Source organism: Paenibacillus sp. JCM 10914, from assembly GCF_001315105.1.
Classification (GTDB): domain Bacteria; phylum Bacillota; class Bacilli; order Paenibacillales; family Paenibacillaceae; genus Paenibacillus_AQ.
Window position 1 is genome coordinate 1 of sequence record NZ_BAZR01000032.1, and the last position, 57,671, is coordinate 57,671.

At 45.9% G+C, this 57,671-nt stretch carries 49 protein-coding genes and 3 pseudogenes (1 of these 52 running past the window's edge); 26 read left to right on the forward strand and 26 right to left on the reverse strand.

Annotation, left to right across the window (positions count from 1 at the left end; all coding sequences use genetic code 11):
- The 3 genes from ptsP to JCM10914_RS29040 all read left to right on the forward strand — a co-directional run.
- Nucleotides 1–865 (forward strand): phosphoenolpyruvate--protein phosphotransferase (ptsP, locus tag JCM10914_RS23735; protein ID WP_036719861.1); only part of this gene is annotated, 865 nt, incomplete at its 5' end.
- 523 nt (nucleotides 866–1,388) lie between these two features.
- On the forward strand, nucleotides 1,389–1,673 hold the full coding sequence (locus tag JCM10914_RS23740) for a hypothetical protein (protein ID WP_148300251.1): 285 nt from the start codon (nucleotides 1,389–1,391) through the stop codon (nucleotides 1,671–1,673).
- A gap of 397 nt (nucleotides 1,674–2,070) precedes the next feature.
- Nucleotides 2,071–2,223, forward strand: a complete 153-nt coding sequence (locus JCM10914_RS29040) for a hypothetical protein (RefSeq protein ID WP_156332331.1) — start codon at nucleotides 2,071–2,073, stop codon at nucleotides 2,221–2,223.
- Between the two features lie 184 nt (nucleotides 2,224–2,407).
- Here the strand turns inward: JCM10914_RS29040 and JCM10914_RS23745 are convergent, their stop codons facing one another.
- Entirely contained in the window at nucleotides 2,408–3,916 is a 1,509-nt protein-coding gene (locus JCM10914_RS23745; RefSeq protein ID WP_023965583.1) for an MFS transporter, read from the reverse strand.
- A 203-nt stretch (nucleotides 3,917–4,119) separates the two neighbouring features.
- Here JCM10914_RS23745 and JCM10914_RS23750 point away from each other — a divergent pair, with 203 nt between their 5' ends.
- The 5 genes and pseudogenes from JCM10914_RS23750 (at nucleotide 4,120) to tnpA (ending at nucleotide 9,544) form a co-directional block, all read left to right on the forward strand.
- Entirely contained in the window at nucleotides 4,120–4,755 is a 636-nt protein-coding gene (locus JCM10914_RS23750) for a helix-turn-helix transcriptional regulator (RefSeq protein ID WP_370570276.1), read from the forward strand.
- 615 nt (nucleotides 4,756–5,370) lie between these two features.
- Nucleotides 5,371–6,561 carry an NAD(P)/FAD-dependent oxidoreductase gene (locus tag JCM10914_RS23755; protein WP_023965585.1) on the forward strand — a complete coding sequence of 397 codons (1,191 nt, stop codon included), beginning with the start codon at nucleotides 5,371–5,373 and terminating at the stop codon, nucleotides 6,559–6,561.
- Between the two features lie 21 nt (nucleotides 6,562–6,582).
- Complete coding sequence (gene sigJ, locus JCM10914_RS23760) at nucleotides 6,583–7,464, forward strand: RNA polymerase sigma factor SigJ (protein ID WP_023965587.1); 882 nt, start codon at nucleotides 6,583–6,585, stop codon at nucleotides 7,462–7,464.
- A gap of 768 nt (nucleotides 7,465–8,232) precedes the next feature.
- Complete coding sequence (locus JCM10914_RS23765) at nucleotides 8,233–8,901, forward strand: MmcQ/YjbR family DNA-binding protein (protein WP_023965589.1); 669 nt, start codon at nucleotides 8,233–8,235, stop codon at nucleotides 8,899–8,901.
- Between the two features lie 180 nt (nucleotides 8,902–9,081).
- Nucleotides 9,082–9,544, forward strand: a pseudogene (tnpA, locus tag JCM10914_RS23770) (IS200/IS605 family transposase).
- 442 nt (nucleotides 9,545–9,986) lie between these two features.
- Here the strand turns inward: tnpA and JCM10914_RS23775 are convergent.
- On the reverse strand, nucleotides 9,987–10,898 hold the full coding sequence (locus JCM10914_RS23775) for a YafY family protein (protein WP_023965593.1): 912 nt from the start codon (nucleotides 10,896–10,898) through the stop codon (nucleotides 9,987–9,989).
- A gap of 98 nt (nucleotides 10,899–10,996) precedes the next feature.
- Here JCM10914_RS23775 and JCM10914_RS23780 point away from each other — a divergent pair, with 98 nt between their 5' ends.
- The 14 genes and pseudogenes from JCM10914_RS23780 (at nucleotide 10,997) to JCM10914_RS23845 (ending at nucleotide 23,196) form a co-directional block, all read left to right on the forward strand.
- Complete coding sequence (locus tag JCM10914_RS23780; protein WP_023965595.1) at nucleotides 10,997–11,938, forward strand: alpha/beta fold hydrolase; 942 nt, start codon at nucleotides 10,997–10,999, stop codon at nucleotides 11,936–11,938.
- Nucleotides 11,914–12,513 carry a YdeI family protein gene (locus JCM10914_RS23785; protein ID WP_231638747.1) on the forward strand — a complete coding sequence of 200 codons (600 nt, stop codon included), beginning with the start codon at nucleotides 11,914–11,916 and terminating at the stop codon, nucleotides 12,511–12,513. Before JCM10914_RS23780 ends, JCM10914_RS23785 begins: the two co-directional genes overlap by 25 nt.
- A gap of 838 nt (nucleotides 12,514–13,351) precedes the next feature.
- Complete coding sequence (locus JCM10914_RS23795; protein ID WP_023965601.1) at nucleotides 13,352–14,110, forward strand: GNAT family N-acetyltransferase; 759 nt, start codon at nucleotides 13,352–13,354, stop codon at nucleotides 14,108–14,110.
- A gap of 860 nt (nucleotides 14,111–14,970) precedes the next feature.
- Nucleotides 14,971–16,710 carry an ABC-F family ATP-binding cassette domain-containing protein gene (locus tag JCM10914_RS23800; protein WP_023965603.1) on the forward strand — a complete coding sequence of 580 codons (1,740 nt, stop codon included), beginning with the start codon at nucleotides 14,971–14,973 and terminating at the stop codon, nucleotides 16,708–16,710.
- Between the two features lie 1,089 nt (nucleotides 16,711–17,799).
- The gene (locus JCM10914_RS30900) at nucleotides 17,800–18,093 is read left to right on the forward strand and encodes an AraC family transcriptional regulator (RefSeq protein ID WP_231638748.1); all 294 of its coding nucleotides are present in this window, start codon (nucleotides 17,800–17,802) and stop codon (nucleotides 18,091–18,093) included.
- 19 nt (nucleotides 18,094–18,112) lie between these two features.
- Nucleotides 18,113–18,406 carry a GyrI-like domain-containing protein gene (locus JCM10914_RS30905; RefSeq protein WP_231638749.1) on the forward strand — a complete coding sequence of 98 codons (294 nt, stop codon included), beginning with the start codon at nucleotides 18,113–18,115 and terminating at the stop codon, nucleotides 18,404–18,406.
- 26 nt (nucleotides 18,407–18,432) lie between these two features.
- Entirely contained in the window at nucleotides 18,433–19,218 is a 786-nt protein-coding gene (locus JCM10914_RS23815) for a hypothetical protein (protein ID WP_023965605.1), read from the forward strand.
- A gap of 11 nt (nucleotides 19,219–19,229) precedes the next feature.
- A complete protein-coding gene (locus JCM10914_RS29405) occupies nucleotides 19,230–19,421 on the forward strand; it encodes a hypothetical protein (protein ID WP_023965607.1) in 192 nt (63 codons plus the stop codon).
- A gap of 13 nt (nucleotides 19,422–19,434) precedes the next feature.
- A pseudogene (locus tag JCM10914_RS30910) lies at nucleotides 19,435–19,580 on the forward strand (type I methionyl aminopeptidase); the annotation flags it as partial.
- A 142-nt stretch (nucleotides 19,581–19,722) separates the two neighbouring features.
- Entirely contained in the window at nucleotides 19,723–20,610 is an 888-nt protein-coding gene (locus JCM10914_RS23825; protein WP_023965609.1) for a serine protease, read from the forward strand.
- Between the two features lie 158 nt (nucleotides 20,611–20,768).
- The gene (locus JCM10914_RS23830; RefSeq protein ID WP_023965611.1) at nucleotides 20,769–20,996 is read left to right on the forward strand and encodes a hypothetical protein; all 228 of its coding nucleotides are present in this window, start codon (nucleotides 20,769–20,771) and stop codon (nucleotides 20,994–20,996) included.
- A gap of 83 nt (nucleotides 20,997–21,079) precedes the next feature.
- Complete coding sequence (locus JCM10914_RS23835) at nucleotides 21,080–21,334, forward strand: hypothetical protein (protein ID WP_036719872.1); 255 nt, start codon at nucleotides 21,080–21,082, stop codon at nucleotides 21,332–21,334.
- 398 nt (nucleotides 21,335–21,732) lie between these two features.
- A complete protein-coding gene (locus JCM10914_RS23840; protein WP_023965613.1) occupies nucleotides 21,733–22,302 on the forward strand; it encodes a TetR/AcrR family transcriptional regulator in 570 nt (189 codons plus the stop codon).
- A 72-nt stretch (nucleotides 22,303–22,374) separates the two neighbouring features.
- Nucleotides 22,375–23,196, forward strand: coding sequence for an SDR family oxidoreductase (locus tag JCM10914_RS23845; protein ID WP_023965615.1), 822 nt, complete (start codon nucleotides 22,375–22,377; stop codon nucleotides 23,194–23,196).
- Between the two features lie 711 nt (nucleotides 23,197–23,907).
- Here the strand turns inward: JCM10914_RS23845 and xerS are convergent.
- From xerS to JCM10914_RS23910, 15 genes and pseudogenes are all read right to left on the reverse strand, one after another.
- On the reverse strand, nucleotides 23,908–24,990 hold the full coding sequence (gene xerS / locus JCM10914_RS23860) for a tyrosine recombinase XerS (protein WP_036719892.1): 1,083 nt from the start codon (nucleotides 24,988–24,990) through the stop codon (nucleotides 23,908–23,910).
- Nucleotides 24,991–25,247: 257 nt separating this feature from the next.
- Nucleotides 25,248–25,982, reverse strand: coding sequence for an iron export ABC transporter permease subunit FetB (gene fetB / locus JCM10914_RS23865; RefSeq protein ID WP_023965623.1), 735 nt, complete (start codon nucleotides 25,980–25,982; stop codon nucleotides 25,248–25,250).
- A complete protein-coding gene (locus JCM10914_RS23870) occupies nucleotides 25,979–26,734 on the reverse strand; it encodes an ATP-binding cassette domain-containing protein (RefSeq protein WP_023965625.1) in 756 nt (251 codons plus the stop codon). Before JCM10914_RS23870 ends, fetB begins: the two co-directional genes overlap by 4 nt.
- 214 nt (nucleotides 26,735–26,948) lie before the next feature.
- A complete protein-coding gene (locus JCM10914_RS30915; protein WP_023965627.1) occupies nucleotides 26,949–28,697 on the reverse strand; it encodes a glycosylhydrolase-like jelly roll fold domain-containing protein in 1,749 nt (582 codons plus the stop codon).
- Nucleotides 28,697–30,196, reverse strand: a complete 1,500-nt coding sequence (locus tag JCM10914_RS30920) for a glycosyl hydrolase (RefSeq protein ID WP_023965629.1) — start codon at nucleotides 30,194–30,196, stop codon at nucleotides 28,697–28,699. The genes JCM10914_RS30915 and JCM10914_RS30920 overlap by 1 nt, the downstream gene beginning before the upstream one ends.
- On the reverse strand, nucleotides 30,183–30,383 hold the full coding sequence (locus tag JCM10914_RS30925; protein ID WP_023965631.1) for a DUF1793 domain-containing protein: 201 nt from the start codon (nucleotides 30,381–30,383) through the stop codon (nucleotides 30,183–30,185). Before JCM10914_RS30925 ends, JCM10914_RS30920 begins: the two co-directional genes overlap by 14 nt.
- Nucleotides 30,380–32,200, reverse strand: a complete 1,821-nt coding sequence (locus JCM10914_RS23880) for a glutaminase family protein (protein ID WP_023965633.1) — start codon at nucleotides 32,198–32,200, stop codon at nucleotides 30,380–30,382. The genes JCM10914_RS30925 and JCM10914_RS23880 overlap by 4 nt, the downstream gene beginning before the upstream one ends.
- Before the next feature lie 176 nt (nucleotides 32,201–32,376).
- Nucleotides 32,377–34,017, reverse strand: a complete 1,641-nt coding sequence (locus JCM10914_RS23885) for an extracellular solute-binding protein (RefSeq protein WP_023965635.1) — start codon at nucleotides 34,015–34,017, stop codon at nucleotides 32,377–32,379.
- 74 nt (nucleotides 34,018–34,091) lie between these two features.
- On the reverse strand, nucleotides 34,092–34,988 hold the full coding sequence (locus tag JCM10914_RS23890; protein ID WP_023965637.1) for a carbohydrate ABC transporter permease: 897 nt from the start codon (nucleotides 34,986–34,988) through the stop codon (nucleotides 34,092–34,094).
- A 12-nt stretch (nucleotides 34,989–35,000) separates the two neighbouring features.
- A complete protein-coding gene (locus JCM10914_RS23895) occupies nucleotides 35,001–35,924 on the reverse strand; it encodes a sugar ABC transporter permease (RefSeq protein WP_023965639.1) in 924 nt (307 codons plus the stop codon).
- A gap of 129 nt (nucleotides 35,925–36,053) precedes the next feature.
- Entirely contained in the window at nucleotides 36,054–37,133 is a 1,080-nt protein-coding gene (locus tag JCM10914_RS32015) for a glycoside hydrolase family 38 C-terminal domain-containing protein (RefSeq protein ID WP_370570277.1), read from the reverse strand.
- 183 nt (nucleotides 37,134–37,316) lie between these two features.
- Nucleotides 37,317–39,052: pseudogene (locus JCM10914_RS32020) on the reverse strand (alpha-mannosidase); the annotation flags it as partial.
- Between the two features lie 31 nt (nucleotides 39,053–39,083).
- The gene (locus JCM10914_RS23905) at nucleotides 39,084–40,922 is read right to left on the reverse strand and encodes a hypothetical protein (RefSeq protein ID WP_023965645.1); all 1,839 of its coding nucleotides are present in this window, start codon (nucleotides 40,920–40,922) and stop codon (nucleotides 39,084–39,086) included.
- Nucleotides 40,882–41,301, reverse strand: a complete 420-nt coding sequence (locus JCM10914_RS30940) for a hypothetical protein (protein ID WP_023965647.1) — start codon at nucleotides 41,299–41,301, stop codon at nucleotides 40,882–40,884. The genes JCM10914_RS23905 and JCM10914_RS30940 overlap by 41 nt, the downstream gene beginning before the upstream one ends.
- Nucleotides 41,302–41,629: 328 nt before the next feature.
- Nucleotides 41,630–42,778 (reverse strand): GntR family transcriptional regulator, encoded by a 1,149-nt coding sequence (locus tag JCM10914_RS23910; RefSeq protein WP_023965649.1) that lies wholly within the window; start codon nucleotides 42,776–42,778, stop codon nucleotides 41,630–41,632.
- Nucleotides 42,779–43,095: 317 nt separating this feature from the next.
- Between JCM10914_RS23910 and JCM10914_RS23915 the strand changes: the two genes are divergently transcribed.
- From JCM10914_RS23915 to JCM10914_RS23930, 4 genes are all read left to right on the forward strand, one after another.
- Nucleotides 43,096–45,138, forward strand: a complete 2,043-nt coding sequence (locus tag JCM10914_RS23915; RefSeq protein ID WP_023965651.1) for a GxGYxYP domain-containing protein — start codon at nucleotides 43,096–43,098, stop codon at nucleotides 45,136–45,138.
- 439 nt (nucleotides 45,139–45,577) lie between these two features.
- Nucleotides 45,578–46,669 (forward strand): endospore germination permease, encoded by a 1,092-nt coding sequence (locus JCM10914_RS23920; protein WP_023965653.1) that lies wholly within the window; start codon nucleotides 45,578–45,580, stop codon nucleotides 46,667–46,669.
- Complete coding sequence (locus tag JCM10914_RS23925; RefSeq protein WP_023965655.1) at nucleotides 46,666–48,201, forward strand: spore germination protein; 1,536 nt, start codon at nucleotides 46,666–46,668, stop codon at nucleotides 48,199–48,201. The genes JCM10914_RS23920 and JCM10914_RS23925 overlap by 4 nt, the downstream gene beginning before the upstream one ends.
- 6 nt (nucleotides 48,202–48,207) lie before the next feature.
- Nucleotides 48,208–49,368, forward strand: a complete 1,161-nt coding sequence (locus tag JCM10914_RS23930; protein ID WP_023965657.1) for a Ger(x)C family spore germination protein — start codon at nucleotides 48,208–48,210, stop codon at nucleotides 49,366–49,368.
- 129 nt (nucleotides 49,369–49,497) lie between these two features.
- On the opposite strand, the gene JCM10914_RS29410 is transcribed toward JCM10914_RS23930, so the two are convergent.
- The 9 genes from JCM10914_RS29410 to JCM10914_RS23970 form a co-directional block, all read right to left on the reverse strand.
- Entirely contained in the window at nucleotides 49,498–49,671 is a 174-nt protein-coding gene (locus tag JCM10914_RS29410; RefSeq protein ID WP_023965659.1) for a hypothetical protein, read from the reverse strand.
- A 458-nt stretch (nucleotides 49,672–50,129) separates the two neighbouring features.
- Nucleotides 50,130–51,122: an LLM class flavin-dependent oxidoreductase gene (locus JCM10914_RS23935; protein WP_023965661.1), complete on the reverse strand. Its 993-nt coding sequence runs from the start codon at nucleotides 51,120–51,122 to the stop codon at nucleotides 50,130–50,132.
- Between the two features lie 18 nt (nucleotides 51,123–51,140).
- Nucleotides 51,141–51,623: an Rrf2 family transcriptional regulator gene (locus tag JCM10914_RS23940; RefSeq protein WP_023965663.1), complete on the reverse strand. Its 483-nt coding sequence runs from the start codon at nucleotides 51,621–51,623 to the stop codon at nucleotides 51,141–51,143.
- Nucleotides 51,624–51,952: 329 nt separating this feature from the next.
- Nucleotides 51,953–53,047, reverse strand: coding sequence for an MBL fold metallo-hydrolase (locus tag JCM10914_RS23945; RefSeq protein WP_023965665.1), 1,095 nt, complete (start codon nucleotides 53,045–53,047; stop codon nucleotides 51,953–51,955).
- A 79-nt stretch (nucleotides 53,048–53,126) separates the two neighbouring features.
- Nucleotides 53,127–54,101 carry a formylglycine-generating enzyme family protein gene (locus JCM10914_RS23950; protein WP_023965667.1) on the reverse strand — a complete coding sequence of 325 codons (975 nt, stop codon included), beginning with the start codon at nucleotides 54,099–54,101 and terminating at the stop codon, nucleotides 53,127–53,129.
- Nucleotides 54,102–54,145: 44 nt separating this feature from the next.
- Complete coding sequence (locus JCM10914_RS23955) at nucleotides 54,146–54,562, reverse strand: MerR family transcriptional regulator (RefSeq protein ID WP_036719895.1); 417 nt, start codon at nucleotides 54,560–54,562, stop codon at nucleotides 54,146–54,148.
- A gap of 25 nt (nucleotides 54,563–54,587) precedes the next feature.
- A complete protein-coding gene (locus JCM10914_RS23960) occupies nucleotides 54,588–55,328 on the reverse strand; it encodes a gamma-glutamyl-gamma-aminobutyrate hydrolase family protein (RefSeq protein ID WP_023965671.1) in 741 nt (246 codons plus the stop codon).
- 241 nt (nucleotides 55,329–55,569) lie between these two features.
- Nucleotides 55,570–57,336: a glycoside hydrolase family 2 protein gene (locus JCM10914_RS23965; RefSeq protein ID WP_023965673.1), complete on the reverse strand. Its 1,767-nt coding sequence runs from the start codon at nucleotides 57,334–57,336 to the stop codon at nucleotides 55,570–55,572.
- A 36-nt stretch (nucleotides 57,337–57,372) separates the two neighbouring features.
- Nucleotides 57,373–57,671, reverse strand: the final stretch of a protein-coding gene (locus tag JCM10914_RS23970; protein ID WP_231638751.1) for a family 43 glycosylhydrolase. It continues 2,164 nt past the right edge of the window; the window shows 299 of its 2,463 coding nt (coding positions 2,165–2,463); its start codon lies beyond the right edge, outside the window; it ends in the stop codon at nucleotides 57,373–57,375.

Consider the following 57,671-nt stretch of genomic DNA (forward strand, 5'->3'; position numbering starts at 1 on the left):
CGTGGGGCTGTTTCGCACGGAGTTCCTGTTCATGGACGCCCCGGCCATGCCGGGCGAGGAGGAGCAGTTCCGCGCGTACCATGAAGCGGCCCGTATGATGGAGGGCCGCCCCGTCATTATTCGCACGATGGACATCGGCGGCGATAAGGAGCTTCCCTATCTACAGCTGCCGAAGGAAACGAACCCTTTTCTGGGCTATCGTGCGATTCGGGTAGGGCTTGTGTGTCAGGAACTACTTCGCACACAGCTGCGGGCGATGCTGCGGGCCAGCGCCTTCGGAACGGTGAAGGTGATGTTCCCGATGATCTCTGGCATGCAAGAATGGAGGCAGGCGAGGGCAATCCTGACGGAAGTGCAAGCCGAAATGAGGCAGGAGAACGTCCAGTTTGACGAGAATATGGAAGTCGGCATTATGGTCGAAATTCCCTCCACGGCCGTGCTGGCTGGACTTTTCGCTGAAGAAGTCGATTTCTTCAGCATCGGTACGAATGATCTCGTTCAGTACACGGTAGCCGCGGATCGCATGAATGAACACGTAGCGCATCTGTATGATTATTTCCATCCAGCCGTGCTTCAGCTAATCCGGGCGGTGATAGAAGCTTCCCATAAGGCCGGTAAATGGACCGGCATGTGTGGCAGTATGGCGGGTGACCCTTTGGCCGCCCCGTTCTTGCTCGGTCTTGGACTTGATGAGTGGAGCATGGAGGCAGGTAGACTCAGCTCGATTAAGGAAAGGCTCCAAGGACTGGATCGGCAGGAATGCCGTGAGTTGGCAGAGCGCATTCTTCGCCTCGATACGCCCCAAGCCGTTCGTCAGGCGCTGGAGGATTTTCACAACGCCAAGACAGCGGTTGTAAGCCAATAATTTTTTTCTCAAGAAAGCTCTTGATGGTTAAGTAAGTGAAGGGATTTCTCATGGCCCTGGTTAAGAAAGACATACGATATCGCGTTCAAACGGAAGGCTGTGGCCATGTACGTAGAGGAAGGCCTTGGCTATATGACAGTAGCCAAGGCCCTGGGCATCGATGATGAGTATGTCGCTCCGACAGACAGCTGTCCGACGACAAGAACAAATACACTATGAAAGCCGCATAAAATGCGGCTTTTTTGATTTAAGTACCCAAGTTCTTGTCCTGACTCAACGACAAGAACTTGGGTACTTTGCCGAAATTGACAAGAACATGTACACTTAGCCGATTAGATGAATGTCTAATTTCATTTAAGCTAACGGGCAGGTTAAACTATTTCTTCGTGGTTTGATTATATATTTGTTAATAATTCAAGAAATACTAAGGCAAAGATGAAGAAGAGATGAGCAATCTGAAAAATATACTGAAACATATTCTTGCTTTATCAGTGATTTGTCTAACGATTAATTATGATAATGTTTGGCTGAACCCATAGATACAAATAAACCTATGGTACAAGACATTCGGGCGTATACTTTGCAAATATTGTATAAAGAAATCAACAATTCTATCCATGAGAAATTCGGGACTGATTGGGGTTTCACACCGCAAAAAGTTTGTGAAATGAATGGTAGAAATTTAATAATTGAAGGGCAGCTAAATCAGGAGAAAGGGAATGGAGAGCAAGTAATCAAGAAAATAAGGGTTGATTTTTCAAGGAGTGAAACCAGCAAATATAAAGTAGTCGAAGTGAATGAGCTATAATGTAGATGACTATTCATCCCAAAATCCTGGATACTGTCGGGGGGCAAGAACATGATGCGGCTTTTATGTTTAAAGTATATAAGTTCTTATCGTAACTCAATGACAAGAACTTATATACTTAGCCGAAATTGACATGACTTGATTACTTGGCCGATTAGATAGCTATCAGATGTATAATTGCATGAGGATAGTTTGTTGCTAATGTTTAGATATTGGTTGAGTGCTCAAGATATAGATGAGCATTTCGAAAATTATCGAGATGTTGGATAATAAGGGAAATAATATGTATTTAGTAGGACACCCCAGAAAAAATCTCTATCCCTATTACTAACAGACACAACCGATTCCTAAGAGAGGAGCCGATTAGAAATCTAGCTGCCGGTGGTGAGCTGAAGGATTGCCGGCCCATCAGGATGCGCATCCCAGCCCTGCAGATCCGGGTCTAAAAGGCGGCGTATGCGGGGCTGAGATGCTTCACCGGTTCCTGCAGATCGGAGATATTGTGCAGATAGCTGTCAGTTGCGAGCCGAAGGCATGGCTAGGAACTTGACTGGTCATCGGGATCTACATCCCGGTAGCAATGACTTTACTTTTCATTTCACGTTGCCCCTATGGTGTATAGGATGAGGTGATGAGATGGGAAGACATACGCTTATATGTTATTAGAAAGGCTTTGGAGCAGCAAAAAAAGCTAGAAGAGTGTTAGCCGGACTCATTCTAGCCGTGGCAGTGTCTTATCTTACATCTCTGAGTTTCCATACAACAAAAATGATTAAGGCCAAGAAACCGATTGTAACGAACCCATATACAGATTGAAGTGCAACGGTAGAGGAAGACCTTATGGCTTGTAGCATGTCCGGTAACCCATCTGATACTGCAAGAGCTGTTCCAACGCTTTCCATAGCCGAATTTGCTATTTCTGGTTGTACTCCGGCCGGTATTGAATCTGTTAAAGTCCAACGATAAACGAGCATTCCAATACTTCCTATTATGGCAACGCTTAAAACAGAACCCAGCCCATTACTAACATCACTCAACGCTGAAGCAGTACCAGCACGTTCTTGAGGCACACTGGAAATGATCTGCTCACTGGCAATGGTAATGGTCGGTCCAACACCAATCCCCATCAACGATGCACCAATCATCAAGAGAAGTATATCGGCTTTTTGAACTGTCAACATAAGTAGAAATGCGCCTCCTCCTGCAGTTAGCAGATTGGATACCATGGCGTAGGTTGGACTCATCCACCTTGTAAGAACGGGTGACACTAACGTACCCGCAATGGAAAAGATTGCTGGAATAATCAGTAGAAGTCCAGCTTCTGTTGGACTAAGTCCAATAACTTGTAGATGTTGAGCGAAAAGCATGCTCTCCCCTGTAATCAACAACGATAAAAACACTCTTGATATTAATGAATTAGTCAGTACTGAATTTCGAAACATATACAGGTCCAGCAAGGGATCTTTCGAGTGTAACTGTCGATTTATAAATAAAAATCCAACGGCTATACTAAGTGCTATTAATCCGACGTAAATTATCTTAATACCGTGACTAGCCATTTCTTGCAAAGCAAATATAAAGATTATCAATGTCAGTGAAGACAAAAGCACGCTAACTAAATCCATGCGTTGTGACTGCTTGTTTCGATATTCTGGGAGAAGGGGAGCTGCAGCTAACAATACAACCACAGCAGGAACATTGACGAGAAATACTGCACCCCACCAATAATGATCCAAGAGTAGGCCTCCTATTGGAGGTCCGAGAGCCATACCAGCAGAGAATGAGCTCATTATAATTGCAATAGCTACGGAAAATTGCTTCGGGTAGAAAAACATGTTTCTTAATAACGACATTGTAGATGGCATAACAGTTGCCGAAGCTAGACCGAGAAGTGCGCGTGAAGCAATCAACATCCAAGATTCTGTCGAAAAAGCAGCAACAATGGAAGATACTCCGTATATCGTTACACCGATAATTAGCAGCCGCCGCCTACCAATCCGATCTCCTAAACGTCCCATTGTCAAAAAGAATCCTACCGCTAACAATTCACCGATGTGAATAATCCAAAGCATTTGTGTAGCGCTGGGTGCTAAGTCGGCGGCGATGGATGGCATGGCTAGGAACAGTATGGTCATATCTGTAGCCAGCATAAATACCGCTAAAGTCAAAGGTATTAAGCCCACCCATTCACGCCAAGTAGCCTTTGGCATGTCAATAGCATCTTTAACATATTCGTTTGTCATTTGTGATCACCTTGTGCCTTAATGTTTTTTTTACTTTTTATATCATATGGTATAAAAAGATATGAGTATAATATCGTATAGAGTTTATGAAATGCAAGGTAAATCTTTTTAATTACTGGAAATAGCTTATTAAGTATTAGCCGATCCTTTTCACTTTTTATACTTTGTAGTACACTAATTTTAAATGAAAATGAGGTGAGGACTTGAAGATTCAAAAGCAATCAACTAAAGATAAAATCCTCGACTCGCTTAAAAAACAACCGGAACTAAGCGTAATTCAACTAGCTAGTGAACTTAACCTCACACAAATTGCTATACGGAAACAGGTTAATTTGCTTTTAAAGGACGGATTTATTCAATATCGCGAAGAAAAACAAGAAATGGGAAGACCGATACAGTTGTTCTCTGTTTCTGAAAAAGGCGAACGGCTTTTTCCAAAGAATTATGAAGGTATAACTGTTGATTTTTTAAATGATATTCGAGAGTTGCATGGAAATGAAGCGATTCATTATTTGTTTAAAAAACGGGAGCTACGTTTGTCGGAATGCTACAATAAGCATATGATAGGCAAATCGACTGTTGAAAAAATGAAAGAGTTGGCTGCGTTGCAAAATGAAAAAGGATATATGGCTGATATTAAACAACTATCTGATAGTACGTTTGAATTAATTGAGTATAATTGTCCGATTTTCGAAGTAGCCAAACAATATAAGCTAGCATGTACATGTGAAACAGCAATGTTCAAAAATGTTTTGGAGACGGAGCAAGTCGAACGTGTCATGTGCCAATCTGACGGTGACAACCACTGTCGGTTTTTAATAAAGTTTACTGAAAAATAGCGCTTGTGGAACTGAATATTTTCTTTAGTGGCCAGTAATCGATGGCCCATTACACTTCGGCGGATCCGAAGAGGAGTTTATGCATGTGAGGGCAATGAGCTTGCCTCCCCAATAAGTTCATATCCGAATTTAAAACATTCTTTATGTTAAACAAGAACTTAACCCCACTTAAAGTCGCTATTCAGCGACTTTTTTATTTTCTCGAGACCAATTGTGAATAAGTGAAGTTTACAAGTAATGGTATAACTGTATAGTAGGATAAAGCGCGAAAGCTTCGTCAGCTTAGAGTTATAATCTGGGGTAATAGGAGTGGATAGGTGCTAACCGCTCCTTCCCACCCGATTCGCTCTACAAAGGATATGCTGAACCGTATAATATTTAGGGCTAAGTCTGTGTATTTATTTACATTGACTTACAAATGCAACGAAAAGAATACATCACTCACAAACGGTATTAAATATCCGTATCGACAAAAAGTTCCGGTTTGACGGATTTACTCAACAAACTGGCACGAAACTTCGGCTTTTTAAATGGACTCATTTTATTCGTTTCTGCTGTCACAAATCAGAGGCTTACATCGTTCTTTGTGCAAAACCCAAAAGGAGCTGAGGAACGATGAACGACTTGACATGTGTCATCATAGGAGGAGGGTATGCAGGACTTCAAGCGATCAAATCAATAAAGGAAAAGACCCGAGGCATGGCGAATGGGCGGAGGATTCGGTTTGTTCTGATCGACATGCAGCCCGGTCATTTGCGCAAATTAAGAATGTTCCGCCCTGCGGCGGCCGAGGAAGAAATTATGATTCCTTGGAATCAGTTAACTCTTAAAGATTTCGAATTCGTACAAGGTACGGTTACGTCTGTGGATGGAGAGGAAAAACAGGTTCGATATACAGGTCCACAAAACAACGATGCCCGAATTCACTATGACCTTCTAGTTGTGACGGTGGGCAGCATAGTTCGGCGACCGGATCCTGATCAAGGCGGTGTCGCTTTAACCGACCCGCAAGCCGCGGAAGACATCCGGGAGCGCTGGCGTGCCAACCTTCGGAAGGCTGCCCGCGAGACGAAGCCAGAGGAACGCAAGAGACTGATGACCATCGCGGTTGCTGGAGCGGGCATCAGTGGCATTGAGACGTCCGCCGAACTTGCGCTCGCCATGAGGAAGGAAGCAGCGGCGTTAAGGCTGAACCCGTCCGATGTCTCAGTGTATTTGCTGAATGCACAGGAACGACTGCTCCCGGAAGTGTCGGAGAAATTTAGACGGAGGTTGGATCGGCAACTCACCGAATGTGGAGTAACAGCGCTTCACAATCGTAAGGCGCTTCGGGAGGAAGCAGGATCGTTGGCACTTAGTGGCGGCGAACGGCTGGTAGTTGGCCTATGTATTTGGACTTTGGGCTTGATACCCAATCCGGGACTTGAGGACATGGGTCTACCTCTTACTCCTGAGGGGAAGGTACTGGTGGATGAATGCTATCGTGTCAAAGGGATGCCGAACGTTTACAGCATTGGCGACTGTTCAGGAATCGTCGATCCGAGAGACGGCAGAGCGACTCAGATGACGTGCTTTGAAGCTGGGGAGCAGGGGCTTCGGCTGGGGAAAATCGTGGCGGCAGATTTAGAGGGCCGACCGGCTCCAAGTCATCATTCTGCCAAATCGAATATGGATGAATTTACCATCGCACTTGGGCAAAATGGAGTGTTCTGGATACGTAAATGGGGACTCGATATGATCATGACGGGAAAGCTTCCAGGGAGAATCAAAAAGCTGGTAGAGGATACTGCCAGTATGCTTAGATAGAAATGAAAGGAGGGACAGCGATTGGAAGAACTATACTGTCAATATAAATCGCTACTTTTCACGCTGGCTTATCAGATAACGGGATCTGCGGCGGAAGCAGAAGATGCGGTACAGGACGTGTTTATTAAGGCGTACGATGTACATCCCGAACGATTGGAGGAGCCTAAGGCGTATTTGTGCAAAATGGTAACCAATCGCTGCCTCGATCTGCAGAAGTCGGCGCGGAGGAAAAGGGAAATATACGTCGGTCCGTGGCTCCCCGAACCCTTTCACACGCCGGAAGAGGATACGCTCGAGTCGACGGTCGTCCGGCGCGATATGTTATCTTACGCCATGCTCGTTTTGCTCGAGAGGCTGACGCCGACAGAAAGAGTGGTTTTCGTCCTGCGTGAGGCGCTGGGCTTTGATTATCCCGAAATTGCCAAACTGCTCGATAAGCAAGAGGCGAATTGCCGGAAGCTAATGAGCCGGGCAAGAAGCAAGATGGGAATATCGGTGGGGGAGCCGGTAGCGGCCGAAGCGGCTGAAATCGAGTGGGTTAGCCGGTTCCTCATATCCTTCGAGCAAGGAAACGTCGATCAGATCCTATCCCTGCTGACCGAAGATGTCATGCTCGTCTCTGACGGAGGCGGAAAAGTGCTCGCCTTTACGCGTCCGATACAATCGCGCGATCAAGTCGCACGAATCCTTGCCAGTGCGTTCGAAGGCATAAAACCCTACTATCGGGGGAGTCTTTTCACCGAGATTGCTCCTCTGAACAGTGAGACCAGTATAGTGCTCCGCTCAGGGGACGAAACAGTGGCAGCTATATTTTTACAACGCAAACACGGAAAGCTAGCCGGAATCTACATTGTACGAAACCCTGATAAGCTACTCTTGCTTAATAAAATCAACCGCCCCTAACGGAGAAATCGATTTGGTCTCTGCAATCGGCAAGCGTCCCAAGATAAAAATGAACCAGCAGTTCTTGCCGTATCGTTGCTGACGATAAGACATTTGCCTGTTGGGAGTCGGAAGATCTCGAAGATATGAACAAGAAATCTGCATGCAAGAAAGGTCGCAATGGTCTCGTTCATTTAGGACTGAAACGAGGGAGTGCTTGGGGGAGCTATACTGCGCAAGGTGATGAACATCGGAAAGCCATATGCGGGAAAACAGCTCGTACGGTTTGACGAGGGAGAACCCAGCCCTCTACTCTACAAAACTTACGGCGCGGCTACCGGCATCTATCGTGGGTTTTGAATCGATGGAAGCCTGGTCAACATTTAGCTGCCGTTTCCATGCTATCTGGCAACAGTTATGCGGAATAACCCGACTACAAAAGAAAGTGCTTGCCAAATGTCTTTTATTAGTAGGGGTATTCTCTTTCCGGATATTACTCCGCATGAAGAAAACATAGTTAAGGCACGCCATGAGGTTGCATTACCCCCTTTACTTGTGATCATTCGAATTAGAAATGATACTGTAAATGTCGAAGAGATGACGTATTAAAAACATTTAAAAAAATACATCGTCCCGCTAAGAGGGAACAATTCACAAGCCATTGAAAGATCTTACCGAATTTAAACTGTTCAGTGGCTGACGCACCACAGTTAGTCTTTGCTAACTTCTGAATAACCCTATTGTATTATTGGATATAATTAAATAAAAGGATCTGGGAGAGATTTTAGAGTGCTTACACATACAATATTTAAAAACAAGAAACCGAATTATAATAGACTAGAGAAATACGGTTTTCATAAAAAAAACGATATCTATACATACACCACTCTTATCGCTGAGCAGCAGTTTCAGTTGACTGTGTTGATTACAGATGATGGCATCGTTGATACTAAAGTGATCGACAGCCAATCAGGAGACGAATATGTACTTCACCGAACAGATGTAGCCATAGGCTCTTTCATTGGCAAGGTAAGAGAAGCACATGATGATGTCTTGAATAAAATTGCTGAATCTTGCTATGAAACCGATGTGTTTAAAAGCGATTATGCACACAGGGTGATTTCTTATGTTGAGAAAACTTATGGTGATGAACTGGAGTTTCTATGGCAACGATTTCCTAATAATGCCATATGGAGAAGAAAAGATACTAATAAGTGGTATGCCGCATTGCTGGTGTTAGCTAAAAGAAAACTGGGCATGGATTCTGACGATATTATTGACATTATTAATTTGCGGATTCTTCCGGAAGACATAGAAACAATCGTCGACAAGCAGGGATACTTTCCCGGTTTCCATATGAACAAAAAGCACTGGTGTACAATCTGCTTAGATGGCTCTGTTCCCATAGAAGAGGTCTGGCAAAGAATAGATGAAAGCTACAGACTGGCAACTAAATAAATTCCAACATTCCCATCAAGTTTTTGATGAGATTTTATTTAGGCTTTAGCCAGTTGAGTGCGTGAAACGCACGAAACAAAAAACCACCCGCTATGCGGGTGGAGGGATCGAGGGTTTGACCACCAAGACCATTCCGATAAAATTGAGATATTCAGGCTCAAAAGAAAGGAACGGTCTTAGATGGCAAACAAGAACTATAGTTTAGCGCACACAAAGTGGATGTGTAAATACCACATTGTATTCACCCCTAAGTATAGACGGAAAGAGATATATTCAAGTGAGGAAAGATCTAATCGAAATTTTCAAGCGTCTATGTAAATATAAGGGCGTGGAAATTCTGGAAGGTCATATGATGCGAGATCATGCTGGTAGCGATACCACCGAAGATAGCCGTATCCACATTCATGGGATATCTGAAAGGGAAAAGTTAGCTAATGATTTTTGAAAAGCATGCACAACTAAAGTATAAATATGGGAATCGGAAATGTTGGGCAGAAGGATATACGTAAGTACTGTGGGCCTGAATGAAGCGACCGTAGCCAAGTATATACGTGAGCAGGAAGCACATGACCAAGCCGTGGACAAGCTGAGTGTGAAAGAGTACGAAGATCCATTTAGCAGCAACAAGAGCAAAAAGAAGTAAACCAGTGTAACTGGTAGGTGAAAGTGACAAATAACACTGAGCCTGAACAGATATGTAATCAGGCTAGCGTCTTTAGGCGCAGTTTGGCAACAGGGGGTTATACCCAAAGAGCAAACCACCCGTTGGACGGGTGGTCCTGATTTTATGTTATCAAGTTCTTATCTAAACAGAATGACAAGAACTTGATAACATTCCCGACAGATGACAAGAACATTGTTACATTCCCGATATGATTTCATCGACGGCGGCTAATAAAGATGATTAGACGTCCTTTTATTAGACTAACGGGCAGGATAGTTGAAGATTATTCGCGCTGAACCTTACTATAAGTAGCGGCGAAAAGTTGAGTTGAAGGTTGAAGCTTCGATGCTAAATCTATGAAGAAGCGCGTAAAGCCCCAACTCATGTGAAATAGGTCATATAGGCCGAGACGAGACCTTGATCAGGAATAGTTCTCCATCATATGAGATAAATAATTTCGAAAGTCATCAACGTAGGTTTTGGGCTCTACAACTTTTAGATGAGTGCCGAAGCTTGCTAAAAGTTGAAATCCCATATAATTTTGAGGGACATATATGGTTGCTAATAAAAGTCCAGGACCATGGTCTTCAATACTTTTTCGACCATACCTTTCGATGATTTGATCTTTTATGCTAGGCGATATCCATGCCTTAATGGTGACGAATTGCGGTAGATAACTTGCTTCGTGTCCTGGCTCAGACCAATCGTCTCTTGGATGAAACGCGCGTTCATCCATAGAAATATGATCGATCCGGGATAACTTGAATGTTCGAGATCCCTGTCGATGTAAACAGAATCCTTTCAAGTACCAACTCGATTCGCTGAAATGCAGCTCATAGGGCTCAACCATTCTATCCGTTACAGCCCCGTCTTTATCTGTATAATTAAACGAAACCAGCCTTTTCTTTGTTATGGAATCTTGACATGTCTTTACGGTTTCAAGAATTTCGGACCGACCTTCCCAATCATAAAACGATAGTTGAATGGAACGATTAAGAGACAATGGACTAACCATTGCCTCTATTTTTTTTATCGTTCTTTCAACTTCTTCGGTAAGGAGAATTTGTTGAAATCCACCCAGCGCAGTTAATATATTCTGTAAATCGGAGCTGCTTAATAAGCGTTTATCCACCTTGTATTCATCCATTATGCCGAAGCCGCCTTTGACCCCAATGACAGAGTAGATGGGGATGTTACATAAGCACAATGTTTCCATATCGCGAAGGATCGTTCTTTTGGAGACATTGAATAGTTGTGAGAATTCCGTTGCCGCAACAACCTCTTTTTTCAGCAATATCATGATAATTGAAATGAGTCTCTCCACTTTGTCCATAATTGCCCTCTTTTTTACATGATTTCAGAACGGTGACAATAATATGTCACCGTTTATCCATTATACTACATGTATCACAAGAAGGAGGTATTAATTCAATGTTTAATTCAACCAATTTTCCTAAACCCACCCTTATTTCAGTCAACGGTGTGGAACTCGAAGTGTTTGAAGCAGACCGAGAAAACGCAGGAAAACCTATTGTACTCTGCCACGGCTGGCCAGAGCATGCCTTTTCTTGGCGCCATCAGATGGACGCACTTGCTGCAGCGGGCTACCATGTCATCGTCCCCAACCAGCGGGGTTACGGCAACTCATCCCGACCGACCGAAGTAACAGACTATGACATTGAACACTTGTCGGGTGATCTCGTCGCCCTTCTCGATCACTACGGATACGAAGACGCTACCTTTGTCGGTCATGACTGGGGTGCATTCGTCGTTTGGGGACTGACCTTGTTGCATCCAAACCGCGTCAATAAAGTGATAAATCTGAGCTTGCCTTACCAAGAGCGAGGAGAAAAACCCTGGATCGAGTTCATGGAAGAAATACTTGGCGGCGATTTCTATTTCGTCCACTTCAATCGACAGCCAGGCGTCGCGGACGCCGTATTCGAAGACAATACATACAGGTTCCTTCGCAACCTGTACCGGAAGAACGAGCCTCTCAGAGCACCTGAGCCAGGTATGGCGTTGATCAATCTCGCCAGAGCAGAAACACCGCTCGGTGAGCCCGTATTGAGCGAAAGCGAGCTGGCCGTTTACGTCTCCGCTTTTGAAACATCAGGGTTCACGGGCAGCATAAATTGGTACAGGAACCTTGACAGCAACTGGCGCTTATTGGCGAAAGTGAACCCAATCATCCAGCAGCCGACCCTCATGATCTACGGCGACCGGGATGTGGTTGAGAAGTCTGAAAACCTGACAAAGTTCGTGCCCAATGTGGAAGTGGTCAATCTGGATTGCGGTCATTGGATCCAGGAAGAAAAGCCGGAAGAAACAAACCAAGCGATTTTAAAATGGCTGGAACAATGGGAGATGTAGTTTTTTTCAACAACCAAGAAGAGTTTAACGATTGGTTAGAAGAACATCATGCTGAAGCTAGTGAAATTTGGGTGGGCTATTTTGGGATAAGTACAGGGCGTGCAACCCTTACTTGGTCTGCATCAGTAGATGCCGCTCTTTGTTTTGGGTGGATTGACGGTATACGAAAAACCATTGATAAACAAAGCTATAAGATTCGCTTTACTCCGCGCAAAGTAAATAGTGTATGGAGTGCTGTGAACGTAAAGAAGGTAAAAGCACTAATACAGCTTGGAAAGATGAGACCAGAAGGAATGCACGTCTTTAACAACAGAACCGATGCACAAGGCTATTCCTCTGAACAAAGAAACGTGGAACTTGCCAAAGAATATGAAGAACAAATCAAGGCAAATCAAACAGCCTGGCTATTCTTCACTAATTTATCACCATCCTATAAAAGAGATTCTATCTGGTGGGTAATGAGCGCCAAGAAAGAAGAAACACGATTAAGAAGGCTTGGAATATTGATCGCTTCATCTGAAGAAGGGCTAAAATTTCAACATTGCAAAAAAATATTGCAGAATAAGGAAATATAAATAACAAAAGAATCGTTAAAAGGATTTTTGGTACTGCATAAATCTGGGTCTATTGTTTCCCTGATCTTTAGGAGAGAGGAGCTACTGTATTTCTCAATCATTTAGGGTTTAATTCTCATCAAAAGTCAGAACGTTTTAAATGCGAGGCATAAATCAAATCGCTAAATGAAGAAGGGATGAAACAGCTCATCCAAAATCGCAACCCCCTTCATTTTTATGGCACAGCCGACCCTCATGATCTATGGTGACCGGGATACGGTCCAGAGGTCTGAAAACCTGACAAAGTTTGTGCCTAATGCGGAAGTGGTCAATCTGGATTGCGGTCATTGGATCCAGCAAGAAAAGCCGGAAGAAACAAACCAAGCGATTTTGAGATGGCTGGAAGAGCAGAATTCCATCTAGTCCCAAGAGCGTCATTTAGGAAGACCAATCATTATAGGAACTCCGGCATTTTCATTTTAAATTAAAAAAACAAACCCTCATTCATTTCATGAAAAGAATGAGGGTTTGTTTTTTTGATCTTGTTGTTGGTGAGGTGGGGAATGTTATCAAGTTCTTGTCATTGTTAAAAGGAGAAGGAGGAGTTCGTTCGTGTCGAGGGACAAGAACATGGTCCCATTGAAAGTCGCTGTCCCGAGTCGAGGACAAGAACATGTTCCGATTACCGATTAGACACATATCTAATTATGATTAGACAGCTCTTTCATTAAACTAACGGGCAGGTTAGTTTAATTAAAAACATTTTTTATGTACCGCGATTCAATTGATTTCGATTAGAATAAGATCAAATCGCATTTGGAGAGGGGTAAAATTACAAGTGTCTAAGGAAGTGAACATAATGACAAACCAACAAAGTCGAATAAATAATATGCCTTTATTTTCACAAACGATAACTGACTTTTGGCAGGCGCAATTTTTGAACGGAGAAGTCCTCTACAGCGATGAAGTCTTTACTGTCGTCGTCAACCCAGACCTGAAGGAAGACAGTCGGGTCATGGTGCTGGAAACCACCGACGGCCGAGTTATGGCGGTCCTGACGCCTGCGGTAGCAGATAAGGTAGACCTATATTATCGACAAGACTTGTCTGAGGAGATATTTCGCCGGAAATTGAATGAAGTGGGAATCACTCTGCATGGCGCAGATTATCTTTTTTATTTTTCAGAACCCGATAAGAACATACTGCTACAAGAAAAGCTGGAAGGTGGCTTGCGCCGATTAACAGAGCAAGATGAAGCGGTTTTCTCCGAGTTCGAGTCCTCCGCCTCGGAACAAGACTTGGATGACGCTTATGTGGAATTGGATCACTGGACAGTGTTCGGCTCATTTGAGCAAAACCGCCTCGTTAGCGCCGCCAGCATGTATCCCTGGGGGAATGCGAAGATTGCGGATCTCGGCGTATTGACTCTGACGTCCTTTAGAGGAAAAGGTCACGCTCGCAAAGTGGTGCGTTCCATCTGCAAGTATGCTTGTGATAAGGAATATGAACCCCAGTACCGATGCCAGCTTGATAACCAGGCGTCTGAGTCGCTGGCTAATGCGGCGGGTTTGACGTTGTTTGGAAAGTGGGATGTGATTTCTCCCGACTCCACAGACTGAGAGTCATGAATTGAGTGGTCAACTCATTTGCAATCAAATCACATGAAAGTCGAAAATAATATGCTAAAAAATGTTTTAGCCGTGTTTTCTTTCAAGCGTTTTTGTACAATCTCATACAAGCAAAAGTGTACTTTCTGATGTTGGCATTTACAATGTTGTTAAGCTAACGGGAAACGATAGTTGAATAAAGAAGAAAAGGCAGCTGGTCAGAGTTAAGCTAAGGTGGAGATTTGTTTTTGTCGGGTGACAAAAACTAGTAACATTAGGAGCCGCTGATTAAGCGGCTTTTTAAATTTATGTTATCAAGTTCTTGTCATTTAAGGCGGGAGCAGGTAATAATATCGGTTAAGTGCTCAAGTTCTTGTCATTTAAGGCTACATGTTCTTGTCGTCGTCTTCCACGACGAGTAGAAGCTACATGTTGTTCTCTAATGTCGGGGGACAAGAACATGGTCCCGTTGAAAGTCGCTATTTAGCGGCTTTTTTTTATCGGTACAAGTTTTTGTCCCGAGCCAAGGACATGAACTTGTACCGATTGCCGGAATGGACAAAAACATGTTCCCATTACCGATTAGGCATGCATCTAATCGATTTATGTCCGTTAATTCATTAAGCTAACGGGCGGTAGTTTAAGATTAATCGCGGGGAAGCGTATCATAAATCGTCTCGAAGCATGGCATAAATCATATCATTGTGCCAGGGCACAAAGCTTGGTCCCATAATATGCGTAGGGTGGATCATTGTCATGGTAAGGGCTAAAAATGGATTGAACTTGGTAGTAAAGAGTGTTACTCTAAAAGTCTGTGTTCGACAATACATTTAATAATAGTCACCATTTTAGTTATAAAGAAAGGCACTACTATGATAAAAGTTGATAACTTATACTTCTCATTTCCACAAAAAGAACTATATAAAGACATTTCATTTACGTTAGAAGAGTCACAGCATTGCGCTTTTATTGGAACAAGTGGCAGTGGTAAAAGTACACTGATCGATATACTGATGGATCCAGAAAGATATTTGTTCGAAGGCAAGTTAGAGATAGATCCAACCTGCAAAATTGGGTATGTAAGTCAGTTCTCCCAACTAGACAGAACTAAAGAAACAACTGTTTTTGAATATATCGGAGAAGATTTTATTAAGCTACAAAATGAAATAACATCTATTTGTAATGAAATGGAAACATCATCGGATATTGAGCCGTTACTCGAAAAGTATCAATTCGCTTTAGACGCATTTGATGCAATGGGCGGAGATTATTTTGAGAGTAATATTAATAAGAAGCTAAATCTTGCAAACCTCTTGAAGCTAAAAGATGTTAGGGTATCCGACCTGAGCGGCGGGGAATTCAAACTTATTCAAGTAATGAAGGAAATGCTTAATAGTCCAGACTTAATGATCATGGACGAACCGGATGTGTTTTTAGATTTTGAGAACCTAAATGCGCTTAAAAAACTTATTAATACTCACAAAGGCATACTGCTAGTTGTTACGCACAATCGATATCTATTGAATCATTGTTTCAACAAAATAATTCACCTTGAAAACACAGAGATCCAAGAGTTTGATGGGCGATATATTGAGTATAATTTCTCATTACTTCAGACAAAAATTGAGTTGCAAGAAATCGCAGTCGCTGAAGCTGAAGAAATTGAGAGATACGATAACATTATTGATAATCTTAGAGCTATCGCAACTATTAATTCAGAAGCATCTAGAGGTAGAGCGTTAAAAGCTAGAGTTAGATTTCAAGAGAGATTGGAAACGCGTAGAATTAAGGCACCATTTGTTGATATTAAGCAACCGAATATCAGTTTCGGTATTGAGAATGAAATTGAAGACAACATTGTTGTAAAAGTCAATAATTATAGTGTTGCCTTTGATGAACTGCTTTTAGAGAATGTTAGCTTTGAGATAAAATCTACGGATAAAGTAGCCATTATTGGTCCAAACGGTACAGGGAAAACGACTTTACTCCGAGATATCTTTAACAATAATCATGATTCCATTGAAATAAATGATGATGTTAAAATGGCTTATTTATCTCAGAATCAAGGCGAAATGCTAAAGGATTCTAATACAATACTAGAAGAATTCATCGATGCTGGGTTTAAAACTTATGATGAAGTTAGATCGTATATTTCAAACTATGGATTTGAAGGCGAAATCGTTAATCAAAAGATTGAATCACTATCTGGTGGAGAAAAAAACATACTTCAATTGGCTAAAGTTTCTGCTAGTAATGCAAACGTATTGCTTCTTGATGAACCGACAAGCCATTTAGATACATATACACAAATTGCACTGGAAAAAGCCATTGAAGACTATAAAGGTGCAATTCTCATGATATCTCATGATTTCTATTCTGTTGTAAATGGTATGGATTATGTATTAATCATTGACAATAAGACGATTAGAAAAATGACTATGAAAAAATTTAAACAGATGATTTATGCTAGTCACTTTGATAAAGACTACTTAGAAGCGGAACAAAACAAAAAAGCAGTTGAAATGAAAATAGAATTGGCTTTAAAAGATACTAATTTTGAATTTGCAAAAGTATTGGTTGATGAGCTAGAAGAGCTAATTAAGTTGCTTTAAATTACAACTCTCTGATTGAAATGATTACAAGAAAGTGAAGTCAGTTACAGCGAATAGGGCTAAAGTGAATTAGTCTGAGTTCGGAGACCTATGACAAATATCTAATCGATCACCGTTATCCGCAGGAAGTAATAGATATGTATGATATTGATCAAAAACGGGAACTTTACGATCGTTCTTCAAAACGAGGATTAGTGGATATAAAACTTAACTATAATTGGGACTGGAAATATACCCCTCACTATACCTATAATTATGGGGGAGATCATCAATTGAATACTGTTTACTTCTTAATTGGTGTTCTATTTATGTGGTGTTTTATCAATAGTTTAAAAAACTCGAAAAATCAAATTATATACAAAATTATAGCATCTTTAGTATTCGGATTTATGTATTATCACGTTACAGATTTATTGGCTACTGTCTTCTAAATAAAGTTAACATTAAAGCACCCTAAAAAAGGGTGTTTTTTTCATGCTCTAATTTCACGCTGATCTCTCATGTAGTATGTATCTTTAATTTACTGATAGCGGACTGTACTTCTCAATGCTTCCTCCGTAATCGACTATGTGGTTACTTTTTCTTTGAATCATCAGTACTACTATCTACAGATGCTTTTAAAGACGGAGCTTAGCGATCGTTTTGAAATGAGGAAATTTAAAGTGGGACGGGGCAGAGAGGTTTTTTAAAGTTCTTTTCAAATATCTCTAAGAGAAACATTTTTAGCCGTATTAAAAGATATTGTTCAAAACATATAAGTTACTTCATTCTTCTATTATTGAGCGATTCTTTTTCTGATGATCCAGGTATGATTTATTATGGAACGAGGAAATAAGATAAAACTAACACGGACTAATGAAAATAGACGCTGTTACATTCCTTATATGATTTCATCGACGTTGTCAAATAAAGATGATTAGACGCCTTTTTATTAAACTAACGGGCAGTATAGTTTAAGATCATACTTGATGAACCGTATCACAAATAGTGGTAAAGCGGAAGATCGAATTAACGGTGAGTCTTCAATAATATATTCGTCGCAGACGTCTCACGCTAGCGGCATTTGATTTGCAGGATAGAACTCTCAAAGTGATCGACATCGCCATTAATTATGGTTACAATTCACCTGATGCATTTACTCGCGCTTTTCACGCGTTACATGGAATTACACCAACAGAAGCGAGAATTACCAACCGTTCACTAAAAGCATTTCCTCCAATGAACTTTCGATTATCAATAGGAGGTAGTGAGCCAATGAAGTATAGAATTGAGCAAAAGGACGCTTTTCGAGTGGTTGGGGTAAGTAATAGAGTTACACCAAAAGATTCTGGTGAACATCCTGGTGTGGAACAGGTTTGGAAATCGACTGATAACGAAACGTAGCTTCAGTGAAGGAGTACGTATGAACCGTGATTATGATTATTACATGGCAGTTGCTTCAACGGAACCCTGTCCAGAAAGCCTCTCGGAGTTAATTGTGTCAGCTATGACCTGGGTAGTATTTGAAGTAAAAGTTCCTTGGGAAAAGGAGAAATGGCACCGCATTTATGGAGAATGGTTTCCTTCCTCAGGATACGAGCAAGTTGAGGGTCCAATGATACAAGTGGGCCCTGAAATCGAGGTAGGGTTAGAAAAACAGGTGTACACCGAAGAAAAAGAAGTTGAGTTATGGATCCCTGTTGTTAATGTCCGCTAGAAATAGTTGGATCTAAAAGAGCGACCATGCTTACTGGAAGGGCCTTCCCGCAAAGGACGGCCCTAAGTCTTGCCGTTATAGACAGCGCGGAGAAATTATCATTTGGAATTGAAAAAGGAGATATAAAAATAGGTAAGGACAATATCATTAAATCGATGCTTTCAGAAAAGGTATGTATGACACCAAATGGATTTGTTGCAGATAAATTAAGCCCACAACAGTTTACAGATTGCTATGAATTGTTTTTTGACAAGATTTTAGAAATTAGTTCATCCAATGTAGCGGTAGTAGAAGGCTATGGTGAGTTTGATAATGACTGTAAAACAGAATATGGGACCTGCAGGGAATTTCTGATCGGTACATTTGTTGAAGATAAAGAGGGATACTGGTATATGACGGTTTTAGAGCGTGAATTCTTCGAGACATACTTGAAGGAAATGGAGGACAGAATTAACTACTGTGAAGGAAAACGTTATTTAGTGAATAATAATACGTTTTTCGTCAATATGATCACAGATGGTAAGTCAATGGTCGGTTTTCCTGACTGGAGTAGATCTGGCGTTTGTGATTTCCTTTTGGATTTTGCCATCATGGACTTAAATAAGCCTTACTTAAAAATACCGGAATTGTTAGTTGAGTATTGTGAGAAAAGGGACATCGTCATACCAGATTTTAAAGAGAGATTCTTATGTATGGCATATTACAAAGGAATCGATGTCTTGCGTAGGCATGCATCGATTGATGATACGGAAACCTGCATGTCCATCATGAAATCAATCAGTGAATTGAAAGATCGACTATACGCCTTATAGATGGTGATGGTATGAAATATGAAAATGCCAGCGATGTCATACCAGAAGGACTATTGAAAGAAGTCCAGAAATACGCGGCAGGAAAACTTCTCTATATTCCTTCTGGTGAGGAAAAAAAGCAGCATTGTCACGACATCAGCGGCTATGGACACGCAACTCGGGGAGACGGAGGAGGCATGGGGCTTAATCATACGTTTCACTAAAAGTGCTAAGACTCGCGCCTTTGAACCATTTATCTCACCCTTGAAGAAGAAGTGTACCAAAAAAGAGACGGCTGGACCTATGCTACAAAAAAAAGCTATGTAGCTCAAATAGAACATACGATTATCCTTACTAAAAATGGGCCGATTATTGTCACTTAAAAATTAATTAAGATAATGAACAATATGACTAAAATAGTAAATAACAAGTTGCAGTCTCATTAGACTGCAGCTTGTTTTGCTTATATTATACGTATATCCATTCGTTTCCGGTCACAGTCTGTCAAGGTTTGGTATAATCAACTTGAATTATTATATTATTCTATTAATCATCAGCAGGGAGTTGTTTTCCATCCGAAACGATGAGCCGAATAATCCCATTACATCCGTCGATCCAGTAAATGATACCGATGCCCCATTGGAATGGGAAGAAGAATTTTGGAACCTAGAAGATGACGATGAAGAGGATGAGTTAAATCACCGCCCTAAAAGAACATGGATCAAAAAAACAATTATTGTTATGCTGGTCATTCTGCTATTCGGTAATCTTATCGCTTTTATACCACAGATTTATAATCTGCCTGCACTACGGTTTTTGAAAAAGGATTCACAGTTATCACAAGAGGAGCAAATACAGCAATATAAACAAGCCGTTGTTAATGTTAGTGTCGGCGATCGAAAAGGTTCAGGATTTAATATCGCTCCAAACGGACTCATTATTACGAATCAACATGTCATAGATGATGACAATGCTGGCGTAATCCAATTTCTTAATGGAAAAACATATCTGGCAGATGTTATCGTTAGTGACAGTGAGATTGATATATCAATACTAAAAATTAGAGACGCTGCGAACAACCTGCCTACACTGCAATTGGAAACAGAGAACATGTATCAAGAGGGGGACCCTATACATGTCATCGGAAACCCACTAGAATTCTACCGAATCGCCACTGAAGGCACAGTGCTAGGACTAACTCCAACGGAGAGTCGCCATCTTCCCATGCTCATGATCCAGGCACCGATTTACAACGGAAACAGCGGCAGCCCTGTTATTAACAATAAGGGGAATGTTATAGCAGTTGTATATGCCACAACAACTACATCACAGGGAGATGAATCTGTCACCGTAGGTCTTGCTATTCCAATCGATTATTTAGAGAAATATGAAAAGAGTGTGTTTCAAAAGTAGTATATTCTATATCTATTAGTCGCTTTAAGCGACTTTTTTTGTTTTATCGAATGCTGATAAACGTCGTCTATTTCAACTGGTATTTAAACTATTGGAAGGTTCTGGTATGATCTGCTATAATTTTCAGTAAAATCTCGCATAAGTTGAGGAGATTATGTATGACAAAAAAATCGTTTCTTTATATGATTACCATCGTCATTATCTTAGCGGTAGTATTCTTGCTGATGTATAGGCCATTTTTTGCAAAACAGGGAGATCGAGCAGCGAATAATATCCTCCAGCCGGAATTAACTGCACTTAAAGAGAAATATAAGAACGACGTCAGTGCGGACGCCAAAAAAACAGCAAATCGAGATAATGCAGCTCAACCAGATGCATCAATTTAACCCCTTAAACATTATTACAGTTATTTAATGAACTGAAAAACAAGAATTTCATCAGACATAGGCAGGCATGGGAAGGAAAGGTGATGAGAATGATGAAACTAATAAAGCGGGTTATTTTAGCTCTATCATTAATTGGTATTATTATTTTAATAATGACTAATCCCTCGAAAAGTGATTATATCCAGCATTGGAAAGAAAAAAACAAGGGTATGGAGGTCTATAATGTTCACTCTAAAAATTTCCTTGTGTTTTCAACCTATCAAATGGGAGGATACGACCATTTAATGCCTACTACAATTGGGGTTTTTGGGAAATTTATTGATACGGAGATTTATTGAAAAGAGCCAGCAGAATGGAACTTTACATTCGGGATACAAAAGCAATCTATAAGCCAACTTCACTGGGGTTTATGTGGAATTGGTTTTTTTACTTTTCAGCACAATCAAAGATGAACAAAATCACCCAAAGTTGACAAGCATCTGCTAACTGCAACTTTTTCTCATTTCCTGTGGCCTAGATTGGATTCTGTTTCTAGGGAAGACTTGCAAATTCGTGTCATAAGTAGAACGAGCAGGGGGAAAATGTCAGGTGGAGGCTTGGGGATATATGGGCGTAAACTAGCTGATCGTGAGATCAGCGTTAGGGCCGGCACGAATCACGATTGACTCAAGTCAATGAAAATGATATATTCATTTTTGAAGCAACCCGATGGTTTTACATAAGGAGGTTAACATCCATGGCCCGAAAGACGAAGCCACCAGAGGAGCGGCGCGCTGAAATTATTCAGACAGCCAAGGAATTGTTTGAGGAGAAGGGGTATGAAGGAACACAAATTAGTGATATTACGAATAAAATGGGTGTTGCACATGGGCTTGTGTATCACTACGTGAAATCAAAATCAGAATTGCTCGATGCCGTAGTTGAAGAGTGGGCTAAAGAGATATTGGTAGATTTAATGATTCTGATGAAAGACAACACAATAAGCGCAGCGGATCGATTAGAAAAAATGTTCCTATTTACAAGCAATATGCTAAAAAAAGATGCTTCTTTAATCACAACCATACATCAGCACGAGAATGAGGAGATTCACAAGCGAATTGGTGGCACAGGGTTAAAAATGATTCTCCCTATATTCAAAGAATTAATTGAAATTGGAAATGCGGACGGTTCTTTCAACTGCTCGTATCCTGAGGAAACAGCGAAATTCTGTTTATACGGCTGGCAGCCGATTGATTCAAGCATCTCCGATGAAGAAAGAGTAAAGAAGCTAAAGTATTTTTATAAACGCATGTTAGGCATCGATTAACAACTTCTTCGGAAGTTGTATTATTTTCATAATCCATTGACTGAAGTCAGTCAATAAAGGAAGGTGTATATAGTGAATCATTATAAGAATAAAGTTGCCATTATAACTGGCGGAGGCGCTGGCATCGGAAGAGAGCTTTGTTGCCAATTATCTAAATTGGGAACGACCGTTGTTGTAGCAGACATTCGTGAAGATCATGCTAAGATGACTGCTGATCAGATCATGAATAGCGGTGGAACCGCAAACTATATGCGTGTCGATGTTGCTAGCGAAACCGATATTCAGCAGCTAATTGATGATACCGTAATACAATATGGCAGGATTGACTATATGTTTAATAACGCTGGCATTGCGATTGGCGGGGATGTCAGCGATTTGAACTTAGCGCAGTGGGAAAAAGTTATGGATATCAACTTGTATGGTGTCATTTATGGGTCGACGATAGCCTATCGGGTGATGGCCAAACAAGGATTTGGACATATCATCAATACAGCCTCTGCCACAGGATTAATGCCGCAGCCTGGCAACACGCCATATTGCGCAAGTAAACACGCAGTCATCGGACTTTCACAATCGTTAAGGTATGAGGGAGTTGATCTGGGGATCAAGGTAAGTACGATCTGTCCCGGACATGTTCAAACCGACATTTATAAGAATATGACGGTTGCTAATGTAGCGAATGAAAAAATAGTGCAATCTCTGCCCAAAGGCGCAATGAATCCACGCGAGGCCGTTGATACTATATTAAAGGGCATTATCAAAAATAAAGCTATTATTATTTTCCCGGCTTCCGTTCGGTGGGCATGGCGTATTTATCGATTCTTCCCAAGGGTATTAGATCAAGCTTGGTTACAAAAAATTAGAAGTATACGAAAGCTAAAAAACGGTTCTTGAAACGTAATAAGAAAAAACCCTTATTCAAATACAACCATTTCTCCGACATCTATAATTCCAAATCGCAATCGGATCGTTGTTAGATCTTCAATTCTTAAAGAAGGGAATTATCGCAGAAGTTGAATTTGAGGTTCCAGGGATACTAATCTTCGGTGAAGACATGTTCATATCCATTGTTGTCTTTATAACAGGTCTGATGTATAACCGCCTTTGGATAATAGGGGCTTTTCCAAAAGGAAATATAGCTACCTATGCGCCTGAGCTTACATGGCTCATCTGGGGATTAGCGCTTGGCTTGGCTACATTCGCCTATCATCAAAGGGCGGAAGGGGAGATGCGGCTGCTGGTATGGATCGGCAGCCGCGTTGCGCTAACGTGCATTTGTATTGATTAAAATAGTGTTCGGAATAAGTTATTCTGCTCGAATGTGAGCAGGGCATCAAGCCTAAACAGATTATGCTCGACAAGCGTGAACAACAACTACCTGAGTTTTTATCAATTGATTTGTCAATTTAATTTAGTGTTTCGATCAGATGTTATTGATCAATATAAAACTGCTGAGGGAAATGAGGATAACGGAGTCGGCTTTAGCTTCAACGAAACGACTCAAAAACATCTTGATCAGGTAAATAACTTTATCAACATATGTACAAAATACGGGTTTTGTGAAACAGATCATGTTTTTAAGCTGGGAAGGCTCAAAAATCAAATTCATTCAGATTTACTCTTATCCATATTATTCACTGCATTGCGCATCTCTTCATCAGTTAAGTGCGTATAGATCATCGTTGTCTGTATCGACGAATGTCCCAGCTGATTCTTTAACCTTGGTACATCGTTATTCTCAAGATGATAACGCGTCGCAAATGAATGTCTTAAGGAATGAACCGTTAATGCTGGTTTTCCATAAGCTGCAGCATATTTCTCAATGAGCTTCTCAATGGATCTTGGTGTTAATCGCCGGCTTTTTCCTTTACGACCAATTGGCGCCGCCATAAATAAGTAATGTTCAGACTTCTCAGCACCATAACGACTTTCACGAATCTTGAGATAACTCTCCAAATCCCATAACGCCTGCTTGCTAAAATATACATACTGTTCCTTGTTGCCTTTCCGTAATACACGAACCTGACCTTTAATAACATCCAAATCCTCAAGGTTGATACCCGCAACTTCAGACAATCTAAGTCCGGATCCCAAGATTAGAGAAACGATGGCTGTGTCTCGCTCACGATTAATTTCATGAAACCGGCTGATTCTTGCGTTAGCTTTGTTCTGTATGCCATAGTCATGGGCAACAAACTGACGGAAGTGTTCAAAATCATCTTCGCGCAATATTTTACCTTCAATTCGATTTGCGATCGTTTCCTGCGTTTCATTCACGCTGTTAAACTCCATTTTAGCCATAACATTACGTTGTATATACGGTTTCAGATCCTGGGTTTCCGCTTTGTTTTGCAAGTAATCAAAAAGAGATTTCAATGCTGATAATTTACGGTTGATTGTGTATTTATTATTACCGAGTTGATATTCCAGAAAGGATAAAAAATTTTCAACTTCACGTACGGTAAGTATCTCTAATTGATTTAAACCGACATCTTTACGGCTGGCAGCTGAAGATTGTTCTGTAACCAGCCAATCAAAAAAGATAATGTAGTCATGACAATAATTAAGCAGCGTTGTGTGTGCTAACTTACGTTTGCGACTATCTATGTATTCGGTAACGTACCAGGGAAGCTCAGATAACTTATCGTCGATTCGATTCATGAAGTGCAGTTTTGTACTTCGATCCATATCCAACACCAGCCTCCTTTATTATTATAATAAATCAAACACAAATATTCGTCAAATTATTATTTTACGTAATTATATTCGGAACGGAAATATGAATGCATCATCATCATCCAGTCCAGGAAGAATTATTACTTAATTACTTACTTCCGATGATGTTTCAATACCATCCCCTCCTATTAATGTAGAAACAAGCGGTTGCGAACATCTAGTAGGAACTAATTATAAAAAAATCCTGGTGAATAGATCATCAGGATTTTTTATGATCTACTTATCCAACAGAATCGGCTTAAGCGTAAATCCTTCGTGAGCATCAAGCGGTAGCTCAGTATGCTAAGCAGCATACTCGTAACCGCAGCTGAACCGGTGAATGAAAAGACGATCAGAATCTGATACCGTACCGCCTCTACCGGATCGGCTCCCGCGACAATCATTCCCGTCATCATACCCGGTAATTGAACCAACCCAACCGTTTTCACGGCACTCTTTCGAACGTCCTGCATCGATTGGGCTGCCGTGGCTCCTAACGAGAGCAATACTTCAATTTCTCCCTGCGAAGAAGCCACCTCACGGCGCATCTGATTCACGAACAATCCGGATACGACCATCGCGTTGCCAATCGTCATGCCACTTAGTGGAATTATGTACTGCGGTGTAGGTTCAATGATGCCTAATCCTAACAGGATGCCCATCATTAACAGTTCCGTCGTCAGAATGGCTGCAGCGATCCGCCACAGAATTCCTCGCATTCCAGGACCGCGCCGTGCCGCGTTCCAAGCTGCAACGCCGATCATTAGCATGATCATCAAAATCAAATAGCTCGGTTGTTCCGTTCGAAAAATATATTGCAATACATACCCGATCGCAAGCAGTTGTATGGCCGACCGAATCGTCCCCACGGCGATCTCTTTTTCCAGACCGAGCTTCTGCCATACTGAAACGAGCATCGTAGCGAGCACAAAAACCAAGGTGAAGCTTAATGCAAGCAGTGTCATTGTTCTTCACCACGATTCCGGAAACGAACAAATTGTCTACCGGCTTCCGTTGCCGGTTGATTAAAGAAGTCGGCCGTGAGCCGATCTTCCAGCAGCGTTCCCCCCGACATAAACCATATCCTGTTACTGGTACGACTCGCTTGTTCCAAATCATGAGTAATCCATATTAATGTGGTTCCTTCGTGAATATGCCACTGCAGCAGCATTTGCTCAACCGCTCGCGCGCTCACGCTATCCAGCGACGCCGTCACTTCATCCAGCAGCAAAACCTTGGGTCGCAGCATGAGTGAGCGAATGAGTGCGATCCGCTGCTTTTCTCCGCCAGATAGATCCTTAGCTTGTTTCGTCATGTCGAGCCCATCGAACATAGCATCCTCAAGTAACCGTGTGGCCAGCTCTTCTTCATATGGTTCACCATGAAGTCGACTAACCGTGCGCAGATTATCTTCTACGCTGCCAGGCAGCATAATCGCTTGCTGCGGGACATAACAGACCTGTTGTCTCCACCAGCGGATGTCCTGCGAGCGAAACGACGTTCCTTTATACAAAATATCGCCCTCGTCAGGCGATTCAAGCAGAGCCAATGTTCGCAGTAATGTGCTTTTCCCTTGCCCCGAGGCTCCAATCAGCGCTATACATTGCGGTTGCAGGACTTCTGCGCTTATCTGCTCGAACAGATAAAGCGTTTGCGGCTTACGATCTTGTTGCCATGCATACTTCGCCAATTGCTTCAATTCAAATATGGCAGCCACGTACCCTAACTCCTCTCTGTGATAAAAGCTTCTTTGACTGGTGGAAGCCATAATCATAGATAAACATATTGTAGATCATTTCGAATCGGATTGTCATCGATAAATGCTTCACATGCAAAAATTAAATTACATATTGTATATTATGTAAACTAAATAAAAATGACTACAACTCTTTTAGAGTGCAGCCATTCAATAATACATCAACACGTTTATCCTAACGCCACGAACGCCGTACCAACTTCACCCTTCCATTCACTCCGGAACACAATAAAGCCTTCCCGTACAAATTATCCAGTGTATTGGCCACCTGTAGCGTCACTCTATTGCTCCCCTGCTCTACAAAATCCGTGATGTTCCAGTGATATGGCGGCCACAAACGAACACCTGCCTCCTTATCGTTCACGTATAAGCAGGCTGTCTCACGAATATCTTCAGCTTCCAGCCAGATCTCATCGCTAGCATCCAGGTCGCTCGGACTCAAATCCACATGCTGAGTATAGACTCCCGCTCCTGAATAATAAGGATAACCTGCGGTGTCCCAAGTTCCACATATATGCTCGGACTCCACGTTCAACGTCATCTGGTCTTCTATAATGAATGATCCAACCAGATAGGCGGGAAAGGATATGGCCGGCATGGGTTCTAATAAAGAAACGGTCAGAATCTCCAGCTCATTCTCGCCCGCCTTGATCTGCGAGGTAATATCTAAGCTATCATAATACGAGTCTTGCCATGACGATGGCTGAAGCGAATTCTGCCGCACGCCGTTAACGAAAATTTCGAGATTCCGCCTGCGCTGTAAAAATCCGATGTGAGAGGGAATGCGCTGCTGTACATCGTCCAGGATAAGCTCGACCTTCGCAAATCGATCCTTCAAACTGCCTTCGGGGTAACTTATCCCCCGCTTCGATTGCAAACGTTCCATCAATGCCGATGACACATTGAACACGGTACGGTACGTATTCACTTGACCCGGCATGGTTGCATTCATCCTGGATTGACGATCATTCAACGTGACCTGCCATTGATCCAACAGAAAAACGTTTCCGTCAACGGCTTGGAACTGCCACTTTTCCGGCAGAAGAACGATATCTTCCGAGATCCTTACGGCACCGCTCTTGGCTTCCTGCAACATCTCTGTACTCGTCTGAAGTGGAGTCTGAACCGAGACCACACGAAGTTCTCCCGGGGCAAATGATAGAACGGCATCTTGGTTGAATGGGCTTATTTTCCCGCTTTCCAAATCCCATTCCTCAATCATGGACGGTACTGCTCCTGATTCCAGTTGCAGCGAGATCGATTGCTCCGACCAGTTCATCAGCCATGCAAACACACGATTACCGAACACACGTTCTACAGTGATTAAATCCCCACTCTGTCCTTCAATTAATCTCCAGCGAATGGCAGGCGATCGGCTTAACATTTCACGCAAGCGAACGCAGAATCGCTCAAGCGAAACATGCTGCTCCACCGTCTGCTCTTCAACTGCGGACTCCGCTGGCGCCGCGTCCTTCTGCTCCTTTAAGGAATAAAACAGGCTGTATCCTTTATCCACCTTGTGCAATTCGGCATGCAGCGGTTGTAGCGGAAACAGCTCTTGCATGATTGCTGCCAGCGCCGGATCTTGGTGCAGAGACTCGCTGTGTTGCGGAATGGTGCCTATCGTGATCAGTGTGCCGCCCTGCTTAACAAAAGAAAGAAGGAATTGTGCGACATCTTTAGTCATAACTTCGATCTCCGGCAGCACGATAACCGAATATATGTTCTCATTCACTGTAAATCGAAGCCCCTCCCCCTTCACGAGGGTCGATTCGCGAAGCTGACATTCATCCACATAGTCGTAATCAATGGATTCGCGTAGCATACGATCAGATAATCGCGAGAACAACACATCGGAAGAAGGTTGTTTATTCGATCCCCCGGATACGAACATATTTTCGTATACCGTATGAATCGGCGACATTAACAATACCTTCGGCGTTCTTGTTGAGCTTGCTCCCAGCAGCTTAATCGCCCGAGATAATCGGCAAACGCCCGGTAATGCGGCCAATGGGGTGCATGTAGGAACTCCGTCGGCGGAAAATCCGTCTTCCTGATCCCGGCGAAGGAATAATAGAACGCATGTGGGATAAACAGATTTACTCCCAGGAAGGCCATAAAGTTGGCATCCAGCCGACGCTGCCGCATGGAATAGCCATGGCCGCTAGCGCCAAACGATTCACAAATCACCCGCTCCTTCGAATCCAGCTGCGCCACGGAAGCCGCCGTCTTGACGGAGACGATCCGGTGCGGATTCTCCTTCGTTCCAATGCCCGGCGTTAGATAATCTACCCCGGCGTAATGGAACTGCTGCAGCACACGGGTCTGATTGCCCTGGGACCTGGCCTGCCCCCAGACCGGCTCCTCAAGCGTATGTCCGATATACAGCAGTCCTTGCCGCTCACACCATGACCGAATCGCCGCATGATAACCTTCGACATACCACCGGGTGATCGTGTCATAATATTGCTGTTTAGTGGATCGGCTCCCGTCGGCCATGTTATATAATAGTGCACCTAACCGTGGAATGAGATCATAACCATTCTCTTGCTGATAGCGCTGCGCCATACCTTCGGTCCAAGCAAACACCATGCCGGGCAAAGTGGCGCCCACATCGTCCACCGCGGTTCGGATCGCTTCCACGCCGAAGAATCCGTCATGAATCATGAGACCTGGTTCATCCGTGAACACCCCTTGGATTGTAGAACCGAAATAAGACCGCAATGCGTGGAACGGTTCATAAGCCATGTGAATGAACGCTTGGACGGCTGCAGGATTTAGCGTATCGAGATAGTAACCTTGAGCGAACGTCATACCTTCCGCGATCTCACAAGACCAGCAAGCCAGCACGATATAGCAATCTTCCGTATCCGGCTTCCAATCATGCCCCCATAGATGAGTAATATCTACCGGATCATCATATAGCAGCCACTGCCCTTCGCGTTCCGTTGCACGATACGCCAATATAGCTATTAATTCATTGTGATCATGCTGGACGAAATCCAGCGGTAACGCCTCTTGAGCTTCAGCCCACGCGAACCGCTTCTCCTCCATCCTTAAATAACGCATGCGGTATTCAGGATGCTGCCGCGTCAGTTTGCCGCCAACGGTTCCGCTGGGCCAGTTGTCCTCGTCATATAACCAGACGACCATGTCACGCCGCGCGCATTCCTTCGTGCAGAACGCAAGCGCCTCCATGAAATCAGCCGATAAATAAGGGGCTTGCATCCCGTGACGTGCATGCAGAACGACGCCACCGACGCCCGCTTCCCCCATTGACTGAATCTGCCGCTCAAGTTCCGGCTTCTCCAGCCTATGGTTCAGGAACCAGAACGGCTGTGGCCGGAAGGTTGGAGCCGGATTCTCGAATTGATCTATCAGCTCCTGGAGTTCCAAACGATTCGCTGTTTTAACGTTGTTCATGGTCATCCCCTGCTTGCGTCAGCAAGCGGATGAAAAACCCGCCCACGACCGAGCGATTCTGAAAATTCAGCTGCTTGGCTGTGATCGTATCATACCAATCCGTAACCGGTACGCGCGCAGGCGATTCATTCAAGAAATCCCATAGCGGCGAGATGAATGACGCGAACTGCTCCTGCGTCGCACTCATGGAGCACACCATATCAGCCAGTCCGACTTCGTATACGTATCCCGGCTATCCAGCGGGAGGCCGTAGCGCTTCTGTTGCAACTGATAATATGCCAACTCACGTGCAGCAACATCAGCCGGGAACAGATGCAAGCCTAACAAACGATCCCACACCAGATTGTATTTCATGCTCCACGTATCAGGTCCGCTATCAAACGTCAGCTTATAGTGATCCCCGGCATCCGCCATGGACACCCATTCCTTCGCCATGTGCTGAGCAGCCTCTCGATAAGCGGCCCCCTCCTGACGTCCAAGCTTGGCGCACATATAGGAATATGCCGCTATACCGAGAATGGCCTTGATGGATAGATTGGCATTGTGCGCCAGATGACCCGCGAAGTCATCGGTACATAATTGATGCTCCGGATCGAGACCGTTCTGAAGAAGATATGCCGCCCATTGCGTAAGAGCTTCCCAATGCTCTTGGGCAAAATCCCCATTGTTCTGGTATTTGCATACCGCAGCAGCCATCAGGAGCATATTTCCGCATTCCTCGATTGGCATCTGAAACTCCAATTTGTTCTCGCCATAGACTTGACCATTAGCCTTCGGGTACGTTCCCACATCATGCGGGGCAAAGTCAAACACCCAATCCGGGCTCTTGGCATATTCGAAAATCGGGCGCATCATTCCTTTGACCAGTTCCGGGTTATATCGCAGAAACAATGGAATCGACGGGTAACTGACGTCCACCGTGGCAATACAACCGTTACTAAAATTCTCTTTGGAGAAAAATAAAACATTTCCCGTTTCATCGGCAACCAATTTATGCGCGGCAATTGCCTGTCGGTATGTCAGTGCCAGTATATCCCGATACTTCGCACCGCCTGCGGCCAGGCTCTCTGCCATAAGCTGTTCATTAAAGCGCTCACATCGCGTAATGATCGCATCATGCTGATCAGCGGCGACTAACAGCATTTCGTGAAAAGTGAGACCGTCACGCTTCCAATACGCATCCAGCGGCTTCTGGAAATATTCAACCGCATGAATATCGTCATACGCCAGCATCAGGAATTGCGAGACTCGCTCCTCTCGTACCAAACCCATGTTCAATTCGGTTGCCAAGACCGGCATTTGGTCAGAAGCGGCTCTTGGATGATTCGATTCATCCTCAGATGGCAATGAGCCTGACTGCGCGTACGACTCGCGACTGGCGACCGAATGGATCACGGTCTGGTTATCTCCTGTTTGCGGAACCGCCATGTACACGTACCCCCAATCGATGCGGGTATCATCGCCAACACGTTGCAGAATTGGTTGATCAACGGTTCCCATCGACATGGCATGGAGTCGACCGTCAATCACGTGACGCTTCCAGCTGACTTGCTGATCGGTTGTATGAACGCACCATTCGGCGGTGACATCGATGTAGATCTTGACTTGATGCGCTTCCCCGTCAATCGAGCGCACTTCGAAATCCACGTAAGTGACCGGACGAGACAATAGATCGAGATCGTCCAGCAAGAGCGGCGTGAAGAAGTGAAGCTTGAGTTCAACCCCTTCCCCTTGAAACGTATACCGGGTGGTTACGGGTTCAACCGTCAAATTGGTCTGCTCAAGCGCTAACGGCCCAGGATATGCTGTGGAATCCTCCGTTCCGACCGTTCCCATGAATCTTCTCGTCTTCCCATCGATCGTAGCAATTCCCACCATGCCGTTCACATGATGGGTCCAATGCCGGGTCGGTTCATCATACAGATGATTCGCTGCCGACCATACGCTGAAATAAGGATCCACCGTAACCAGCGGCACGGATGGAGGTCTGAATGTATTTGTCATTGCATTTCAACTCCTTAGAGAGAATGATGGTTGTCTTCTTCATTTCTTCATGGAGACTGGATCTCCTTGCCATATGCGACAAAAAAACGCGCAAGGCTTCGCGCTCCTTGAATGCCAAGGTATGGCAAAGCCTTGCGCAGGACAAGCCGATCTTCATCGTGACCATGCTAATTATGCTAATTGGGCATCTGCACCGTCACAATCTCCTTGCCTGCAAGATTCTCATTCGTGAACTGCATCGCCTTATCGTATCCCGTCTTCTTGAGCTGATCACGCAGTTCGTTAATAATCTTCATCGCCGCTTCATCCGATTTCGTAAACACAGCTTCCTTCCAGGCATCTCCCATCCGGTCAATGGACGGCTTCAGCATCTCCCATTCCGGGGCTTTCGTAATGACATCGCCCGGATTGTAAGCGCTGATAACATGAACGCCGTTCGGGCGCAGAATGCTCCGCGCATTCTCCATTGCATCGAGCCGTTCCTGACCTGCCCAGATGTCGCCGCCGCCTACGGAATTGATCCGATCCAGCCCCGTCAAGGATTCGAGGCCGATACTAATGCCCTCATTCTTGCGCAGCTTCATATTCGCGTCGGTAATGAATTTGTCGAACCATTCCTGCTTCGCGACAGGCTTACCGTCTTTCATCTCCCAGTGAGTGCCTTCCACACCATATCGTGCGAGCAGGAAGCCCTCATCGGACGCCATGAAATCCAGGAATTTCAGCGCTTCGTCTACACACGCGCCTTTACAATTCTTCGTAATGGCTGTGACATTGTTGCCCTGAATTCCAAGATCAGCCGGACGACCCTGCTCAACCCCCGCACGCTCAAGCGGGCCGAGTGGGATGTAATCGCTGCCAGGATGAGCATCCACATATTCTTTGGATGCATCCAGAATCGCCGGGTAATGCGCGGCCAGAATCGCGATGCGCCCTTGGTTGATCTTTTCCTTGGCGATTGGATCGGTTTGCGTGAACGTTTCCGGATCGAGTAGTCCTTCTTCGAGCAATTGGCGATAGAATAATGTATATTCCTCATACCCTTTCGTGAAGAAGTCATGTTCTACCGTGCCATCGCCCTTATCGACATAACTCGCTCCAGTGGAGAACATCGTGTTGCCGATGCCGACCGCCCAGCCGTTGCTGAAGCCCCCAAGCGGAAAGACCGGCTGCCCATTCTCTTGCAAATTCGCGTCTTTAATCGCCTTCAGGAAATTATAGAAATCATCCTTCGTCACGACTGATTGCGGATCGATGCCAATCTTCTCGGCAATATCCTTGCGGACATAGAAGCCGTACAGCCAATCCATCCCGTCTTCGTTCGTTGCCGGCTGATTCTGCAGCAGCAGATACTTTTTCCCATCGAATGCATCAATGGCTTTCTCATATAATGCCGGCGGCACATTCTCTTGGGCGATCGACTTCGCCAGGTTCGGATAATCCGCTAGCTTATCGGAAATATCAACCAGCTGACCTTCCTTGGCGGCCTTGATCATCCCATCGAGTTCACCGCCCCACGCCGGACCAGTATAGATATCCGGCAGATCCTGCGTCGCGAAGATCTGGTTCACCTTCTCCGTCTCACTGCCTTTGGTGTATTCCCATTGCAGCGTAACCCCCGTCTTCTCTTTGATGACTTCTTCAATCGGCGTTATGCTATCCGATCCGTTGGAACCATTCCAATTATGAAGGATCTTTAGCGTGCCTCCTTCCCCGGTGTTCTCCGATCCTGATGTGTTCGTGCAGCTAATGAGCAAACTTCCAACCATTGTGGACAAGAGCAAAATGGATACGCCTTTCGACCAAATCCTATTCAAACCAATCGCCTCCTGGATTAGGAATATCAACATCTTGGGCATATGCCCGAAAGAACGGGTCAGGATTCCTTAACCTAACCTTTAACCGAACCGATCATGACCCCCTTTACGAAATAGCGTTGCAAGAATGGATAGATGCACAAAATCGGGAAGACGGTAATAACAAGCAAAGCCATCCGCAGTGATTCCGGTGTTGCCCCTGCGCCGCCGGTACCGCCAACTGTTTGTCCGCCCTGTTGTGCCGCGCGCTGCATCGAGTTCGATAACGCCTCGGCTTCAGTCAGCATCTCTTGCAATAAGGTCTGGACAGGAATCAGATTCTTGTTTGAGACGTAATAGGCGCCCGAGAACCAGTCATTCCAATGCGCAACCCCGATAAAGAGCGAGATCGTAGCCAGTACAGGTCCGGACAGCGGCAAAATGATCTTCAAGAAAATCTGGAAATCCCCGTAACCGTCAATACGAGCGGATTCCTCCAGTTCTTCCGGAATGCCTTGCAGGAATGTCCGAATGATGACGATATGCATGAAGTTAAACAGCATCGGCAGCACGTACACCCAGAATGAATTAATCAGATTCAACTTCTGCAGCGTGATGAAGAACGGAATGAAACCTGCACTGAATATCGTCGGCAGGAAGATATAAAAGGTAAAGAAAGAGCGTCCCGGCAATGTTTTCTTCGACAGTGCATACGCCATTAGCGTGCATAGCACGACATGCAGGAATGTACCGATCAACGTGCGCATCAAAGTAATCTGATAAGCCTGCCAGATGCGGGCATTGTCGAAGACCTGCGCATAATTGTCCAGCGTAAACTTTCGTGGCAGGAAATAAATCGCGCCTAGCATTGAATCTTTACCGTCATTCAGCGAATAGGCCAGAATGTAGATAAACGGATAAATCATGGCAAAACCAACGATGGATAATACCGTGTAGTTAAGAATCGAAAAAATTGACCATTTGCGCTTCATATCGTCACCTCCTTAGAACAGGGATACGTCACTGACTTTTTTGGCGATGCGGTTGACCGTCAACACCAGGATCAATCCAATAATGCTCTGGAACAAGCCGACCGCGGCCGCATAACTAAGGCGACCCTCGCGAATACCCGAATTAATGGCATGGACGTCAAGCACGCTGCCCATGCTGGCCGTGGCTGGACCACTCAATAGAAGCAACTGTTCATAACCCGCGCTCATCAGGTTGCCGACTGCGAGAATAAACAGAATGATGGCCACGGTGCGAATGCCCGGCAGTGAAATATGCCACATCTGGCGGTAACGTCCGGCACCATCGATCTTCGCTGCTTCATATAACTGCTGATCGATCCCGGCAATGGCCGCCATAAAGATAATCGAGTTCCAGCCGATGTTCTTCCATATATCCGAGCCGACAATCATCTGGTAGAACCAAGTCGGATTGTTCAGGAATTGAATCGATTCAGCTCCGAAAGATACGAGCAGGTCGTTTACCGGACCACCGTATGGAGTCAGTAGGCGCTGCATCAACGTAACCACCACGATCCAGGACACGAAGTAAGGCAGATAGGATAGCGTCTGCACGGTTTTCTTGAATTTCAGCATGCGCACTTCATTCAGCAGCAAGGCCAGAATGATCGGCATCGGAAAACCAATCAACAGCTTCATCAGACTGATGATCACCGTATTGCGGATAATATCGCCAGATTGGTAATAAGCGAAGAATTGCTGGAAATATTTGAATCCCGCCCACGGACTCCCACTGAAGCCGCCGACGAAGGTATAATCACGAAAAGCCACCTGAATGCCGTACAGCGGCACGTAGGAGAACAACAAAAACCAGATGATCCCGGGCAGCATGAAGAGGTAGAACAGCTTATGCTGCCAAATTCGCTTCAGGAGTTGGTGGATAGCCATACGATTTCTCATCACATTCCCACCTCCTTTCCCAGCTCGACTCTGCATGAACCTTTCCGCCCGCTCATGACGACATCACCTTCAATCGCAGCGTTACGATCTCAAATGGCTTGAAGGACACGTCTACCTCGGAATCGCCGATCATGCGAGTGGTGATAATGGCTGCTCCATCAGATCAACGCTCCATACTTCGACAACTGCAAATCCGATTCGCAGCCGCGCCGTTAATCGAGTGCCCGAGGTCTCATAAAGACGAAGAATGATATCACCGTTGTCTTCTGCCCGCTTCACCGATTCCACCATAATGAGCGAATCATCCAGTGTAAACCATGAGTGAGAGGCGGGTAACGAACGATCGATCTCTGCTTGGACCGTTGTTTCCATCAGGTTCACGATGCGCAGCGGCACGTTCAGTTCATGCCCTTGCTTGTACACCTCGGCTTCCACATGGTTTCCCGGATGTGGGAATAAGGAATACGTAAACCGGTGTTCTGCCAGATCCGCTTCGGGATCGGGATAGCCGCTGCTGCGAAGCAGATTCAAGTCGAGTACGTTATCATAGGCTCGATGCCCGTATTTGCAGTCATTCAGGAGCGCTACGCCATAATCGGGTTCGGACAAGTCGATCCATTGATGCGCGCAGATCTCATCCTTGGCGAAATCCCACATCGTGTTCCGGTGCGTCGGCCTGCTGATGCTCCCAAATTGTATCTCCCCAACCACTTGCTCTGTCCGGATATCCAGGGGAAAGGAGGTGCGCAGCATTTTGCCTCTTTCCCTCCAATCGACCTTGGTAGCAAAATCAATGCGGCGACGCCCCTGCTTCAAACTGACCGTCTGAACCAGTTCGGATTCCCCGTAGCGATAATGGAAAATCAGTTGGTCAATCTTGCCTTCGGTTTGCTGCTCCACATGCATTAACGCAAGTTCTTGACCGGATGCGGCGGCATAATCATGATTGAAATCCCACGCATCACCATCGTCATGGTACACCCGAAGATGGTTTGCTTGCCCTCCTGGGGAGATAATCTCTCGTTGAACCTCTTTATCCACAATCGATGCAATCGTTCCATTCGAAGCGAATCGTACACGGACCATGTCGTTCTCAAGCGTCATTTCCTCCGTTTGCGGAAGTAACCGAACCATAGCTTTACCTTGAGACGTCGCTATGGCTGCATCGTTATCCGTCCCGGTTGGTGCGGTGGCGATGGTATGTCCCATGGCTGGTATACGCACTTGTTGCCAATACCCATTCACCTCAATCCACTCTATTCGTTCCCATGGAAGAGAATTGAACAGGGCGATCCCGGCCGTTGAAGGTTGAACCGCTGCGATCTGCTGGCTTAATGCTTCATACGTGCGCTTAATCAGCGTCTCCGTTTGCTCCAGTAGTGCTTCATAGCGCTCTAAAGATTCATCATAGACACGCTTGATCGAGGAACCCGGAAGAATATCGTGGAATTGGTACAACAGCACTTCTTTCCAGATGGTCTCCAGCGTCTCTTGCGGGTAGTTACGACCAAGCGCAACATGGGCCAGCACCGATGCGAACTCCAGCTCTCTGAGCGCTTTTTCCAGCTTGCGATTGTATCGCTTGTTGCGGGCTTGACTGGTCAGCGTGCCTTGATGCTTCTCCAGGTACAGCTCGCCGCGCCAACTCTTAAAGTGCTCTGCCTCCTGTTCTAGCCGTTCGAAGAAGATGAAGGAAGGCACCTGCTCTACCTGCGCCAATCCGAGTAGATTCTTCTCGCGCGATAGTCGCTCCAGATGCTCCTCCCCCGGACCGCCGCCGCCATCACCGATCCCGAACAGCATGAGGGCATGTTGGGATACGTTCTTATCGAGATATTCGCGCTCGGCTTTGGCGATGGAGCGTGGTGCTGCCGGACTGTTATACGTATCCTCCGGTGGCATGTGGGTCAACACTTTGGATCCATCTATCCCTTCCCAGAAGAAGGAATGATGCGGATAACGGTTATATTCGCTCCAAGAGAGCTTCTGCGTCATCATGTAGTCCACGCCGGATTTCTTCAATATTTGCGGCAGGCTTGCCGTGTATCCGAACACGTCCGGCATCCACAAGGACTTCATCTCCTGTCCGAATTCTTGCTGAAAAAATCGCTTGCCGTACAGGATCTGTCGTACCAGAGACTCACCTCCCGGTACATTCGTGTCCGATTCAACCACATTGCGCCTTGAGGCTCCCAACGACCTTCGCGTACCTTCTCGCGAATCTGATCATACAGCTTCGGATAATGATGTTTGATCCAATCATAGAGCTGAGGCTGACTCGCTCCGAAGATATAGTCAGGGTAGCGCTCCAGCATGCGGAGCGCTGTCGAGAAGGTACGGGCGCCCTTGCGAATCGTTTCGCGAATCGGCCATAACCACGCCAGGTCGATATGCGCATGACCGACTGCGCTGAGCGTGAGCACGGCATCGCCGTTGCGAAGGGCCAACTGGTCATGCAATAAACTTCGTGCTCGCTCCACGCGCGTTGCCGAGAAATCCGATAATTCCATAGATGCAAGATACAACGCATGATACATTTTCTCTTTCCGCGCCGAACCGGCTGGCAGTTGCTCCGCCGCCTCCAGCAATACTTCCGCATCATAGTAGAGGCTTCTAATCTCTTCATGGCAGATCGCAATAGTCGCTTCTTTAATCGTGCCGCCGCGGTATTTCCCGAACAAGTCGTTATTTCCCGCATCCGCCCACACTTCAAGAGCGTTCCCGCTGCTTGGCAGTTGCTCAAGATCGATGACGCGTTTGCCGGGCAATCCAAGCGTAAAATCAAACTCCGAGTTTACCGTGGTCAATCCTTGATAAGGAGTTCCTTCCTGATCCACGATGCACAACTCGCCGTTCACATCAATCAGCAGGACAAGCTTCTCGTTGCCGCTGTTCTGCCACGCAGGGATCGTGCCGGTGAAACAGAACCAGGCACAGTCCCATAACTCCCCCCACCGGTCTCCTGCTGCAAGCTTGACATGATTGCCTTGCATTCGTTCCTCGAATGGTACAGGCTCTGCGGTGACCCAGGCTGCGATGCCTAATTCAGCTACCGGCTCATATATCGCTTCCCGAAGCTTATCTAACCATGATCTTAATCGTTCTGGTCGTATCGGTTCGTATGGCATGCTGCAATGCTCCTCTCTGAATTACCGTTGCTTACGAGCCCTCTCCCCAACTCACATGAACCTTGGCATGATTACCGTTGCCATGCTCATACTCAAGCAGTACCGTCTGAGTCGCGGAATCCCAATCCCATGCCATGGAAACCGGCTGTGATGAGTCTTGACATGCATAGTGCGCTGACAGTGGCTTCGTAGGGCAATACAATCTGGCACTTGCCCGAAGATTCGCCGGCCCCCTGGCCGAGAAATGAAATCCCGCTTCGGTTTGGATCAATTCCTCGATGCGAGAAGAAGCAGCAATGACGGCCACTTGGTGATCGGAAGGACGGCCGGCTGTTACATCGAAGTGTAGTCCTTGTCGTCCCGGTTCGAGGATGGCCTGTTCGAGCACGCGAAGCTTCGGATCAAACAGATCGACGAGCGGACCCGGTATAACCAGCGGCTTGCGGCTAACGGATTCTTCCAGCACGGAAGCAATGACGTAGGGACCTCGCTGTAATTTGTAATAATGCTTGGGTTTCCAATCCGCATCATTGCCTCGCAGGAACGACACCGTTCGTTTAACGGCTTGACGTAAGCGATCCGCTCCGGCTGCGGATAAAGCCAATTCCGCAGGATTGACTTCCAGCCACGTAAGCGCCCCTTGACCAACCGCGTGCACCTGTTCCTTTACTGGCCTCACGCCTAGCTGCGTGAAGAGATGCTCGCGCGGAGATCGCAGCCCTCCCTCCGCTTCATTACGCAGTCGATCATCATTCCACCAATGCCGAATGTTGTGGTAGGGATCACTGTCGTCGCCAACGTAGATGAGAGCCCCGCCATCTCGCACCCATTGCGCCAGTGCATTGTGGATATCCGGATATTCCGGTTTCATGAACTCATAACTAAGGACAAGGACACGGTATGAAGACAAATAACTTGAATAGCGTCTCACGTTGTCGAGCTGTACCGGCCGGACGGGAATGCCATGCTTGATCAGCGGAAGTGCCAGTCCATAGAAGGGCGAGAAGTCCAGTAGCTCCGTATCCCCCGTTTCGAGAAAGCCTTCCGGGTCCGTCCCGTCGTACTTCCCGGCACCCGGGGCATTCGGATCGGATTTCATTCGCTGGAACATCGCCGAATCGGCAATAAGCAGACCTACTTGAAGCGGTTCTTCATCCGCTTGGTGGACATTTTGCTCCATATTGCCGAGCGTGTGCATGACTTGTAACAGGGTGGTAGCATATTCGGGCGGTATGCGTTCTTTACCCCGTCCGTCCTCGGCAGGATAGCTGCCTTTGAAGATGCGCCGCGGCCAAGGAGAAACTTCATAATGCGCGACCCCGGGATGAAGAAGGGAAGCGACCACCGTCTTCAAGTAGTTCTGCTGATAATCCGTCCACGTATGATTCGGGTTATCTTCGATCGGGTCATGCAGGAACCACATGCGCCTGTCGGTCCCTCTTACAAGCTCTTGCATGACGCCGTATTCGAGGTAAGCGGTTTCAAATGTTCGTTCTTTACGCACCCCTTCATACACATTGGGCGTACGCGAGGTTCCAGTCCAGATCTGTGCAATGTAACCGTCAATGGACGGAAGCTCGATCAATTGGGATTGCGGACTCACGATTCGCCATTGCGTGTAATTTACTAAACTATGCGTGGGTACGTAAAAGCGAAGCACGCGGTCATATCGTTTCAATGCGTAATCCTTCATCTCTGCACATAACCGATCCAGCACTCGCGTATATAAATACGCTTTCAATTTAGAGGCTCGATATTGAGCTTCCGGCGATGTATGTGGCGCAGTCCACGGCTCTTTATAATAGAGTTGCCACTCTCGTTTAAACGCCTCAGAATAACCTCCATTGACCCAGAACTCGGGTTCCTCCACGATGAATCGCCTCCACCCCGGCATCAACCGCGATGCGAATTCGTTCCGCGATGTAACGTCCGAATGAAATCGTCGGCACCATATATGGGATCACGGGCTGCTTGCCATGGAGGATCATATCGCCGTGACGATCGGTCTGAGCTTCGTCCCAGTGTTCTTCACCATCAAACGCGCCATCCAGATAATCGTTGTACTCTCCCCAAGCGACGCCAGTCATCAGATGTACAATATAACCTTTGTCTTTCCAGGCCTGAATGCGTTGCGGCATCGTCTCGTCAATTCCGTAGACCATCACGAAGTCTGTCTGCAAGTCGTAATCCGGATGATAAGGAGCCGACTCCTGAAATCCGGTTCGCTCTTCATTTCGATTTCGAGACATGATCATAACCTCCTCATCCAAAGTGGAATGTGATACATCAATGTCTAATGATCCAGCATTTCCTAAAATATAATATACATTATCTATATATTCAATATATTTTTTATAATTATCGCAAAAGAATAGCGGTGCTGAGAAGACAATCCCTGCACCGCCGTTGTCAGTATTAGGTTGATAGCCGCTTTTTTGAGCAATAATCGACTAGAGACAGCCGGCTTATTGGGTCACTAATTGCTGCTTCCTCCGGATACTTCGCCAACCAGCAAGAAGAGCATCTCGCCAGATCTAGAATCTTGGAGATGCTCTTCCCTAATATCACGTTCATGTATTATGTTGCCGGAACAATACCGGAAGTCTGTCGTACGACCAACTCGGGCTCGATCAACATTTTACTGTAGCCTTTGCCTGCCCCGTCATGCCCTAAAACTTCAAGAAGCTTATTCGCTGCTCGGAGTCCCATGTCCCTTTCGAACTGCTTAACATGAGTAAAGATGCTGAATTCCTCTACAATGGAGGTCGGATCATCAAAGCTGACAATGGACACGTCTTCCGGCACTCGCAGCCCGGCTTGCTTAGCCATTTGATAGATCTGTACGCCGAGCCTGCCATTCAGTGAAATATAGGCAGTCACCATACGATTGCGGATATAGCGATAGAGCGGATGAGCTTCAGCGTCTTTCAATACGCTAAGTGGATTGAAGTCCGTAATCATATGAGCGGGATTGATGAGTGCCCCTTTGTCTTTTAACGCTTCAACGTATCCTTCAATCCGCTCTTGTACCGTAACGGTTTGCAGCGGAGAGTCCGAACAGATCGCTATATCGCGATGACCGAGTTCCCACAAGTGTTCAACGGCAAGTCGCGCTCCTTTACGGCCGTCTGCCGCAATAAAGTGAGTCTCAATTCCGGGCAAGTAGCGATCGATCAGGACGAACGGAAAATCCGACATTTTCATGCCGAGTATCTCCTCATTGTAGTTCTCTTCATCAACCGGAAAGATCAATAGCCCGTCTGCTCCAAGTGCCTTCAGCTCCTTGATCGCCTCCTTCTCCTTCTCGAGTTGGCCGCTGGTCAACATAATCATGCAGCGATAGCCTTCACTGCTAAGCGCCTCCTCGATCCCCTCCACGAGCCGGATCGCAAAGTAATCGTGAATCGTTGGCATAATCACACCGATCAGTCCCCTGGTCAGGACGCTTTCCCTTCTCTTGGATGGGGCTTCGGCATGCAGACGATTCTGGCTGAGGTCCCCTTCTTCTGCTACAAAACTGCCTTTCCCTGGTACTCGGGCTATCAATTTCTCATTCGCCAGGCCCGTTAAAGCATTGGCCACCGTAATTTTGCTCACGTGGAACTGATCCATCAGCTCCTTCTCTGTCGGTATACGATCCCCAGGCTTTAATTTCTCTGATGCTATGCCATGTCGGATATAATCTTGAATCTGCTGATACAACGGAATACGTTCGTTAGTGTTCATTCTAATCACATCACCAATTCATTCTTAATATTTGTAATATATAATATATCCTCACACAGACAAGCGCAATAAACAAGGCGTTTGCGATTTAGTTCATTTATACGACTGGCTAAAAAAAGCCAACTCTGCCGTGACATTATTCAATGAATGATCAGAAGTTTTGTCGAATGCCTTGTAATATTATACTTGAATATATTTAATATGTCTTGGGTGGTGATGTGTCTATTGCAAAAAAACGTACGAACCAATAAAGGAGGGATTGGTGATGATAGGACACACTCACTGCAAATTCGCCTAATAACAAGGAGTGATTCCGCATGAATCGTAAATTTTCGATGATATGCTTGGCATGGATTTGTGCTTTTGCTTTTTGTACGGTGCCAGTTTCGGCTAAAGAAGCGGGACATTCGCAAAACAACCCGCACCGTGAATTGCCCAGTTTCAAGAAACCCAAGCATTTAGACGTAGCGGACATTTATGATGCACATGGTGATGTCAAACTGTTATTCGGCTCGCTGCAAGGGATCGTGAATCGACACCAGCCTCGCATCTATTTACTCGAATCCGAGGAAGAAGGCAAAACAACATGGCTCCATGACCTGAAAGTACCCTATACCCTGCACCAAGATTATTGGGACATCCTCAGAACCTATCGTAAAGATGTAAAGGGCATGATCGTATATGATCCAAATCTACCTGACAGCATTAACGTGGCAACAACGCTAGCAGGACTGAAAAATGCGGTTGTGGTAAGCCCGGAGCTCTCTGTACGATTATCGGCTCCACCATTTAAACTTAAGATTATCGATGATTTGCGAGGGAAATTCGATAGTGGGCTTGAGGCTTATACTTGGCAATATGAGAACTTGTGGAAGCGATCCAACCACCAGATGTTAGTCGGACTCGCACCAGATACGGCGATTCGTATTCCACCAGGACTCCCTGAGTCGTTCGTAAACATCGCAGAGGAGAAAGAGCAAATCCGCGATGCCAGCAATCGGGAAATTTATCACTTGGATCTTACGGCATTACTAGGGAAATCATCCGTTTATTTGCGGTTTGACGACGCATTTACACAAGACGGCTGGGGGCCGGCGGTGCATCAAGTGATCGTGAAGGCAGATGGTAAGCCGATCGCGAGTTTCATTGCAGGGAGCCAGGAAGAAGAAGCCCATCTATACGATAGACAAAACTCCAAATTCGCAGAAGGGCAAGGCGGCCATCGGTTTGCCGACAACGGGAACTACTTTGTTTATGAATTCGCGCCTCCGGCAGGAACGAAGCAACTGACAGCCGAGGTGGATATGTGGAATCAGTACAAAGTTTCCGCAGGTAATATCAAGCCGCTCTCCGCCGAACAACGTGAACCTTATGCTTATCTACGAGATTATGCCGTAGCTAATAAAGCGATGGTATTCTGGCTTGATTCCAACGTGCCTGAGGAGCTCGCCTTATTTGAGAAAATCATGTCTGATGTCGGACCGGGTACGCCATACCTCGGCTGGTTCAGCAATGACGTTGAAGGCGAATTCAGTTCCGTTGAAATCGCCTCCCGCTACGGAGTATACGTGCTTGCAGCCGATTGGTTCAGCAATTTGACGGTGTTCTCGGGTACGCAGCCAGACTATAAACCTGCCACAAAAGCGCCGCGCCCTGCACTCGAGAATAAAATCTACGTGACGTACACCTTCACCGAAGGGGATAATTTTCAATACAATCAGCATCGAATGCGCGTCATGTGGGATGATCCTGCTCGTGGTAAAGTACCGATCAACTGGACTTCCAGTCCACTGCTGCATGAAGGGGCGCCGGCTATTCTGAATTATTATCTGAATACGGCTACTCCGAATGATCTGCTCATAGCCGGTCCGTCCGGAGCCGGTTATTTCTATCCCAACGCATGGCCAGATGCTTCATTCCGTGAATTTCTGAAGAAGACAAATACTTATCTTAAGAAGACCGGAATGACTATTCCTTATGTATTAAACCGGGTGGATAGCGAGAATGTTCCACTATCCTCAGCCAAAGTAACGGCCTACCAACAGCAATACCATGTTCCAGGACTATTCATAAGCTATGAAGATAATTACGGTGTCGAGATCGTCAATGGCACGCTGCCCGTCTCGACCATTCGCGGTATCAGTACAGTGCAAGACGGACTTCAGGTGCTGAACGAGGCGAAAGCGAAATGGGACGGCAAGTCCCCTCTATTCGTCTCACTCGGCCTGCTGGCGTGGAGTATGACGCCAAGTGACGTGTTAAAACTGACTGAATCGCTTGACGGTGAGTTTGAAGTGGTTCGCGCAGACGATTATTTCTCCCTAATACGTGAGAGTTATGGTTTGCCAGCAAGCAAATAACAGCAAGTTATAAAGAAGGAGCGGTGTATTCCGACATTCGGTAACGCCGCTTTTTTCTGTCACTTCACTTGTGCGCACTTTATAATTAACTACATTAATTGTATATTTAATCTGATTAACTACCCCCTCTGCTATAGCTGTAAATCCCCGTTCCGATGCCATACCTATCGGTTGATCCAATATCCTTGATATTTTATTTAATGCCATTAATAATATTCTCTCATTATCGCATCCCTAGTACCTAGATACCGGCGAGATTTCCGCGAAAAGCGGACCGGTTCCTTAATTTCAATCCCCTCATTATTTCTTGGGTAATCGCAAAAAGCACATGCATTCGACAACGATAACGATTCGTTACTGACGTATGCATACATAAATTTTGCTTATCAGCAAATACTTAATGAATTAGAATCTATTCCCTCAGATGGAGATTACTTATATGCACAGCAAAAAATTATCGATCATTGACGTGTACTTCATCGTATTGCTGGTGTTGGGCATAACCAATCATGTGGTTCTCATTCCGCTAATGCTGCAAGCCGCTGACCGCGATTCCTGGATGGGCATCATTCTCACGATGGTTCTGAATATCGGTTGGGTGTACATTTTATATGTCATTATGAAGCGTACCAAGCAGCAATCGATATTTCTATGGTTCAAAGACCAATACGGGGCCTTTATTGGCTGGTTATTTATCGCCATATCCACATTTTATTTCTTTGCGATGGCATTGATGATGTTAAGAGAAACGACGACCTGGATCAATGTCACCTATTTGCCGCAAACACCTAGAACCGTCGTATCACTCTGTATTATTTCATTCTGCGTTTTTCTCGCTTATCATGGCATACGGACCATTGCGATCATCTCCGGCATTCTGCTTCCAACAGTCTGGATTCTTGGTCACTTTGTCGCGATTTCCAATCTGGAGTATAAGGATTATTCCCTGTTGACTCCATTGTTCGTGGATGGTTACATGCCGATGATACGAAGTATGGTCATTGCCGCCGGTGGATTTATGGAACTTCTGATCCTGGTATTTATCCACCATCATGCCAAGCGCAAAATCAGTTATGCAACCATTGTAATCCTTGCCCTCTTGTTAGGTGGACTCACACTAGGACCGCTGATGGGTGCCATTGCGAATTTCGGGCCGATTCCAGCCAAGCAAGCCCGCTATCCAGCGTATGATCAGTGGATGCTTGTGACCATCACCAAGTATATTACACATCTGGATTTCCTCGCACTCTATCAATGGATATCCGGCGCAACCATTCGCATCTCCCTCTTCTTGTTTATTGTCATGGAGGGATTGAATATCAAAAAGCGATCCACCCGGTTCATCGTATTGCTTATCCTTGGCTTGGCGTTGTCGACCATTTCGCTCATTCCCAAAATCGATGCTCACATTGAGCTATACCTGATGGGTCGCTATTCGTTCATCTATTTGATCTTTATTGCTTCATTTACGTTGATGATCTTGCTCTTCACTATGTTTAAGCGAAAATCGAAAGGAGGCCCGCCGTCATGACGAACAGACCTCACCGTCGTATGTCTAGACGCCATGCTCATAAGCCAACCGCATCAACGGGATCGCATCAAGCTAATTCAACTTCCGGCATCACGGATGAAGAATCATTACGCGCTCGCTACGCTTCCTCTGCCGATGTGGTCATTGCCCACTTTACCAGCCATCGCGAGGAATCCATCCATGCCCTACTATTATACGCTGAGGGAATGGTGAAATCCGACTTAATGACGCAGTACGTACTACCTGATCTGGAAGAAAAACTGGAGCATTATACAGACTGGAACTCGTTACAGAACATGTTGGATTTGACTATGGAATGGAGCCAAATCAAGCCAGAGACCGACATTGACACACTTCTATTCGCTGGACGTCTGCTCGCTTATTTCCCTTCCGCCAATCGTTTCTACTCGATTGATGTCTCCAATGTTCCCGGACGATTGCCAGAAGAATCTAACACCGAAGTCGCTATTAAAGGAGCGCGCGACGGATTTACGGAAGATTTGAACATCAACGTAGCGCTGATTCGCAAGCGACTTCGCACCTCTTCACTGCATAACGAAAAGTTTGTAATCGGTACCCGTAGTCAGACACGAGTCGTCTTGATGTACATTCATGATATTATTCGGCCAGAACTGGTTGAGGAGGCAAGGTATCGGTTAGAGGGGATTCAGGTTGATGCTCTAATTACAAGCGGTCAATTGGAGGAAGCGGTCGCTGATTCTACATTGGCTCTTTTTCCGCTGGTAGATTATATTGGAAGACCCGATTTTGTAGCAGAATGTCTGCTCAAAGGGCGTTTTGTTATTATTGTCGACGGCTCACCCATGGCCATCATCGGTCCCTGCAATTTGTTCGAAATTTTGAAATCTCCAGAGGACGCGTATTCACCGTACTATTTTGTCATCTTTGAACGCTTGCTTCGCTTGATCGGGTTAATTATCGCCATTTTCCTTCCCGGCTTCTGGATCTCTTTAACCAGCTATAATGTAGACCAATTGCCGATTCACTTACTCGCCACGGTAACCGTATCCCGCTTCGGTTTGCCTTTCTCCGGACCGATGGAGATTCTGTTGATGCTCGGAATGTTTGAACTATTTCGTGAAGCAGGGATTCGTCTGCCCAAAGCCGTTGGACAGACCATCGCGGTGCTCGGTGGTCTGATCATTGGCGATGCGGCGATTCGTGCGGGATTAACTTCCCCAACGATGCTCGTGGTATCGGCCACCACCGCAGTTGCCACCTTTACATTAGTCAATCAGACTTTAACTGGGACTGTAAGTATCGTTCGACTCTATGTAATATTATGGTCCTCGTTATTAGGAATGGTCGGGTTCTTCATTGGCATGTTAAGCTTGTTTGCTTATCTTTCGGTCCTGCAATCCTTTGGACTTCCATACCTGGCCCCGATTACCCCTCTATATTGGAAAGACGCGATGAATGCACTTCTCAAGAAGCCATGGGCGTTTACAAAAGAAAGACCTCGGATGCTTGAAACCCAGGATTCGACATCTCAAGAAAAGGAGCCAACATGATCCTTCATGAGAAACCATGTACAATTATTCAAACTCATTGTTGTCTTAATGTCTCTCCACCTACTTACCGGATGCTGGGACATTAAAGAGATTCAAGACATTAACTATATAACGGCCATTGGCGTTGATTACGAGGATGACCACTATATTTTATATAGCCAAATGATTGATTTCACCTCCATTGCCAAGACGGAGGGCGGCAAATCGGCAACTCCCTCGCAAATCTGGGTATCTAGAACAACCGGCAAGACACTGGACGCCGCGATCAATAACATATATGATTCCGCTCAAGTTCGGACGATCTGGGGACATATTTCCAGCATTGTGATAAGCGAACGTGCACTATCTCAAGGTGTAATCTACAAGATGGATACCATTGCCCGGTTTCAGGAGGTGCGGATGACGCCGTGGGTGTATGGCACAAGGGATTCCATTGAAGAACTGTTCTACACCCCCGCATTCTTTAACTTGTCCCCATTAAACACGATGCTGCACGAGCCATTAGAGGAATACAAACAGAAATCGGTCATTGCGCCCATTCGTTTCTTTGACTTTGCTGCCGAGGTAACAGAACCCGGATACACCGTCATTTTGCCTAACCTTACCATCAATAAGGTAACATGGTCGACCCAGGACAAAAGAGATCCTAAGCTCGCTATTGATGGTGCCTTTATGCTGTCCGAGGACAAATTGCTAGGTTATCTTGATAATGTAAAATTAAGCGGTTTGCGCTGGATGAGTCACTTCACAAGACGTTCTCATCTTCCGATCCATAATGAAGGTAATTATTCAGGCGTTGTTGTGTTGAAGAATCCTAGAATTCGTAAAGAGCTGGTAATGGAGCAAGGAAAACCCGTGTTTAACATCCATGTTCGATTACATGGCAATGTGGTCGAAATATTAGAGAAATATTCCAAGCATGAACTGGAAAACCAAGCTGCCGTCCAGGTGAGAAAAGAGATTCTGGATACATTTAATAACAGCATTAATATAAAAGCGGATGTTTATAGCTTGGAGCATGTTTTTTTCAAGAAGAACATGAAATTGTGGAGACAACAACAGGGTAAGGAAGGAATGCTTCATATCGATGGCGAATCGCTGAATGCTGTTAAAGTCGAGGTGTTTCTGGACCATGTGGGCATGAAGGTATTGCATCAAGGTGAGTAAATTGACGCTTACACTTACACGCATAAAGGCAGCCGTATGGAACAAAGACAGGCTGCCTTGGTTATGTTATAAAAAGATAAATTGAATTGGTTATGCCCTTTTATGTGGAGATAAGGATACAGCGAGAAATCAGATGATGATTTCTTCCAGATCCTCATCCGAACTCAGCTCTTCGTACGCGATGTAAAGGCCGATTGCTGAAGCGATGAAAGCTAAGATACCTGCTACTAAGACCAATTGCTTAGCCGTAGCCTTGTTAAGTGTACTTCGTTTCTTTCGTCTTTTCTGAACGCTTTGGCTCATAGCCTTACCTCCCACTTCCACGCCATTACAATAAAATATGATTCAAAACTGCAAAAGTTGTTAGGCAAAACACGTGTTTATAGTTATCGTGACATATGGCTATCTACTCCAGAGTAGGCATGATCATTACACGATCTTCGTTTCTTCTTAGTACATACTTAAATTTGAACAAAATGCGTGACGAGTAGCGCAAGCAAAAAGCTGCTGATCAACGGCACAACCCGTTGTAATCCGGAGCTCTGCGCTTCACCTGCCGCAAACTCGCGCCAAAATAGTAGAATTGACGATATCAGCCATCTATGATCGCGTGATAGATACAAGTTTCAATGCACCCACCATATTGTAAGCAACACCTAGCTGGGTACTCCTGTGCTGAGCAACCTTATTCACCGGTATAGAAGAATTTGTGTTCAACCATCAAACAGGGACAGGCTCTCGCCCATCCCTGTCATAGTTCGTTACAGCAGTTCACGCGCCAGTAAGCGGTATACTTCCAGTCGCTTCTCTTGAGAATGGGGAATGCTACAAATCATCGCTTCATCAAAGCCATAGTGAGCTTGTTCTTCCAACAGCTGTGTTGCCACGTCTTTGACTGCTCCTACCAAGTGAATCTTGCGACCCTCTTGAATCGCCATCCGATCAATCTCGGTTAGCGATACATTCTGAGCTTCTTCCGGCGTCAGAATTTGCGTAATCCTGCCTTTTCCCATCATTAAGCGGAAAATATCTTGTGGAAGTGCCTCGTACTCCGCTTCTTCCTTGGTCTCAGCTGTGGTCACCATGTAAGACACATTAATTTCCGGTTTCGCCATAAAGTCAGACGATTGGAAATGGTTACGGTATTGATCCAATATGTCATTACTCATCGCGCCGTTGAAGAATTGGGCAAACGAATACCCTACCCCCATCTGTGCCGCCTTCAACGCACTGTTACCACTGGAGCCGAGCAGCCACACTTCGGGCAGAGCAACTTCTGTCGGAGCTGCGAGATTCTTGACATAAAGTTCGTCTTCAGGAATTTGATCCGCTAGTAATTGCATCGTAATTCCAAGTTTGTCGTACATATTGTGCAGCATTAACTGACGACCCTCGGAAAGAGCATACATCGCACTCGTATCTCCTCCCGGAGCCCGACCTACGCCGAAGTCGATTCTTCCGGGTGTAAAAGCACTTAACGTCTTGAACACTTCCGCCAGCTTAAGCGGCGAATAGTGCATCATCATCACCCCGCCAGTCCCGATGCGAATCCGCTTTGTTCTTGCCGCGAGGCGAGCAGCCGTAACTTCAGGTGCTGAGCTGGCGAACGTATTGCCGCCGTGATGTTCAGCCATCCACATTCTGCTATAACCTAATTCATCGGCCAATATGGCCAGTTCTTCTGCTTTATGAAGAGCACCTTCAGGCGTGTTGCCACTTGTAACAGGCGCTTGATCCAAAATGCTTAATCTCATCTTCGTATCATCCCTTCGTTACTTGACCATTTTCTGGTTAACCCATTCCTCTAACGCCTCAACCTTATCTTGAAATCGTTCTGACTTCATCTCATCGGCCAAGGAGGCTATCGTCTCCCGCTTCAATACCGATTTCCAGGAAGATTCCGCCTCTTCCATCAAATTGTTGAGCAGACAACAGTGGTCTTCCTTCTCTAGATCCAGCATATCCACCAGAATCCCGTGGGATGAATACAGCGATTGCTGACCCTCTACCGCAAGGTACACATCATACACTCGAATCTCCGCCGCCGTCTTCTTCAACTTAAAGCCGCCCTTGATCCCTGGGACCGATGCAATCAGATCTGCCGCAACCAGCTTACGCAGCAGCTTTTGAAAATAGGTGGGTGACGTTCCAAGCTGCTGACTAATGGCTTCTCCTGGCAGCACGGCCTTGTCGGGAAGCATGTTAAGCAGAACCAAGGCATAAACGGACTGCTCAACCCCGGTTTTCATATGCATGTCCAGCATCTCCTTTCATTAGAATCTCTATGACAATATCGGACTTCAACACATTTCTATCTAAAGCGGATAAACAATATCCACGTTATATATTATCTTAGATGATGACGAAAGTAAAACGGGAATAACCCCAGCACTTTGGGGTGGTGATTTCTGCACAAAAAGAGCCCCCATCTCATGATGGAGGTCTTACAAGCAGTCAAGTAAACAGCGTAACAGAACCCTCCAGCGAACGTGGCCTTAAAATCTACCGTTACAGACCGCGCAAGGAAACGTGTCATAAGTAAGGCGAGATCGTGTGCTATTCGGGCTGTCTCCACTCGATTAGCCTATCTCCACCAAACCAAAGACGTTTCTTCCGGATCTCCTAATACCACTGTTTGTCCAATCCTTGGAGTTGCAATCTCCACACCCATTTGACGTGCCGCCGTAACGATACGTTCGATTGGATCAGTCCATGCGTGCAGTGCTAATGTAAAAGCCCCCCAGTGAATCGGAATTAGCAGCCTTGCCTGCACATCAAGGTGCGCCTGGACCGTCTGCTCGGGCATCATATGTATCGCTTCCCAGCTAGCATTGTATTGGCCGCATTCCACCAAAGCGACGTCGAAAGGTCCGTACTGCTCTCCGATTTCTTTAAAGTGGGGACCGTATCCACTATCTCCACTACAGAAGACGCTCGTATTCCGACCTTTCACGACCCATGAACACCACAGCGTCGCGTTTTGATCGAATCCCCGTCTGCCCGAGAAATGACGCGCTGGCGTACAAGCGAGTGTCAGCCCTCCGAATGTAGTGGCGTCCCACCATCCGAGTTCCTCGATGTTATCTGCTCTTACACCCCAACGAATCAAGTGAGCACGTATGCCCTGCGGAACAAAGAAACGCCCCACCTTATCCTTAATCCGCTTAATAGTGCCGTAATCGAGATGATCGTAATGATCGTGCGTGATCAGTACGGCGTCCAGCGAAGGCAATTGTTCAGCTTCTAGCGGTGGTCGCCCGCTGTACCGTTTACCGCCGAATGCCGGGAATGGCGATGGAGTGCGCCCCAACATCGGGTCGACCAAGATCGTCTGCCCCTCAATAAACAGCAGAAACGTCGAATGTCCGAACCATATAATACGCGTTTGATCGCCGCTCGTAAATTCGACCGGATCTACAGGGTCGATCGAGAGTGTTGTCGCTGGCCGCCGATGCTTACTGTCTTTGAGATATTCCTTTGTTACAGCAAGCAAATTGCTAGGACTAACCCCCGCAGAAGTTGGAATCAAATTAATGAATTTCCCGCCGGAATATCTAGCCCCGTTCGCAATGAACGCCAAGCGCTCCTCACGAGATATACGTCCGCCGAACGTCGGATAAAATCGAAACCATACAAACCCTGCGGCAATGACTCCGCAAATCGTAATAATCCACCACACTCTGCATACCACCTTATTCGCTCCGCCAATCGGTAGGAGGATCGTAATTTAGTCATTTAGTTATTTATTATATCCGAATTTAGTCCAATGATCTCGCCACCCGGAATCCGCAGTTTCCGGTCGAACTGTCAGGCGTATTGGAACTGCGTGCCGCTACCCGATAGCGATTGCAGTACGAGCGATGGCACAAGTACGAGCCGCCCCGCATGGAACGGCGCCCGGTCGGCTGCCTAAATTCCAGATCGATGGCAGCAGTCTGCCGATGGTATGCGGGAGAGAACCAATCGCTGCACCATTCCCATACATTCCCCGACACATTGTATAGTCCGTAACCGTTCGGTTCATAAGCATCCACTGGGGCCGTACCGACGTAACCGTCGAGCGCGTTGTTTTTGGAAGGGAATTTGCCTTGCCAAATGTTGCAGCGGTGCGTGCCGTCCTGCTTCAATAAATCTCCCCAAGGGTACGTCTTGCCCGCAAGTCCACCGCGGGCGGCGTACTCCCACTCTGCCTCTGTAGGCAGTCGGAAGCCCCCCCACTCGCAATACGCTTGTGCGTCATGCCAGGAAATATGTACAACCGGATGATCCAGCCGATCCGCAACATCCGAGTCAGGTCCTTCCGGCGCACGCCAGTAAGCCCCCTCAACCACAAGCCACCATGGAACTTCCTGCGGCACATTCACAACTTGCCGCCTAGTTTCTTCGGAGGCCAATATATGAAACACGAACGACCAACCGAAGCGCTCCGCTTCGGTGACGTAACCGGTGGATTTGACGAAGGCCAGAAAGTCCGCGTTCGTTACTGCATACGGAGCAATTTGAAATGACGAGACCTCAACCGGACGTACCGGCCCCTCTCCATCTCGCGGAAAGCCGTCTTGCGCGTTCGTTCCCATGTCGAAAACACCGCCGGGAATGTTGACAAAGCGTTTCCCAATGTCTTGATTCGTAACGGGTGAGAACGCTAATTTTGAACAGGCGCTAGCTTTGCTTGTACCAGACTGTTGAACCTGATCCCTTGAACCTGTGCAGCAGGATGTTGGTTTATTCAAATGCAATATCCTCCACGTTCTTGTAGTTTTAAATACGTGTCCGGCTAATAGTTCGGAGAGACGCTTCGTACTTCGTCTTTTTGGATGGTCAGCATTCTTTCTTTTCTCAGGATGGTCTGTTCATATCGTTCGATTTTATGGTCGAGCCGGTGCAGGGTATGGGTCATCTCTTCGATTTTGGCGGAAAGTTGATTCCGCTGCTCGATCAACATTTGTTTCCGAGTGTCCAACGTTTCCTCGCCTTTTTGAAAAAGCGTCACATACTCGATCAGCATCTCAACCGGCAGCCCTGCGTTTTGCCGCATGCATTTGATGAAATCGACCCATCTGAGGTTCTCTTCGGTATAGGCTCTTATACCGCTCTGATTTCGGTTAACCGGCGGAATCAGACCAATGCGTTCATAATAACGAAGCGTATCTTGGGAGAGTCCGAATTGTTCGCTGACTTGCCCTATTGTCATGGTCATACCAGGTCCCCCTCTTGTTTTATACTGCATCAATGACGCGATGCGTACCCAGTCTGCAAGAATTCACAAATCCAAAAAAGATCTTGTCGCTGTACGGTTCCGTCTGGTAGCTGAACTCAGGATGCCATTGCACGCCCAGAACGAATGTATGAATTGGCATGAACACCGATTCAATCATCCCGTCCGCAGCCGTTGCCGCAACGCTCAGCTGTCCTGAAAGCACTTTGATTCCCTGATGGTGATAGCTGTTCACTTCGATCGCATCCGTCTGCAAAACATGATGAAGCAGACTGCCTGCTTCAATCTGTACGCGGTGCGCGGGCGTGGAATAGGGAGGCTTCTGCTTATGGTTAATCATCGCATCCGACTGAAGCTGTGCAGGAATATCTTGATAGAGCGATCCGCCCAGCAAAATGTTGAACAATTGCAGCCCGCGACAGATCCCCAGTGCCGGCTTATCCAGCTCAAGCACCTTCGCGAACAGCATCGATTCCATCCGGTCACGCTCATGGCACAATTCCCCGCACCATTCACCGACGGCTTCTCCGTACATGACAGGATTTACGTCATGACCGCCCGTAAACAGAAATCCATCGAATCGTTGGGCCAGTTCCTTAATCATCTCTGCGTTCGTCGTCAATGGCAGCATAACGGGGATTCCACCGGCATGCTCTACCGCCTTCATGTAACCCGGCAGCATCCAATAACTTTCCTTCTCTGAATCATACAAGGGCAGTACGCCGATTAAGGGTCTTTGCATGGTGAACCTCCGCTTTTTTGAGATTCATTATATATAGTCTTTGCAATGAATACTAGTTCATGTCAACTCAATGTCAAGAAGAAAATTGGGGTGTTCGCTCATGGGCGAACGATGGTGAGCATATGCGGGGATCTCGGAGCTTAACCGAAAAAGCAAGGAAGGGCTGTCTTGCAAGACCCAAGATCTTGTAGAAAGACAGCCCCAATAAATGCAAATGTGGATATGTTACGCAAAAGATTGCTTATGCCAGGTTTATGCTTCGAATGGACTCGACGTTGACCTTTGGTTTGCGGTCCTCCGTCAGCAAGCCGTTGACTTCCTGCTGCACGTCCGTGATTTGTGTATAACAGAATCCGCACACATAAGGCAGATTCTTGATCGCTTGCGTAATTCCTTCGTACCGCTTCAAGAATTCCTCTTCATTGCGAACCTGATTACCATAACCCCAGCCCTCTTCGGTCTTAAAAGCAATGCCGCCGTACTCGCTGATGATTACGGGCTGACCGCGGTATCCATAACCAAGCGCGAAGGGAAAGCGGTGCGTATTGTGCGCGATTTGATTACCCAGCAGCGCATCTTTGTCTCGGTAACGCTCTTCCAGAAAGGCTCCTACCTCTTCATAATCATGCAGCGTAAGGATATCCGATACCGTATGCTCCCACCCGTCGTTAACGATAACGGGCCGCATCTGATCGAATGCCTTGGTCAGATGATAGATCGATTCAGTAAATTGCTGTTGCTTGCGGTCGGTAAAGATGTCCGTGATCCCCCAGGACTCGTTAAACGGTACCCAGGCAACGATGGAAGGATGGTTGTAGTGCTGCCTCACGATGGACATCCATTCGTTTGTAAAGCGCTCGACTGCATCATCTCCAAATTCGTATGTGGACGGCATTTCCGACCATACCAGCAGCCCTTTGCGATCGCACCAGTATAGGTAACGGGGATCTTCCAGCTTTTGATGCTTGCGCACGCCGTTGAAGCCAAGCGCGATCGTCTGCTCGATATCTTCCAACAGCGCTTCCTCCGACGGTGGGGTCAGATGTGTATCACTCCAATACCCTTGGTCGAGCAGGAGACGCTGGTAGATCGGGGTATGATTGAGCATGATTTGATCGCCCACGATCCGGATGCTCCGCATGCCGAAATAGGAGTAGACCTTATCCACGGGCTGGCCGTTATGCTTCAAGACGATCTCCACATCGTACAAATTCGGGTGGTTCGGATGCCACGGCTTAATCTTCCATTCTCCCGCCGCTTCGTTGACAACGCTCGCATCCACCGTGACCACGGCCCGTTCCACGCTGGTTTCCGTTGAACGAATTAACTTCCCGTCGAAGCGGATGATCGTCTGCAAGGTGTATCCATCGAGACTATGCCCGAGATTACCTAGTTCGTAACCAAAGTTGGCCGACCCGCGTTCGAGTTCCGGCGTAATCTTGACCCGGCCGATATGAACCGGATTCACGTACTCCATCCATACGGTCTGCCATATCCCCGTCGTCTGCACATACCAGCAGCCGAAGTTGTCCTTGGCCCAGCGCTGCTTGCCGCGCGGTTGCGTGCAGCTGTCACTGTCCAGGACACGGAGCGTAAGCCGATTCTCTTCCCCAAGCTTTACCGCCTCGGTTATATCGAACGAAAAGGCCGAATATCCTCCCTCATGCGTACCGATCTTGCTGCCATTGACCCATAACGTTGCCGAGTAATCCACCGCCTGAAAATGGAGCAGAATGCGTTTATCTGACTTATCGGCCGGAACGGTAACAATCCGCTCATACCATACACACGGATGGAACGATTCATCCTCGATACCGCTGGCCTTCGTCTCGTACGTGAAAGGCACCGTAATTTTCCGGTCGGCTTCAAGACGGTCGAACCACTTGCCGCGCTCACCTTCCTGAGCGTCATCAAACCTAAAATCCCATGCTCCATTCAAATTGTCCCAGTCCTCGCGCACCAATTGCGGTCTGGGGTAGTCCTTTATATATTTATGCGAGCTAGACATTATGTTCCACTCTCCATCTTGTGTAGTTTATGCTTGCTATTTCGTTGCCAAAGATTCCACCGTGAGATCGCCAAGCTCGATCTGCTCCGCTAAGACTGAGCGGATGCCGACTCTTCCCTGCATGAATGCGCGAGGGTCGTCGTACGACAAGACCGCTTCCTCCCCGTCCTGAACAAATATGCGGATGGAGCCGCGCACCACTTCGATTCGCATGGCCGTCGTCTCGTTTCGCGGCAGATCTACTTTGACGCTATGCAGCAGTTCGGAGTCGTAATTAAGTCGGTACAGTTCCAGTTTCGTCGCACTGACCGCGAGGAAATATCCCGACAACGCAT

Excerpts from the sequence above, each read along its gene's own strand:
- JCM10914_RS23745 (WP_023965583.1), bottom strand. The coding sequence starts at position 3,916 with ATGACAAACGAATATGTTAAAGATGCTATTGACATGCCAAAGGCTACT.
- JCM10914_RS23755 (WP_023965585.1), top strand. The coding sequence starts at position 5,371 with ATGAACGACTTGACATGTGTCATCATAGGAGGAGGGTATGCAGGACTT.
- JCM10914_RS23775 (WP_023965593.1), bottom strand. The coding sequence starts at position 10,898 with ATGGACAAAGTGGAGAGACTCATTTCAATTATCATGATATTGCTGAAA.
- JCM10914_RS23780 (WP_023965595.1), top strand. The coding sequence starts at position 10,997 with ATGTTTAATTCAACCAATTTTCCTAAACCCACCCTTATTTCAGTCAAC.
- JCM10914_RS23785 (WP_231638747.1), top strand. The coding sequence starts at position 11,914 with ATGGCTGGAACAATGGGAGATGTAGTTTTTTTCAACAACCAAGAAGAG.
- JCM10914_RS23795 (WP_023965601.1), top strand. The coding sequence starts at position 13,352 with ATGACAAACCAACAAAGTCGAATAAATAATATGCCTTTATTTTCACAA.
- JCM10914_RS23800 (WP_023965603.1), top strand. The coding sequence starts at position 14,971 with ATGATAAAAGTTGATAACTTATACTTCTCATTTCCACAAAAAGAACTA.
- JCM10914_RS30905 (WP_231638749.1), top strand. The coding sequence starts at position 18,113 with ATGAACCGTGATTATGATTATTACATGGCAGTTGCTTCAACGGAACCC.
- JCM10914_RS23815 (WP_023965605.1), top strand. The coding sequence starts at position 18,433 with ATGCTTACTGGAAGGGCCTTCCCGCAAAGGACGGCCCTAAGTCTTGCC.
- JCM10914_RS29405 (WP_023965607.1), top strand. The coding sequence starts at position 19,230 with ATGAAATATGAAAATGCCAGCGATGTCATACCAGAAGGACTATTGAAA.
- JCM10914_RS23830 (WP_023965611.1), top strand. The coding sequence starts at position 20,769 with ATGACAAAAAAATCGTTTCTTTATATGATTACCATCGTCATTATCTTA.
- JCM10914_RS23835 (WP_036719872.1), top strand. The coding sequence starts at position 21,080 with ATGAGAATGATGAAACTAATAAAGCGGGTTATTTTAGCTCTATCATTA.
- JCM10914_RS23840 (WP_023965613.1), top strand. The coding sequence starts at position 21,733 with ATGGCCCGAAAGACGAAGCCACCAGAGGAGCGGCGCGCTGAAATTATT.
- xerS (WP_036719892.1), bottom strand. The coding sequence starts at position 24,990 with ATGGATCGAAGTACAAAACTGCACTTCATGAATCGAATCGACGATAAG.
- fetB (WP_023965623.1), bottom strand. The coding sequence starts at position 25,982 with ATGACACTGCTTGCATTAAGCTTCACCTTGGTTTTTGTGCTCGCTACG.
- JCM10914_RS30915 (WP_023965627.1), bottom strand. The coding sequence starts at position 28,697 with ATGTCGCCGATTCATACGGTATACGAAAATATGTTCGTATCCGGGGGA.
- JCM10914_RS30920 (WP_023965629.1), bottom strand. The coding sequence starts at position 30,196 with ATGAACAACGTTAAAACAGCGAATCGTTTGGAACTCCAGGAGCTGATA.
- JCM10914_RS30925 (WP_023965631.1), bottom strand. The coding sequence starts at position 30,383 with ATGAGTGCGACGCAGGAGCAGTTCGCGTCATTCATCTCGCCGCTATGG.
- JCM10914_RS23880 (WP_023965633.1), bottom strand. The coding sequence starts at position 32,200 with ATGACAAATACATTCAGACCTCCATCCGTGCCGCTGGTTACGGTGGAT.
- JCM10914_RS23890 (WP_023965637.1), bottom strand. The coding sequence starts at position 34,988 with ATGAAGCGCAAATGGTCAATTTTTTCGATTCTTAACTACACGGTATTA.
- JCM10914_RS23895 (WP_023965639.1), bottom strand. The coding sequence starts at position 35,924 with ATGAGAAATCGTATGGCTATCCACCAACTCCTGAAGCGAATTTGGCAG.
- JCM10914_RS32015 (WP_370570277.1), bottom strand. The coding sequence starts at position 37,133 with ATGGGACATACCATCGCCACCGCACCAACCGGGACGGATAACGATGCA.
- JCM10914_RS30940 (WP_023965647.1), bottom strand. The coding sequence starts at position 41,301 with ATGTCTCGAAATCGAAATGAAGAGCGAACCGGATTTCAGGAGTCGGCT.
- JCM10914_RS23910 (WP_023965649.1), bottom strand. The coding sequence starts at position 42,778 with ATGAACACTAACGAACGTATTCCGTTGTATCAGCAGATTCAAGATTAT.
- JCM10914_RS23915 (WP_023965651.1), top strand. The coding sequence starts at position 43,096 with ATGAATCGTAAATTTTCGATGATATGCTTGGCATGGATTTGTGCTTTT.
- JCM10914_RS23920 (WP_023965653.1), top strand. The coding sequence starts at position 45,578 with ATGCACAGCAAAAAATTATCGATCATTGACGTGTACTTCATCGTATTG.
- JCM10914_RS23925 (WP_023965655.1), top strand. The coding sequence starts at position 46,666 with ATGACGAACAGACCTCACCGTCGTATGTCTAGACGCCATGCTCATAAG.
- JCM10914_RS23930 (WP_023965657.1), top strand. The coding sequence starts at position 48,208 with ATGAGAAACCATGTACAATTATTCAAACTCATTGTTGTCTTAATGTCT.
- JCM10914_RS29410 (WP_023965659.1), bottom strand. The coding sequence starts at position 49,671 with ATGAGCCAAAGCGTTCAGAAAAGACGAAAGAAACGAAGTACACTTAAC.
- JCM10914_RS23935 (WP_023965661.1), bottom strand. The coding sequence starts at position 51,122 with ATGAGATTAAGCATTTTGGATCAAGCGCCTGTTACAAGTGGCAACACG.
- JCM10914_RS23940 (WP_023965663.1), bottom strand. The coding sequence starts at position 51,623 with ATGCATATGAAAACCGGGGTTGAGCAGTCCGTTTATGCCTTGGTTCTG.
- JCM10914_RS23955 (WP_036719895.1), bottom strand. The coding sequence starts at position 54,562 with ATGACAATAGGGCAAGTCAGCGAACAATTCGGACTCTCCCAAGATACG.
- JCM10914_RS23960 (WP_023965671.1), bottom strand. The coding sequence starts at position 55,328 with ATGCAAAGACCCTTAATCGGCGTACTGCCCTTGTATGATTCAGAGAAG.
- JCM10914_RS23965 (WP_023965673.1), bottom strand. The coding sequence starts at position 57,336 with ATGTCTAGCTCGCATAAATATATAAAGGACTACCCCAGACCGCAATTG.